This is a genomic window from Streptomyces sp. NPDC054783 (assembly GCF_053611725.1).
Map to the genome: position 1 here is coordinate 169,656 of NZ_JBSHAY010000010.1, position 56,396 is coordinate 226,051.

At 70.7% G+C, this 56,396-nt stretch carries 54 protein-coding genes, 1 tRNA gene and 1 pseudogene (1 of these 56 only partly in view); 26 read left to right on the plus strand and 30 right to left on the minus strand.

Features of this window, described 5'->3' with window-relative positions:
- Positions 1-246: 246 nt before the first annotated feature.
- On the minus strand, positions 247-1,095 hold the full coding sequence (gene rsmI, locus ACWGJ5_RS19820; protein ID WP_453310959.1) for a 16S rRNA (cytidine(1402)-2'-O)-methyltransferase: 849 nt from the start codon (positions 1,093-1,095) through the stop codon (positions 247-249).
- Positions 1,096-1,230: 135 nt separating this feature from the next.
- On the opposite strand from rsmI, the gene ACWGJ5_RS19825 reads away from it, so the two are divergent.
- The 7 genes from ACWGJ5_RS19825 to ACWGJ5_RS19855 all read left to right on the plus strand — a co-directional run bounded on the left by ACWGJ5_RS19825 (position 1,231) and on the right by ACWGJ5_RS19855 (position 9,390).
- Positions 1,231-2,979, plus strand: coding sequence for a dolichyl-phosphate-mannose--protein mannosyltransferase (locus ACWGJ5_RS19825; RefSeq protein ID WP_453310960.1), 1,749 nt, complete (start codon positions 1,231-1,233; stop codon positions 2,977-2,979).
- Between the two features lie 421 nt (positions 2,980-3,400).
- Positions 3,401-4,678: a glycoside hydrolase family 3 N-terminal domain-containing protein gene (locus ACWGJ5_RS19830; protein ID WP_453310961.1), complete on the plus strand. Its 1,278-nt coding sequence runs from the start codon at positions 3,401-3,403 to the stop codon at positions 4,676-4,678.
- A gap of 381 nt (positions 4,679-5,059) precedes the next feature.
- Positions 5,060-5,845, plus strand: a complete 786-nt coding sequence (locus tag ACWGJ5_RS19835; RefSeq protein WP_453310962.1) for a hypothetical protein — start codon at positions 5,060-5,062, stop codon at positions 5,843-5,845.
- A gap of 10 nt (positions 5,846-5,855) precedes the next feature.
- Positions 5,856-6,269, plus strand: a complete 414-nt coding sequence (locus ACWGJ5_RS19840; protein WP_453310963.1) for a hypothetical protein — start codon at positions 5,856-5,858, stop codon at positions 6,267-6,269.
- A 170-nt stretch (positions 6,270-6,439) separates the two neighbouring features.
- The gene (locus ACWGJ5_RS19845; protein ID WP_453310964.1) at positions 6,440-7,021 is read left to right on the plus strand and encodes a hypothetical protein; all 582 of its coding nucleotides are present in this window, start codon (positions 6,440-6,442) and stop codon (positions 7,019-7,021) included.
- Complete coding sequence (locus tag ACWGJ5_RS19850) at positions 6,931-7,548, plus strand: hypothetical protein (protein ID WP_453310965.1); 618 nt, start codon at positions 6,931-6,933, stop codon at positions 7,546-7,548. The genes ACWGJ5_RS19845 and ACWGJ5_RS19850 overlap by 91 nt, the downstream gene beginning before the upstream one ends.
- A gap of 171 nt (positions 7,549-7,719) precedes the next feature.
- Complete coding sequence (locus ACWGJ5_RS19855; protein WP_453310966.1) at positions 7,720-9,390, plus strand: penicillin-binding transpeptidase domain-containing protein; 1,671 nt, start codon at positions 7,720-7,722, stop codon at positions 9,388-9,390.
- On the opposite strand, the gene ACWGJ5_RS19860 is transcribed toward ACWGJ5_RS19855, so the two are convergent.
- On the minus strand, positions 9,391-9,729 hold the full coding sequence (locus ACWGJ5_RS19860; protein WP_351614321.1) for an SsgA family sporulation/cell division regulator: 339 nt from the start codon (positions 9,727-9,729) through the stop codon (positions 9,391-9,393).
- Positions 9,730-9,910: 181 nt separating this feature from the next.
- On the opposite strand from ACWGJ5_RS19860, the gene ACWGJ5_RS19865 reads away from it, so the two are divergent.
- The 3 genes from ACWGJ5_RS19865 to ACWGJ5_RS19875 all read left to right on the plus strand — a co-directional run bounded on the left by ACWGJ5_RS19865 (position 9,911) and on the right by ACWGJ5_RS19875 (position 12,168).
- Positions 9,911-10,372: a MarR family winged helix-turn-helix transcriptional regulator gene (locus ACWGJ5_RS19865; protein WP_453310967.1), complete on the plus strand. Its 462-nt coding sequence runs from the start codon at positions 9,911-9,913 to the stop codon at positions 10,370-10,372.
- Positions 10,373-10,477: 105 nt separating this feature from the next.
- Positions 10,478-10,924, plus strand: coding sequence for an organic hydroperoxide resistance protein (locus tag ACWGJ5_RS19870; RefSeq protein WP_453310968.1), 447 nt, complete (start codon positions 10,478-10,480; stop codon positions 10,922-10,924).
- Between the two features lie 83 nt (positions 10,925-11,007).
- A complete protein-coding gene (locus tag ACWGJ5_RS19875) occupies positions 11,008-12,168 on the plus strand; it encodes a serine hydrolase domain-containing protein (protein ID WP_453310969.1) in 1,161 nt (386 codons plus the stop codon).
- A 34-nt stretch (positions 12,169-12,202) separates the two neighbouring features.
- On the opposite strand, the gene ACWGJ5_RS19880 is transcribed toward ACWGJ5_RS19875, so the two are convergent.
- The 6 genes from ACWGJ5_RS19880 to ACWGJ5_RS19905 all read right to left on the minus strand — a co-directional run bounded on the left by ACWGJ5_RS19880 (position 12,203) and on the right by ACWGJ5_RS19905 (position 18,149).
- Positions 12,203-12,478, minus strand: coding sequence for a DUF1876 domain-containing protein (locus ACWGJ5_RS19880; RefSeq protein ID WP_453310970.1), 276 nt, complete (start codon positions 12,476-12,478; stop codon positions 12,203-12,205).
- Between the two features lie 55 nt (positions 12,479-12,533).
- The gene (locus ACWGJ5_RS19885) at positions 12,534-13,424 is read right to left on the minus strand and encodes an NAD(P)-dependent oxidoreductase (RefSeq protein ID WP_453310971.1); all 891 of its coding nucleotides are present in this window, start codon (positions 13,422-13,424) and stop codon (positions 12,534-12,536) included.
- Between the two features lie 278 nt (positions 13,425-13,702).
- The gene (locus tag ACWGJ5_RS19890; RefSeq protein ID WP_453310972.1) at positions 13,703-14,548 is read right to left on the minus strand and encodes an EamA family transporter; all 846 of its coding nucleotides are present in this window, start codon (positions 14,546-14,548) and stop codon (positions 13,703-13,705) included.
- Positions 14,545-15,060, minus strand: coding sequence for a YbaK/EbsC family protein (locus tag ACWGJ5_RS19895; protein ID WP_453310973.1), 516 nt, complete (start codon positions 15,058-15,060; stop codon positions 14,545-14,547). The genes ACWGJ5_RS19890 and ACWGJ5_RS19895 overlap by 4 nt, the downstream gene beginning before the upstream one ends.
- A gap of 148 nt (positions 15,061-15,208) precedes the next feature.
- Entirely contained in the window at positions 15,209-17,434 is a 2,226-nt protein-coding gene (locus tag ACWGJ5_RS19900) for an MMPL family transporter (RefSeq protein ID WP_453310974.1), read from the minus strand.
- Between the two features lie 109 nt (positions 17,435-17,543).
- Positions 17,544-18,149 carry a TetR/AcrR family transcriptional regulator gene (locus ACWGJ5_RS19905; RefSeq protein ID WP_453310975.1) on the minus strand — a complete coding sequence of 202 codons (606 nt, stop codon included), beginning with the start codon at positions 18,147-18,149 and terminating at the stop codon, positions 17,544-17,546.
- Positions 18,150-18,344: 195 nt separating this feature from the next.
- On the opposite strand from ACWGJ5_RS19905, the gene ACWGJ5_RS19910 reads away from it, so the two are divergent.
- On the plus strand, positions 18,345-21,818 hold the full coding sequence (locus tag ACWGJ5_RS19910; RefSeq protein WP_453310976.1) for a S41 family peptidase: 3,474 nt from the start codon (positions 18,345-18,347) through the stop codon (positions 21,816-21,818).
- Between the two features lie 163 nt (positions 21,819-21,981).
- On the opposite strand, the gene ACWGJ5_RS19915 is transcribed toward ACWGJ5_RS19910, so the two are convergent.
- The 4 genes from ACWGJ5_RS19915 to ACWGJ5_RS19930 form a co-directional block, all read right to left on the minus strand.
- A complete protein-coding gene (locus ACWGJ5_RS19915) occupies positions 21,982-22,227 on the minus strand; it encodes a hypothetical protein (RefSeq protein WP_453310977.1) in 246 nt (81 codons plus the stop codon).
- A gap of 94 nt (positions 22,228-22,321) precedes the next feature.
- A complete protein-coding gene (locus ACWGJ5_RS19920; protein ID WP_453310978.1) occupies positions 22,322-23,206 on the minus strand; it encodes an SDR family oxidoreductase in 885 nt (294 codons plus the stop codon).
- Positions 23,203-24,144 carry an alpha/beta fold hydrolase gene (locus tag ACWGJ5_RS19925; protein WP_453310979.1) on the minus strand — a complete coding sequence of 314 codons (942 nt, stop codon included), beginning with the start codon at positions 24,142-24,144 and terminating at the stop codon, positions 23,203-23,205. Before ACWGJ5_RS19925 ends, ACWGJ5_RS19920 begins: the two co-directional genes overlap by 4 nt.
- Positions 24,141-25,859 (minus strand): flavin-containing monooxygenase, encoded by a 1,719-nt coding sequence (locus tag ACWGJ5_RS19930; RefSeq protein WP_453310980.1) that lies wholly within the window; start codon positions 25,857-25,859, stop codon positions 24,141-24,143. The genes ACWGJ5_RS19925 and ACWGJ5_RS19930 overlap by 4 nt, the downstream gene beginning before the upstream one ends.
- A gap of 188 nt (positions 25,860-26,047) precedes the next feature.
- Here ACWGJ5_RS19930 and ACWGJ5_RS19935 point away from each other — a divergent pair, with 188 nt between their 5' ends.
- On the plus strand, positions 26,048-26,668 hold the full coding sequence (locus ACWGJ5_RS19935; RefSeq protein ID WP_453311057.1) for a MerR family transcriptional regulator: 621 nt from the start codon (positions 26,048-26,050) through the stop codon (positions 26,666-26,668).
- Here the strand turns inward: ACWGJ5_RS19935 and ACWGJ5_RS19940 are convergent.
- Positions 26,665-27,468 carry an exodeoxyribonuclease III gene (locus ACWGJ5_RS19940; protein ID WP_453310981.1) on the minus strand — a complete coding sequence of 268 codons (804 nt, stop codon included), beginning with the start codon at positions 27,466-27,468 and terminating at the stop codon, positions 26,665-26,667. The two genes, ACWGJ5_RS19935 and ACWGJ5_RS19940, sit on opposite strands and share 4 nt — an antisense overlap.
- 79 nt (positions 27,469-27,547) lie before the next feature.
- Between ACWGJ5_RS19940 and ACWGJ5_RS19945 the strand changes: the two genes are divergently transcribed.
- The 3 genes and pseudogenes from ACWGJ5_RS19945 to ACWGJ5_RS19955 all read left to right on the plus strand — a co-directional run.
- Positions 27,548-28,024 (plus strand): GNAT family N-acetyltransferase, encoded by a 477-nt coding sequence (locus ACWGJ5_RS19945; protein WP_453310982.1) that lies wholly within the window; start codon positions 27,548-27,550, stop codon positions 28,022-28,024.
- 539 nt (positions 28,025-28,563) lie between these two features.
- Positions 28,564-28,833, plus strand: a complete 270-nt coding sequence (locus ACWGJ5_RS19950) for a hypothetical protein (RefSeq protein WP_453310983.1) — start codon at positions 28,564-28,566, stop codon at positions 28,831-28,833.
- Between the two features lie 194 nt (positions 28,834-29,027).
- A pseudogene (locus ACWGJ5_RS19955) lies at positions 29,028-29,546 on the plus strand (hypothetical protein); the annotation flags it as partial.
- Between the two features lie 67 nt (positions 29,547-29,613).
- On the opposite strand, the gene ACWGJ5_RS19960 reads toward ACWGJ5_RS19955, so the two are convergent.
- The 10 genes from ACWGJ5_RS19960 to galU all read right to left on the minus strand — a co-directional run bounded on the left by ACWGJ5_RS19960 (position 29,614) and on the right by galU (position 36,812).
- The gene (locus tag ACWGJ5_RS19960; protein ID WP_453310984.1) at positions 29,614-30,459 is read right to left on the minus strand and encodes a helix-turn-helix domain-containing protein; all 846 of its coding nucleotides are present in this window, start codon (positions 30,457-30,459) and stop codon (positions 29,614-29,616) included.
- Complete coding sequence (locus tag ACWGJ5_RS19965) at positions 30,428-30,862, minus strand: helix-turn-helix domain-containing protein (RefSeq protein ID WP_453310985.1); 435 nt, start codon at positions 30,860-30,862, stop codon at positions 30,428-30,430. Before ACWGJ5_RS19965 ends, ACWGJ5_RS19960 begins: the two co-directional genes overlap by 32 nt.
- The gene (locus ACWGJ5_RS19970) at positions 30,859-31,065 is read right to left on the minus strand and encodes a putative quinol monooxygenase (protein WP_453311058.1); all 207 of its coding nucleotides are present in this window, start codon (positions 31,063-31,065) and stop codon (positions 30,859-30,861) included. Before ACWGJ5_RS19970 ends, ACWGJ5_RS19965 begins: the two co-directional genes overlap by 4 nt.
- Positions 31,066-31,314: 249 nt before the next feature.
- Positions 31,315-31,388 (minus strand) — tRNA-Ala (locus tag ACWGJ5_RS19975).
- A gap of 91 nt (positions 31,389-31,479) precedes the next feature.
- Positions 31,480-32,703, minus strand: a complete 1,224-nt coding sequence (gene sepX / locus ACWGJ5_RS19980; protein ID WP_453310986.1) for a divisome protein SepX/GlpR — start codon at positions 32,701-32,703, stop codon at positions 31,480-31,482.
- 172 nt (positions 32,704-32,875) lie between these two features.
- Complete coding sequence (locus ACWGJ5_RS19985; protein ID WP_453310987.1) at positions 32,876-33,499, minus strand: GNAT family N-acetyltransferase; 624 nt, start codon at positions 33,497-33,499, stop codon at positions 32,876-32,878.
- 20 nt (positions 33,500-33,519) lie between these two features.
- Complete coding sequence (locus tag ACWGJ5_RS19990; protein WP_453310988.1) at positions 33,520-34,020, minus strand: MogA/MoaB family molybdenum cofactor biosynthesis protein; 501 nt, start codon at positions 34,018-34,020, stop codon at positions 33,520-33,522.
- On the minus strand, positions 34,017-34,496 hold the full coding sequence (moaC, locus tag ACWGJ5_RS19995) for a cyclic pyranopterin monophosphate synthase MoaC (RefSeq protein ID WP_453310989.1): 480 nt from the start codon (positions 34,494-34,496) through the stop codon (positions 34,017-34,019). Before moaC ends, ACWGJ5_RS19990 begins: the two co-directional genes overlap by 4 nt.
- Positions 34,497-34,581: 85 nt before the next feature.
- Entirely contained in the window at positions 34,582-35,904 is a 1,323-nt protein-coding gene (glp, locus tag ACWGJ5_RS20000) for a molybdotransferase-like divisome protein Glp (RefSeq protein ID WP_453310990.1), read from the minus strand.
- Positions 35,901-36,812 (minus strand): UTP--glucose-1-phosphate uridylyltransferase GalU, encoded by a 912-nt coding sequence (gene galU, locus ACWGJ5_RS20005; protein WP_453310991.1) that lies wholly within the window; start codon positions 36,810-36,812, stop codon positions 35,901-35,903. Before galU ends, glp begins: the two co-directional genes overlap by 4 nt.
- A gap of 133 nt (positions 36,813-36,945) precedes the next feature.
- Between galU and ACWGJ5_RS20010 the strand changes: the two genes are divergently transcribed.
- Positions 36,946-37,527: a 5-formyltetrahydrofolate cyclo-ligase gene (locus tag ACWGJ5_RS20010; protein ID WP_453311059.1), complete on the plus strand. Its 582-nt coding sequence runs from the start codon at positions 36,946-36,948 to the stop codon at positions 37,525-37,527.
- A 77-nt stretch (positions 37,528-37,604) separates the two neighbouring features.
- On the opposite strand, the gene ACWGJ5_RS20015 is transcribed toward ACWGJ5_RS20010, so the two are convergent.
- Positions 37,605-40,439, minus strand: a complete 2,835-nt coding sequence (locus ACWGJ5_RS20015) for a penicillin acylase family protein (RefSeq protein WP_453310992.1) — start codon at positions 40,437-40,439, stop codon at positions 37,605-37,607.
- Between the two features lie 211 nt (positions 40,440-40,650).
- Between ACWGJ5_RS20015 and ACWGJ5_RS20020 the strand changes: the two genes are divergently transcribed.
- The 6 genes from ACWGJ5_RS20020 to mscL all read left to right on the plus strand — a co-directional run bounded on the left by ACWGJ5_RS20020 (position 40,651) and on the right by mscL (position 46,523).
- Positions 40,651-42,210, plus strand: a complete 1,560-nt coding sequence (locus ACWGJ5_RS20020; RefSeq protein WP_453311060.1) for a potassium/proton antiporter — start codon at positions 40,651-40,653, stop codon at positions 42,208-42,210.
- Positions 42,211-42,492: 282 nt separating this feature from the next.
- Positions 42,493-43,791, plus strand: a complete 1,299-nt coding sequence (locus ACWGJ5_RS20025; protein ID WP_453310993.1) for an MFS transporter — start codon at positions 42,493-42,495, stop codon at positions 43,789-43,791.
- A 67-nt stretch (positions 43,792-43,858) separates the two neighbouring features.
- The gene (locus tag ACWGJ5_RS20030; RefSeq protein WP_453310994.1) at positions 43,859-44,176 is read left to right on the plus strand and encodes an FmdB family zinc ribbon protein; all 318 of its coding nucleotides are present in this window, start codon (positions 43,859-43,861) and stop codon (positions 44,174-44,176) included.
- A gap of 100 nt (positions 44,177-44,276) precedes the next feature.
- Positions 44,277-45,110, plus strand: coding sequence for an S-methyl-5'-thioadenosine phosphorylase (locus ACWGJ5_RS20035; RefSeq protein ID WP_453310995.1), 834 nt, complete (start codon positions 44,277-44,279; stop codon positions 45,108-45,110).
- A gap of 198 nt (positions 45,111-45,308) precedes the next feature.
- A complete protein-coding gene (locus ACWGJ5_RS20040) occupies positions 45,309-45,908 on the plus strand; it encodes a hypothetical protein (protein ID WP_453311061.1) in 600 nt (199 codons plus the stop codon).
- Positions 45,909-46,046: 138 nt separating this feature from the next.
- Positions 46,047-46,523 carry a large conductance mechanosensitive channel protein MscL gene (mscL, locus tag ACWGJ5_RS20045; protein ID WP_385318488.1) on the plus strand — a complete coding sequence of 159 codons (477 nt, stop codon included), beginning with the start codon at positions 46,047-46,049 and terminating at the stop codon, positions 46,521-46,523.
- A 19-nt stretch (positions 46,524-46,542) separates the two neighbouring features.
- On the opposite strand, the gene ACWGJ5_RS20050 is transcribed toward mscL, so the two are convergent.
- Entirely contained in the window at positions 46,543-46,719 is a 177-nt protein-coding gene (locus ACWGJ5_RS20050; RefSeq protein ID WP_228623291.1) for a hypothetical protein, read from the minus strand.
- A gap of 135 nt (positions 46,720-46,854) precedes the next feature.
- On the opposite strand from ACWGJ5_RS20050, the gene ACWGJ5_RS20055 reads away from it, so the two are divergent.
- The 4 genes from ACWGJ5_RS20055 to ACWGJ5_RS20070 all read left to right on the plus strand — a co-directional run bounded on the left by ACWGJ5_RS20055 (position 46,855) and on the right by ACWGJ5_RS20070 (position 51,503).
- Positions 46,855-48,093, plus strand: coding sequence for a low temperature requirement protein A (locus ACWGJ5_RS20055; RefSeq protein ID WP_453310996.1), 1,239 nt, complete (start codon positions 46,855-46,857; stop codon positions 48,091-48,093).
- Between the two features lie 37 nt (positions 48,094-48,130).
- Positions 48,131-49,168, plus strand: a complete 1,038-nt coding sequence (locus tag ACWGJ5_RS20060) for a P1 family peptidase (RefSeq protein ID WP_453310997.1) — start codon at positions 48,131-48,133, stop codon at positions 49,166-49,168.
- Between the two features lie 213 nt (positions 49,169-49,381).
- Complete coding sequence (locus tag ACWGJ5_RS20065; RefSeq protein WP_453310998.1) at positions 49,382-50,599, plus strand: L,D-transpeptidase; 1,218 nt, start codon at positions 49,382-49,384, stop codon at positions 50,597-50,599.
- Positions 50,600-50,756: 157 nt separating this feature from the next.
- Positions 50,757-51,503, plus strand: a complete 747-nt coding sequence (locus ACWGJ5_RS20070; RefSeq protein WP_453310999.1) for a DUF6227 family protein — start codon at positions 50,757-50,759, stop codon at positions 51,501-51,503.
- A 36-nt stretch (positions 51,504-51,539) separates the two neighbouring features.
- Here ACWGJ5_RS20070 and ACWGJ5_RS20075 read toward each other — a convergent pair whose 3' ends face one another.
- The 5 genes from ACWGJ5_RS20075 to ACWGJ5_RS20095 form a co-directional block, all read right to left on the minus strand.
- Entirely contained in the window at positions 51,540-51,791 is a 252-nt protein-coding gene (locus ACWGJ5_RS20075; RefSeq protein ID WP_453311000.1) for a hypothetical protein, read from the minus strand.
- A gap of 119 nt (positions 51,792-51,910) precedes the next feature.
- Positions 51,911-54,172 carry a PTS fructose transporter subunit IIABC gene (locus ACWGJ5_RS20080; RefSeq protein ID WP_453311001.1) on the minus strand — a complete coding sequence of 754 codons (2,262 nt, stop codon included), beginning with the start codon at positions 54,170-54,172 and terminating at the stop codon, positions 51,911-51,913.
- A 283-nt stretch (positions 54,173-54,455) separates the two neighbouring features.
- On the minus strand, positions 54,456-55,403 hold the full coding sequence (gene pfkB, locus ACWGJ5_RS20085; protein WP_453311002.1) for a 1-phosphofructokinase: 948 nt from the start codon (positions 55,401-55,403) through the stop codon (positions 54,456-54,458).
- A complete protein-coding gene (locus ACWGJ5_RS20090; protein WP_453311003.1) occupies positions 55,400-56,161 on the minus strand; it encodes a DeoR/GlpR family DNA-binding transcription regulator in 762 nt (253 codons plus the stop codon). Before ACWGJ5_RS20090 ends, pfkB begins: the two co-directional genes overlap by 4 nt.
- Positions 56,162-56,355: 194 nt before the next feature.
- Positions 56,356-56,396, minus strand: partial view of an MFS transporter gene (locus ACWGJ5_RS20095; protein ID WP_453311062.1) — the final stretch only. The gene runs 1,396 nt beyond the window's last position; only the last 41 of its 1,437 coding nucleotides appear in the window; its start codon lies off the right edge, out of view; its stop codon occupies positions 56,356-56,358.

The window sequence follows — 56,396 nt, forward strand, 5'->3', positions numbered from 1 at the left end:
TGTCCGCTGGACAAACGCCCCGCAACGGGGCGTCTCTTCAACCAGTGGACGCCTTCACCAGCGCGAACGCACCAGGGCTGTCGAGTGTTGGAGGCGATTTGGGTCTTCCTTGCCGAAGAACCCCCGGTCGGCCCCGTTTCCCTTTGCCATCGGCGACAGCCTTTTGCCGTCCCATGGCTCACTCGCTCACCCGAGAACAGTCCTGCTCAGAGGGGTTGTCAGCGCAGGCCGGGGCAGCGCTCCCGGTCACTCACGGGAACGCTTCGCAGCGACAACCGCATCGAAAACGACCCGCTTCGGCACCCCCGCCTCCACGGCCACCGCCGCGATCGCCTCCTTGCGCCGCTCCCCCGCCTCCTCACGCACGCGTACGCGGCGCACGAGCTCCTCCGCGTCGAGTTCCTCCGGCCCGGCCTCCGGCGCCCCCTCGACCACCACGGTGATCTCCCCGCGGACGCCTTCCGCGGCCCACCGCGCCAGCTCGGCCAGCGGGCCGCGCCGTACCTCCTCGTACGTCTTGGTCAGCTCCCGGCACACGGCGGCCCGCCGGTCCGCGCCGAAGACCTCGGCCATGGCGGCGAGGGTGTCGTCGAGCCGGTGCGGGGCCTCGAAGTACACGAGCGTGCGCCGCTCGGCCGCGACCTCCCGCAGCCGGGACAGGCGCTCGCCGGCCTTGCGCGGCAGGAAGCCCTCGAAGCAGAACCGGTCGACGGGCAGCCCGGACAGCGCGAGCGCGGTCAGCACGGCGGACGGCCCCGGTACGGCGGTGACCCGGATGTCCTGCGCCACGGCGGCCGCGACCAGCCGGTAGCCCGGGTCGGAGACGGACGGCATCCCGGCATCGGTCACCAGCAGCACGCGCGCGCCGCCGAGCAGTTCCTCGACCAGCTCCGGCGTACGGGCGGACTCGTTGCCCTCGAAGTACGACACGACACGGCCCTTGGGCGTGACGCCGAGGGCCTGGGTGAGCCGGCGCAGCCGCCGGGTGTCCTCGGCGGCGACCACGTCGGCGCCGACGAGCTCCTCGGCCAGCCGGGGCGGCGCGTCCGCGATGTCGCCGATGGGGGTACCTGCCAGGACAAGGGTTCCAGTCACGCCCCCATCCTCCCAGCCCGCGGCCACCGCGCGGCCCGCCCCGGGCCCCCGTGGAACGACCGCAGCACGACTGGTACCCGACCGGTACCCCACATGCACGGGACTCGCACAGAACGGTTCCCTACCATGGCGCGGGTGACCAGTACCGCGTCCTCCATGGACCTCCGGCAGGGCCAGGCGCCGCACGACCAGCGGCCGTCGTGGCAGCAGCGGCTGCGCCGATTCGGGTACGTACCGGCCAAGGACGCGCCCTCGGGCGACGTACGCGACCGGCTGGTGCCCCCCTACGCCCAGCCGGGCCCCCGGCTGTGGCAGGTGCTCGGCGTGCCACCGGTCCTCGCCGAGCGGATCACCCGCTGGTCGGGCTGGGGCGGTCCGCTGCTGGTGACGCTGATGGCGGGTCTGATGCGGTTCTGGAACCTGGGCAGCCCGCGCGCGGTGATATTCGACGAGACGTACTACGCCAAGGACGCCTGGGCGCTCGTCCACCGCGGGTACGAGGTCAACTGGGACAAGAACGCCAACGACCTGGTACTGCAGACGCACGGCCATCTCGCGATCCCGACCGACGCGGCGTACGTCGTGCATCCGCCGGTCGGCAAGTACGTCATCGGGCTCGGCGAGCTGCTGTTCGGATTCGACCCGTTCGGCTGGCGGTTCATGACGGCGCTGCTCGGGACCCTCTCCGTCCTGCTGCTGTGCCGGATCGGGCGCCGCCTGTTCCGTTCGGCCTTCCTCGGCTGCCTCGCGGGCGCGCTGATGGCGGTGGACGGCCTGCACTTCGTGATGAGCCGGACCTCGCTGCTCGACGGCGTGCTGATGTTCTTCGTGGTGGCCGCGTTCGGCTGTCTGGTCCTGGACCGGGACCGGTCACGGGAGAGGCTGGCCGCGGCCCTGCCCGTGGACGCCGACGGCCGGGTCCGCCCGGACGAGCGCGTCGCCGACACGTTCCGCTTCGGCCTGCGCCCCTGGCGCTGGGCGGCCGGGCTGATGCTGGGCCTGGCCATCGGCACCAAGTGGAACGGCCTGTACATCCTGGTGGCGTTCTGTGTGATGGCGGTGCTGTGGGACGTCGGCGCCCGCAAGACCGCCGGCGCGCAGCGCCCGTACGCGGCGGCGCTGAAGTACGACACGGGCATCGCCTTCCTGGCGACGGTCCCGGTGGCGATCGCCGTCTACCTGGCCTCCTGGACCGGCTGGATCCTCTCCCCGACGGACGGCACCGGCGGCTACTTCCGCAACTGGGCGGCCACCGACGGCAAGGGCGGCAACTGGACCTTCCTGCCGGACTGGCTGCGCAGCCTGTGGCACTACGAGCACGAGGTCTACAAGTTCCACGTCGGCCTGACCTCCCCGCACACCTACCAGTCCAACCCGTGGAGCTGGATCGTGCTGGGCCGCCCGGTGTCGTACTTCTACGAGTCCCCGAACCCCGGCGCCGACGGCTGCCCGGCGAACGCGGGGGAGAAGTGCGCCCGTGAGGTGCTGGCGATCGGCACACCGCTGCTGTGGTGGGCTGCCTGCTTCGCCATCCTGTACGTGCTGTGGCGGTGGGCGTTCCGCCGCGACTGGCGCGCCGGTGCCATCGCGTGCGGGATCGCGGCGGGGTACCTGCCGTGGTTCCTGTACCAGGAGCGGACGATCTTCCTCTTCTACGCGGTCGTCTTCCTGCCGTTCCTGTGCCTGGCGGTGGCGATGCTGATCGGCGCTGTCGTCGGCCCACCGGGCTCCTCCGACACCCGCCGCGTGATCGGCGCGTCGGCGGCGGGCGTCCTGGTGCTGCTGATCGCCTGGAACTTCATCTACTTCTGGCCCCTGTACACGGGCACGGCCATCCCGATCGACTCCTGGCGGTCGCGGATGTGGCTGGACACCTGGGTCTAGCTGGACAGACGCGCCAGGACGGCCCGGCAGGACGTCGGGCCGTCCTGGTCGTTGTCGGTTGTCCGAGGCCGTCATCGGCCACCCTCGGGCGGCCCGGAGACGGCCCCACCCACCACAGCCGGCAGCTTTACGGGCCGCGCCGGGAGTCTGCTCCGACCTGCCGTTTCCCGGCCCCGCGGCGTCACCGCCCCACACTCGCCCCACCGTGACCGGCGCTGCGACCAGCGTGAAGTCTGATCGAAGTCGATTCCTGAGCGGCCCCACTCACGTCCGCTGGACTTTCGTTCGCCCCCGAGGCGCGAGATCCTGGCAGTCAGACTGTGGAGCGGCGAACAAATGCCTGCTGGTGCGCATCTCACGCGCTGTAAAGCCCACCCCGTGCTCATACGGCCCGGCCGTCAGTCCCGAAGGAGGCCGGACGATGAATCTCCCGTCGTACCGTGACCGCCGAAGAACCACAGCACCGCCGCCGCTCTCCGGCCGGGCCGGGAACGCACGAATTCTGGGCACCGCCGCCGTGGCGGCGGTGCTCCTGGCGGGCTGTGGCACGAGCAACCCCAAGGCGGCCCCGCACACCAGTAGCCCTGGCGCGTCCCACGCCCCGTCCGCCGCGCCTTCCTCGTCCCGTCCGTCCCTTTCCCCGAACCTCTCCACCGCCCCCACCGCCACCGCGTGCACCAACAGCACGAAGCTGGCCGGGTGGTCGAACCGCCGGCTGGCCATGCTGACCATCGCCGTCCCGGTGCCGGAGACCTCGGTGTCCGACGTCACCTCCGAGGTGAGCGCCGGTGCGGGCGGTGTGCTGCTGTTCGGCAGCAAGGCCCCGTCCGACCTCGGCTCCAGGTTGACCACACTGAAGACGCATGTACCGGGCCATCTGGGCCTGTTGGTCATGACCGACGAGGAGGGCGGTGGCATACAGCGCATGGCGAACCTCGTCGGTTCCCTGCCCTGGGCCGCCTACATGGGCACGCACTGGACCCCGGCGCAGATCCAGCAGAACGTCACCAAGGTCGCGACCAGGATGGCGGCCGCCCAGGTGAACATGGACCTCGCACCGGTGGTCGACGTCGACGGCAGGAACGTGGCCCCCAGCAAGACCGACCCCGACGGTTGGCGGTCCTTCAGCGGCAGCACCTCGGTGGTCTCCAAGGACGGTGTCGCGTACATGAACGGGTTGCGCGCCGGAGGCGTGATACCCGTCGTCAAGCACTTCCCGGGCCTCGGCGGCTCGAGTTACAACTCCGACTTCGGCCCCGCCCACACCCTGCCCTGGTCCACCCTCCAGAAGGCGGGCATCCCACCGTTCACAGCGGCCATCAAAGCCGGCGCCCCGGCCATCATGGTCTCCAACAACGTCGTACCGGGCCTGGGCACCAATCCGGCGAGCCTGTCCCCCACCGCCATCAGTTCCGAGCTGCGCGGCAGGCTGGGCTTCAAGGGGCTGGTGGTCACCGACTCACTCAGCGCCAAGGCGATCTCCGCAGCCGGCTTCAGCGTTTCCACCGCCGCCGTCCAGGCCCTGCGCTCCGGCGCCGACATGGTCATGTTCGACCTGGGTGGCAACGTCAGCTCCCAAACCTCCTCGATCGCCACGGCGATCACCAATGCCGTGGCCGGCGGACACCTCGCCCGCAGCCGCCTCATCGACGCGGCGGGGCACGTCCTGGCCGTCCGACACGTCAATCTCTGCTCCTGAGCACGAAGAGGCTCAGCCCCGGCCTGGACCCGGCGGAGGTGGTCCGCGCTCCCGGCCACGGCCTCGCACGGGCGGCTTCGGTGAATGCCTGTACCGCGTTCAGCAGGTTCAGATGGTGCTTGTGGCCCTCCATCGGGAGCAGGGGTGCCATCAGCATGTCGATGGGCTCAGGACCCCCACCTCAACGACGGTAGGACGCCAGGACGGCGCTGACTTGTGCCGGCGATCAGCACCGCACGTAGACCAGGAGCTGTTGCCGGACGGGCCACCTCGAGGCGGGCGGCATATAGCCTGCCACCAGTCACATGTACAGCGCGGGGAGGGCCTGACGCCGGCCTCGGGGTCAGCCTTGACCGCGAGCAGGCAGATGGGGGGAGTGTCGTGGCATTAACGGGTACGGTACTTGGATTCGCAGCCGCATTTTCTGTGCCAACCGGGTTCTCGTGGCATAAAGACCAGCCATGGTATGCAATCACATTCTCCCTGCTCTATGGAACCTTCATGGTGACACCGTCAGGTATTACCTACAAGGAGTGGATTGCGGTAGTTTGTGTTGCACTGGCCTCTGCAAGCTTTGCATTGCTGTGCAAGCCAAAATCCTGGAAGCCTCCGAACCCACGATCGAAGTGGAAGACTCTTCGATCGAAATGGTCCCAGAAGACGCAACCGAAAAGGGCCCAGTATGCCGCAGCCGCTTTAGGGGTCTTTTCGATCCTGCTCCCGATGGGCTTGGGCATTGCGTCCATCTCTCATGCGATTCGGCATGCCGTGGTTGATGACGGACGATCTAGCACCGTAATCTCAGGTCTGCTAATTGCCGTATTCGGGTGCCAGCAAATTATCGGCAGAATTGTCAGGCCATTCGTCGAGAAAATCCGGGAAAAAATTAGCGCAGAGGAATTTGAAGAGGATGTCGAGGACTTCATCAAGGTGGGTCCTCACGTCGGATGGATCGAGCGGTTCATCCTCTTTTCGTTTCTGGTATCCGGGAACCCGGCTCCTGCCGCCCTGGTGGTAACCGCCAAGTCTCTCGCCCGTTTCCCGGAACTTCAGCAGGCGGAGAAAATTGTGGGCGACTACTATCTGGTGGGCACGCTGACTAGCGTGGCCGTAGCTCTCGTTACGTCTGGCGTGACTAGGATGGCACTCGGGATGCCGCCCATATAGGAGGACCATCATGGCGCTGCGCGATCATCCCTTTTTTCGTGAACTGATCTCTCTACATCTGCCTGTAGGGGACTATGTGATCGCCGGCAGCGCCCCGATGTTGGCTCATAATATCGCCAGAGAAATCAGCGACATCGACATCGTTGCCCGCGGAGCTGCCTGGAAGACCGCTCTAGAGCTGGGACAGATGTCGGATGCACCGAAAGGCCCCGTGCGGCGCATCTTGCTTTCGGGTGGCGATATCGAAGTGCTGGACGGGTGGTTTGATTACTCGGTCGACTCGCTGATCGATGAGGCCGAGATTTATGAAGGGGTTAGAATCCTGTCGCTCGCCAGGACGCTGGATTGGAAGCGTTCGCTTGACAGGGCGGTGGACCGACGGGATGTCATGCTTATCTGCGACCGCCTTCATGGCGAGCAGTAACCCCAGGCTGAACTCGTACTCCCAGGCGAACCGGGAGGAAAGAGCCTCTTTCAGGTGACCGATCTCGTACCCGGCTTCATACAGCACGCGGTATCCGCCGCCACGGCCGGCGGGCCCGGTGTGGGGTCGACGATGCGCGCTCCCCGGCCGCCGATCTGCCGAAGGAGCACGTGCCGCGACTCTTGCCCCGCCACGCCCTGCGGGCCGGCGCCACCGCCGTCGCGGTGGGCCTGCCGGCCCTTGGCGCGCCGGCTGCAGGCCAGGCCGCCGAGGCCGGCACGTCGCTGCAGTTCACCTCCAACCTGGATGACAAGCCGCTCACCGTGCAGCCGTACGAGGACTCCGTCGGTTCCGTCTACCTGAACGCGCGCAACACCGGCTCCGAGGAGCTGGGTGACTTCACGGTGACGATCGACGCCACGGCGCTCAAGGGCCAGATGAGTCTGTCGGCGGACCAGTCCTGCGTCGAGAAGCAGCAGTTGCTCCTCGTCTGTGGCGGCAAGACCTTGAACGGGGGAGAACCGCTCGAGCCGGGCGGCATCCTGCGCCGGCCCTCCCTGCACTTCAAGACGCTGGCTGCCGCGCAGCCCGGTTTCACGGGCACGGTCCGGGTCTCCGGCGAGGCGGGCGGTGCGCCACCGTCGACGGCAAGGCCGGGCAGGTGGTGCAGGCGGAGCTGGGCGTCCGCAACAACGGGCCCGCCACCATCGCGCAATGGGGCGAGGAGCCCGGCGACGACCCCGCTTCCGTGACCACGGTGACGGTGCCGCCCGGCACCACGGCGGTGGGGGTCCCGAGCCAGTGCCGTGCCGAGGGCGACTTGCGCTCGGGCGAGCCCGGAGCCAGGCGCTACTCCTGCTTCCAGGACATCGACGACTACTACTTCGACGCGAAGCAGTTCACGCCGTTCGTCTTCGAACTGCGTATCGACAAGCCCGGTGACCTCGCCCCTGGTTCCGTCAAGGTGTCTGCGCCCGCCCACGACAGCAACGACGGGAACAACACCGCGGCGATCATGGTGACCGTCGGCGGCAAGCCGGGAGGCGGCTCCGGCGGCTCCGGCTCGTCGTCGGCCGGCACCGGGTCGACGGGCGGCTCGGGCTCCGGGGGCGGTTCGGGCTCGGCGGGCGGTTCCGGCGCCACGGCGTCGGGCGGCACCACGCGGGGCTCCTTGGCCGGCGCGGGTGCGGGCGCACTGCCCCGGTACGCGGCCGCCGCGGGAGCGGCGCTGGCCGCCGGCGCCGCCATGTTCGCCCTCGTACGGCGTCGCGTCCGCTGACACTTCGTTCACGCCCGCGTGCCGGGGTGCTCGTCCGGGCTGATTGTCGCAAGCGTGCTACGGATTCGCCTCGGGGATCACCCGCTGAGGCGGGGACCTTAAGGTGTGTGCAGTCGTTGGGGAGTGTGAGGGCTACGGGGACCCAGGGGAAGGCACGGAGGAACTGAGGCTGTGGGCAAGAGAAGGCGCGTCGCCGAGCGACGGAGGAGGACCGGGCCCGCCGTGGTCGGCGGGATGATCGCCCTGGTCGTCGGCGGCGCCGGGTTCGCCGTCTACGCGCTGACCAACGGCGGTGCCGCCGCCGACGAGCGGACGTCCGCCACGGCCGACCACAAGCACGTCAAGACCGGACCGCTCAGCGCCGCCGAGGTCCGCACGGCCTCCACCCGCTTCATCACCGCGTGGCAGCAGGGCAGGATCGCCGAGGCGGCCGCCGCCACCGACGACGCCTCCGCCGCCACCGGGCTGCTGACCGGCTTCACCAAGGACGCCCGCCTGAAGGACGTCAAGCTCACCGCCGGCACGCCGACGGGCGCCAAGGTGCCGTTCTCCGTCAAGGCGACGGTGTCGTACCAGAACCTCGGCAAGCCGCTGGCGTACGGCAGTTCGCTCACCGTGGTGCGGCGGGCGAGTGACGGCGCACCGGTGGTCGACTGGCACTCCTCGGTCGTCCACCCGGACCTGAAGGACGGCGACACGCTCGTCACCGGCGAGTCCGGCACCCCGCCGGTCAAGGCGCTGGACCGGGCCGGCGGCGAGCTGACGGCCGCCAAGTACCCGTCGCTGGGCGCGGTGTTGGACGGGCTGCGGCAGAAGTACGGCAAGACGGCGGGCGGCAAGGCCGGGATCGAGCTGCGCGTGGTGCGCGGCAAGGCCTCGCAGAAGGCCGGGCTGTCGGACAAGACGCTGGTGGAGCTGAGCAAGGGCACGCCGGGCACGGTGAAGACGACGCTGAGCCCCGCTTTCCAGGCGGCCGCCGAGCAGCAGGTGGCCAAGCAGGCGCGGGCGTCCGTGGTCGTCGTACGGCCCTCGACCGGCGAGATCCTCGCGGTCGCCAACACGGACCACGGCTTCAACGTCGGCTTCCAGGGCTCCCTCGCGCCCGGCTCCACGATGAAGATCGTGACGTCGACGATGCTGTTCGAGAAGAAGCTCATCACGCCGGACGCGTCGCACCCGTGCCCCAAGACGTACAAGCTGGCCGGCTGGACGTTCCACAACGACGGCGACTCCGAGATCAAGAAGGGCACGTTCAAGCAGAGCTTCGGAGCGTCCTGCAACAACGCCTTCATCGACTTCGCGCCGAAGCTGTCCAACAGCGACCTGACGAAGGAGGCGCAGCAGGTCTACGGCCTCTCCATGGACAACTGGGCCATCGGCGTCCCGTCCTTCGACGGGTCCGTCCCGGTGCAGAGCGGTGCGCAGATGGGCGCCTCGCTGATCGGGCAGGGCGGGGTGCGCATGAACCCGCTGAACATGGCGTCGGTGGCGGCCACGGTGGAGTCGGGCGCCTTCCACCAGCCGTACCTGGTGTCCCCCGACGTGGATCACCGCACGCTCGCGAAGGCCGAGCGCACCATGTCCGCGGCGACGCAGTCCCAGCTGAAGGATGTCATGCGGTTCACGGCGGACTACGGCACGGCGGCCAAGGCGATGGCGGGCATGAGCGGCGACTACGGCGCCAAGACGGGCTCGGCCGAGGTCGACGGGCAGAAGAAGCCGAACGGCTGGTTCACCGCCTACAAGGGCGATCTCGCCGCCGCGGGCGTGGTCCAGGCGGGCGGCCACGGCGGCGACACGGCCGGGCCGATCGTGGCGACCCTGCTGAAGATGGGCGGCTGATCAGGTCCGTACCGGCTCCGCCGTGTACGTCCGGCGCAGAAATCTCACCAGCGCCTTCGAATCGAACTGGACCACTTCGACACCGTTGTCGGAGTGGAACTCGACAACGGCCTGGACGCGCCCGCACGGCCACACCCGCACCGCGCCGCTCTCGACCGGTGCCCGCAGACCCCGTTCGAGCAGCGCGCGCGAGAACGTCCACTCGTGCGGGCCCGGCAGGCCGACCCGGACCGACCGTGGATCGGAGTCGGGGTCGTACCGCAGCACCACCGGTACGGCCCCCGGGTCCTCCTCATCCGTGACGATGTGGGCGCGTGCGTACTGCTCGACCACAGACATCGGACAGTCCCTTCACGCTGGGTGACGAACATGAAAGCCAGGCTTCCTTTTCTTCTCTAATGTCCCATATTTTCCGATTTGCGCCATGGCGAGGTGACGCGAATCGGATTGCGCCCTCCCGGCGCGTGTCGTGGGCGGCGATGCCGTTCGGCTTCGGCCCGGAGTCCGTGACAATGGGCGCGTGACGAACGAGGACCGCGCCGCCGAAGGGTCGCTGCTGCTGGACGACCAGCTGTGCTTCGCGCTGTACGCCGCGCAGCGGGCGGTGACCGCCGCATACCGTCCGCTGCTGGACGGCCTCGGGCTCACCTACCCGCAGTACCTCGTGCTCCTGGTGCTGTGGGAGCGCGGCGAGACCAGCGTGAAGGAACTGGCGCGCGCCCTGCGCCTGGACTACGGGACCGTCTCGCCGTTGCTGAAGCGGCTGGAGGGGGCGGGCCTGGTGCGCAGGGAGCGCGCGGCCGGTGACGAGCGCTCGGTGCTCGTCGCGTGCACGGGGCGTGGAGAGGAACTCAAGGAGCGCGCGGCGTGCATACCCGGCGCACTGCTCAACACGACGGGCCTCGGCGCGCAGGAGGCCGCCCGGTTGCGCGAGGCGTTGTGGAGCCTCACCGGGCGCGCCGACGCGGCGGCCGACCGCTGATCTCCGGTTACCCCCGGTTGCCACCCCCTGGCACCCACTGCTGACCTACCAGCCAGTACCTTGTGCGCGATGTACTTGTGCGTCACTTGCTCCGGGAGGCCGGCCATGACCGAGGACACCGCTGTCGACACCCGTCCGACGAAGATCATGTACGTCGCCGAGGCCACCGCCCACGGCGGCCGCGACGGCTACGTCACCAGCCAGGACGGCCAGATCGAGCTGAAGGTCGCGATGCCCCCGGAGCTGGGCGGCGACGGCAACGGCACCAACCCGGAACAGCTGTTCGCGGCCGGCTACAGCTCCTGTTTCCACAACGCGCTGATCCTCGTCGGCAACCGCGCGGGCTACGACCTGACCGGCTCCGCGGTGGCCGCCAAGGTCGGCATCGGCCCGAACAGGCACCGCGGCTACGGCCTCGCGGTCGCCCTCAGCGTCTCCCTGCCGGTGCTGGACCCGGACGTGGCGGCCCGGCTGGTGGACGCGGCGCACGAGGTCTGCCCGTACTCCAATGCCACGCGAGGCAACATCGATGTAACGATCCTGCTGGGCTGATCCCACCGAGGAATCACAGGCCCGCAGCCGGTGTTGCACGCACTGTCGCAGGCGATGGGACAGCGGTCGAAGGGACGGCGGGCGTGGACGTGAACGGCACAGTGGCCGAGGGCTTCGAGCCGGTCAGGGAGGCGTTCGCAGCGAACTTCGCGCTGCTCGGGGAGCGCGGCGCGGCCGTCGCCGTGTACCGCGACGGGCACAAGGTCGTCGACCTGTGGGCCGGCACCAGGGACGTGGACGGTACGGCGCCCTGGGAGCCCGGCACCGCGCAGATCGTGCGCTCCGCGACCAAGGGTGTCGTCGCCGCCGCTCTGCTGCTCCTGCACCAGCGCGGCGAGCTCGACCTGGACGCCCCGGTCGGCGACTACTGGCCCGGGTACAAGGCGGCCGGCAAGGAGCACACCCTCGTCCGGCACCTGCTCGCCCACCGCGCGGGCGTGCCCGTGCTTGACCGCCCGCTGACCCCCGCCGAGGCCGCCGACCCCGACCTGGGCGCCGCGGCCGTCGCCGCACAGGCGCCGGTGTGGGAGCCGGGCACGGACCACGGCTACCACGCGCAGACCTACAGCTGGCTCACCGGCGAACTCGTCCGGCGGATCACCGGCCGCCCGGTCGGCGAGTGGATCGCGGACGAGATCGCGCGCCCGGTCGGCGCGGACCTGTGGCTCGGCCTGCCGGAGTCGGAGCACGCGCGCGTGGGCCGCGTCGGCCCGGTCGAGGCACCCGAGGCCGAGAGGGGCCTGAAGACCCGCCCCAAGCGCGCGGTGGCCGAGGCCTACACCGACCCGGACTCGCTGACCCGGCGCGCGTTCGCCGCGATCACCCCGCTGCCCGACGAGAACGATCCCGCCTACCGCGCGGCCGCCCTGCCCGCTTCCAACGGCATCGCCACCGCCGACGGGCTGGCCCGCATCTACGCCTCGCTCATCGGCGAGGTGGACGGCGGGAGCCGGCTGTTCACCCCCGAGACGAGGGACCTGGCCCGCGCCGAGCAGTCCGCCGGACCGGACCGGGTCCTGGTGGTCGGCACCCGGTTCGGCCTCGGCTACATGCTGCACGGCGCGGCGTCCCCGCTGCTCTCCCCCGGTTCCTTCGGCCACCCGGGCCGGGGCGGCGCCCTCGCGTTCGCCGACCCGGAGACGGGCATCGCCTTCGGCTATGTCACGAACGGCTTCAGGAAGAGCGTGACGGCGGACCCGAGGGCGCAGGCGCTGGTACGGGCGGTGCGCACGGCGCTCGCGTAGGGCGCCGTACGCACGACGCACCGTGTAGGCGCTGTCACACGTTGATCGTGTGCGAGGTCCGTCCGGACGCCGCGTCGATCTCGTCGTGGGCCTTGGTCAGCAACTGCATGGCCAGTTCGTTGAGGGCACGTGCGCCGGCTATCTCCTCGCCGACCCTGGGCTGGTTGGCGTCGATGCGGTGCCGGGTCGCGTGGCCGTGCGCCCGAACCTCGCTTCCGTCGGGCAAGCGCACCAAGGCCGCCGCCCTCGTGTGCTGATCGTCCTCCTTGAACTCGAGCTCGATGTGCCATCCCACAGCGGTGTGCGTCATGACGATCACCTCCGAAAACCCTTGCTTCCAGGGTGCGCCCCGGCACCCCGGCCCGTCATGTCGACGCCTCGTCCTCGAAGCTGGCGAAGTACGCGGCGGCCATGTCCTCGTCCGCGTGCCCCTGGGCGGCGGCGCGGGCGAACCGTTCGGCGGCCGCGGCGGCGACGTCGAGACGTACCCCGCCCCGCTCACCCGCCCGGACGATGAGCCGGGCGTCCTTCTCCGCGGTGACCACCGCGAACGACGGCGGGGTCAGCCTGCCGTCGAGCACCAGCGCGGACTTCGCGCGCAGGTACCCCATGTCGAGCGGACCACCCTCGATGAGGTCGAAGAAACCCTGCGGATCCACGCCGAGGGCCCGGGAGAGGGCGAGGACCTCCCCGGCCGCCGCGGTGGCCGCGAGCACCCAGCTGTTGGCGACCAGCTTCAGCCGGCTGGCGCTGCCCGCGCCGCCGTCGGACCCGGTCCACACGGTCTTCGCGCCGACCGCGTCGAAGACGGGCGCGACCGTCCGCCGGCCCTCCTCCGGCCCGGCGGCCAGCACGGTCAGCTGACCGGCCTCGGCGGGCTGCTTGGTGCCGAGGACGGGTGCGTCGTAGAAGACGAGTCCGTGCTCGCCGGCGAAGGCGGCCAGGTCGGTGACCAGCTCGATCCCGGCGGTGGTGCACTGCGCCCACACCGTGCCGGGCCGCAGTGCCGGCGCGGCCTCGCGCATGACGTCCAGGACGGTGTTGCCGTCGTACAGCATCGTCACGACGACGTCCGTGCCCTCGACGGCCTCCGCGGGTGTGCCGGCGATCCGTGCGCCGTCGGCGGCGAGCGGCTCGGCCTTCTCACGGGTGCGGTTCCACACACGCACGCCCAGCCCGGCGCGGCACAGGTTCCGGGCCATCGCGGCCCCCATGATGCCGGTGCCCAGAACGCTGACGGTCGGCTTGTCGGTCATTGACGGCTCCCTGTCCACGGTCCCTGTCCCCCTCCTCCCCCGTCATGTTGGTACGGATGCCCCTTTGGACCGCTCCTTTCCGGCAGCGGTCACGGCGGTGGCGCCGCGGTCAGCTCCGTTGGAAGAACTCGGGCGCGCTGCAGCTGGACATGGAGGTGACGACCCGGGCCGCCTCGGGGGACGTGGACGCGCCGTTGGTGGAACGCCCGGCCCGAACCCGCCCGCGTCCGGCGGCTGAACGGCCACACCGTCCTCGGCCTCCCGCCGGTGGCCCGCGACTACCCCGCGTGGAGCATCAGCCCGATCCCCACGACCAGCAGACCCGCCGCCGCCAGCCGGGGCGCGCCGAACCGCTCCTTGAAGAACAGGGCGCCGATCGCCGCACCGACGATGATCGAGGACTCGCGCAGGGCGCCGATCGGGGCGAGTTCGGCACGGGTCTGCGCCCAGAGGACCAGGGCGTACGCGGTGACGGACAGGGCGGCGCCGAGCAGGCCGAGGGCGGCGTGGGGGCGGAGCAGCCGGACGGTGTCGGCACGCGCGCGTGCACACATGTACGCCGGGATGACGGCTCCTTCGATGGCCATGAGCCAGGCGATGTACCCGAGGGGTGAGTGCGCGGCCCGTACGCCCAGGCCGTCGATCACCGTGTACGCCGCGATCGTCAGCCCGGTCGCGAGGGCCGCACCGATCGCCGCCCAGTCGGGCCGCCTGCCGCGCAGCCCCCACAGGCTGACGCCGATGAGCCCCACGCAGGACACGGCGATCCCGGCCAGCGCCCAGTCGCCGGGCACCTCGTGCGCGAACGCGGCGGCCAGCACCGTGACCACGAGCGGGGCGCTGCCGCGTGCGATGGGGTATGCCTGCCCGAAGTCGCCGAGCCGGAAGGAGGTCATCAGCAGGGCGTAGTAGACGATGTGGACGACCGCCGAGACCAGCAGGTACGGCCAGGCGGCCCCCGCCGGGAAGGCCACGAAGGGCGCGATCGCCAGTCCGATCAGCACCCCGCCCCCGGAGATGAGGGTGAAGCCGACGAGTTTGTCGGTGATCCGGTGCGCGATGGCGTTCCAGCTGGCGTGGGTGATGGCGGCGAGCAGGACGGCGGCGGTGACGAGCGGCGTCACGCGGTCTGCTCGCGCACGTCCACCAGCTCGGCACCGGCGTGGGTCACGAGCGCCTTCGGCTCGATCGGGAAGACGGTGTGCGGCGTTCCGGCGGCCGCCCACACCACGTCGTGGGCGAGCAGCGAGCGGTCGGCGAGGACACGCGTGCGTGTGCGGTGCCCGAAGGGCGGCACGCCGCCGATGGCGTACCCGGTGGTCTCGCGTACGACACCGGCGTCGGCCCGGGTGACCTTGCCGGCGTCCAGTTCCTGCCGTACCCGCTCGACGTCCACGCGCGAGGCCCCGTCCATGAGGACCAGCACCGGTACCCCGTCGGCGGCGAAGACCAGGGACTTGCAGATCCGGCTGAGCTCGCACCCGATCGCGGCGGCGGCCTCGGCTGCGGTGCGGGTGGCCTCCGGGAACCGCCGGGCATGGGCGAGCAGGTCCTCGAGCCCGAGCGCGCGCAGGGCCTCCGCGAAACGGGGGTGGGCCCCGGATTCTTCGGCGTCAGTGGCGGCTGTCGTCGTCATGCCGGGCACGCTACGGCATCGCCCGTACCCTGATCACGACGTTTTCCGGGGCCGGGCGGAAAGCCGGTGAGGGTGCGGAAAGCCGGTGAGGGTGCAGCCCCGTCCCCACGGGCACCCTCACCGGCGGCTCCGACTCAGGAGCGGTACGTCAGACCCGTACCAGCTCCCTCTCCCCGTCGGGGTCGGCGTCCTTGCCGCCCGCGGAGGACTCCGTGCGCAGGCCCTCGCCCTCGACGTCCACGTTGGGCAGCGCGCGGTCGAGCCACTTCGGCAGCCACCAGGCCCGCTTGCCGAGCAGGGCGAGGACCGCCGGGACGATGGCCATGCGGACGATGAACGCGTCGAAGAAGACGGCGATCGCGAGGCCGAAGCCGATCATCTTGACCATCGCCTCGCTGGAGCCGATGAAGCCGGAGAAGACGGCGATCATGATGACGGCGGCGGCCGTGACGACCCGCGCCCCGTGCCTGAATCCGGTCACGACGGCCTGGCTGGGCTTCTCGCCGTGGACGTACGCCTCCCGCATCCGGGTGACGAGGAAGACCTCGTAGTCCATCGCCAGACCGAAGACGACACCCACCATGAAGATCGGCATCATCGACATGACCGGGCCGGTCTGCTCGACGTTCATCAGACCCGACAGCCAGCCCCACTGGAAGACCGCGACGACCGCACCGAGGGCCGCGAGCACGCTGAGCAGGAAGCCGAGGGCCGCCTTCAGCGGGACGAGGACCGAGCGGAAGACCACGATCAGAAGCAGGAAGGCCAGGCCGACCACCAGCGCCAGGTAGGGCAGCAGCGCGTCGTTCAGCTTCTGCGAGACGTCGATGTTCATCGCCGTGGAGCCGGTGACCAGCAGCCTGGAGTCGGTCTTCTCGGCGATGCCCGCGCCCTTGTCGCGGATGGCGTGCACCAGGTCCTCGGTCGTCTTCGAGGACGGCTTGGACTTGGGTACGACGGTGATCGTCGCGGTGTCGCCGGCCTTGTTGGGCACGGCCGGGGTGACCGTGACGACGTCCTTCAGGCCCTTGATCTCGTCGCCGACCTCGGTGAACGCCTTCTTGGGATGGGCGCTGTCCTTGGCGTCGACCACGACCATCAGGGGGCCGTTGAAGCCCGGACCGAAGCCCTCGGAGAGCAGGTCGTAGGCGCGGCGCTGGGTGGTGGAGGTGGGCTGGGAACCGTCGTCGGGCAGGCCCAGTTCCAGGGAGGAGGCCGGGATCGCCGCCGCGCCGAGACCGATCACGCCGAGCAGCAGGACGGCGACCGGGCGCCGTACCACGAAACTCGCCCAGCGGGTGCCCATGTTGGGGCGGCCGGGCTTCCTCGGCGTACGGCCGCCGCCCAGGAGCCTGCTCTTCTGGCCGGCCGGCTTGACCTTGCGGCCGGCGTAGCCGAGCAGCGCCGGGATCATCGTCAGCGCGATGAGGACGGCGATGGCGACGGTGCCCGCCGCAGCGATGCCCATCTTGGTCAGCATCGGGATGTTGACGACCGACAGGCCGACCAGGGCGATGACGACGGTGAGGCCGGCGAAGACCACCGCCGAGCCCGCCGTGCCGACGGCGCGTCCGGCCGCGTCCTCGCGCTCGCGGCCCTCGGCCAGCTCGGCGCGGTAGCGGGAGACGATGAAGAGGGCGTAGTCGATGCCGACGGCCAGGCCGATCATCGACGCCAGGGTGGAGGTCGTGGTGCCGAGGTCCAGGGCGCTGGCGAGCGCGGTGATGGTGGAGACGCCGATGCCGACGCCGATGATGGCGGTGAGCAGCGGGAATCCGGCCGCGAGCAGCGAGCCGAAGGTGATGACGAGGACGACGGCGGCGATCACGAGGCCGATGGCCTCGCTGGAGCCGGTCTCCGGGGTCGCGGTGAGCGCGTCACCGCCGACCTCGACGGTCAGCCCGGCGTCACGCGCGTGCTGGGCGGCCGCCTTCAGGGCGTCCTTGGAGGAGTCCTTCAGCTCCATGCCGGAGACCTTGTACTTCACCGAGGCGTAGGCGATCGTGCCGTTCCTGTTGACCGTGTGCCCGGCGTAGGGGTCGGCGACGGAGACGACCTCGGAGCCGCTCCGCAGCTCCCTGACCGTCTTCTCGACGGCCGCCTTGTTGTCGTGGTCGGTCATCTTCTCGCCGCCGGGCGCCTTGAAGACGACCCGTGCGGTCGCGCCGTCGGCGCTCATCCCGGGGAAGCGCTGTTCCAGCAGGTCGAAGGCCTTCTGGGCCTCGGTGCCGGGGATGGAGAAGGACGTGCTGCCGGCGGGCGGCGCGGAGGCGGCGCCCACCCCGGCCAGGGTGAGCAGCGCGACCCATATGAGGGCGACGAAGTGCCGTCGCCGGAAGGCGAGACGGCCGAGCTTGTACAGAAACGTGGCCACGGAGGCGTACTCCCGGTCAGGTCGTTGGGTTCATCAGGGCAGGGGTGATCAGCCCGACGACGTGAGCGGTGACGTCAGACGGTGGGCTTGCTCGGGGACCAGAGGGTGATCAGGTGGTGGTGACGCCGAGGGCGGGGAGGACCACGGCGTCGATGTACGACAGGAGGAAGGCCTGCGTGGGCGGCTGCTCGTCGATGAGCGAGCGGGCGGCGAACCCGCCGATCATCATGTGCATCACGTAGTCGATCGCGGGGTTGTCCGCACGGACCTCGCCCCGGTCGATCGCCCGCTGCAGCACGCGGCGGAACTCCGCCAGCTCCGGCTCGATGAGATGCGACTTGAACGCCTTCAGGAGGTCCGGGTTGCCGTGGACGGCCATCGCCAGACCCCGCATCAGCGCGGAGTTCTGTTCCATCTCGCAGTCGTCGGAGCGCAGGGTGAGGGCGTGCAGGTCGCCTCTGAGCGACCCGGTGTCGACCCCGTCCGCGGAGCCGCCCGGCTTGTTGTGCCGCACCGCCTTCGCCACCAGCTCGGCCTTGCCGCCCCACTGGCGGTAGAGCGTGGCCTTGCTGGACCGGGTGCGGGCGGCGACGGCGTCCATGGTGAGGGCGTCGTAGCCGACCTCCCGGAGCAGGTCGAGCACGGCCTCGTACAACTCGGCCTCGCGCTCGGGCGTGATCCGGCTGCGACGCGACGCTGCGACGGCCTCGGTCATGTCACTCGCCTTCCCACTCCGGAGCCTGTTTCTTCGTACCTCCATGAAGATACCCCGGGACGATGCGAAACGAAACCGTTTCGTACGTGTGTTGGGTCACGAACGTGAGGGGCGCATAAGTTCGCGCCGTCAGGACCGCACCGGGTGCGGCCGTGCGGGCCGCACAAGTTGCTGGGCCCCAGCTGGCGGAAAAGCATGGGGAGGGTGAGCTATCTGCGCTTTCCCCACCTCAGTGGCGACCTGGTGTGCTTCGTGGCCGAGGACGACGTCTGGCTGGCCCCGCTCGACACCCCGGGCCGCGCCTGGCGGCTCACGGCGGACCGTACGAAGGAAGGGCACCCGCGTTTCTCCCCCGACGGCCGCCTGATCGCCTTCACGAGCTGGCGCAGTCTCGTCCCCGAGATCCACCTCGTCGACGTCGGGGGCGGCCCCGCGCGGCAGCTGACGTACTGGGGCAGCACCGACACGCAGGTCTGCGGCTGGACGCCCCCGGACGAGGACGGGACGTGCGACATCCTCGCCGTCGCCTCCCACGGCGAGCCCTTCTCCCACTTCACCTGGGCCTACAAGGTGTCCACCGACGGGGACCCCGGCCGCAAACTGCCCTGGGGCCCGGTCGCCGACATCCAGGTCGCCGACGTCGAGGGCGAGCACCGGACACTGCTGCTCACCGGCACCCCGCCGCACGAACCGGCCTCCTGGAAGCGCTACCGCGGCGGCGCCATGGGCCGCCTCTGGCTGCACGGACGGCGGCTCGTGCCCGACATCGGCGGCCATCTGGCCTCCCCCATGTTCGTCGCCGGCCGGATCGCCTTCCTCTCCGACCACGAGGGCGTCGGCAACCTCTACTCCTGCGCGTACGACGGCACCGACCTGCGCCGCCACACCGACCATGACGCCTTCTACGCCCGGCACGCCGCCGGCGACGGCACACGGGTGGTCTACCAGTGCGCGGGCGACCTGTGGCTGGTGGACGACTTCTCCCCCCGGGCCGTACCGCACAAGCTGGACATCCGCCTGGGCGGGCCGGCCAACGGACGCCGCCGCCACCAGGCGCCGGCCGCGCAGAACGTCGACGGCGTCTCCGTGGACGAGACCGGCCGGGCCAGCGCCGTCGTCGTACGCGGCAGCCTGTACTGGCTCACCCACCGCGACGGCCCCGCCCGTACGATCTCCGACACGCCCGGGGTGCGGGTACGGCTGCCGGAGATGCTGGGCACGACCGGGCAGGTGGCCTATGTGACGGACGCCGAGGGCGAGGACGCCGTCGAGATCGCCCAGCTGCCCCGCGCGACCGGCGACCTCCCTCCCCGCCGGCTCGCCTCCGGCCTGATGGGCCGCGTCCTGGAGATGGTCTCCGACCCCCTGGGCGAGCGGCTGGCGGTCGCCTCGCACGACGGACGGCTGCTGCTGATCGATGTGTCGGAGGAGCCGGAGGGCACCGAGGGCCAGGTCGGCCAAGTCGGCCAGGTCACCGAAGAAACGGCGGACGCGGGGAGTGAGTCGGGTGACTTTGGTGACTCAGGTGAGCCCCGTGAGTCCGGTGAGTCCGGTGAGTCCGGTGAGTCCGGTGACGGTGGCTCGGGTGAGTCCTGTGAGTCGGGTGAGTCCGGTGACGACGGCTCAAGTGCCGCCGATGTCGGCGAGCGCGTGACCGAGCTGATCCGGTCCGTCAACGGCCCCGTGCGCGACCTCGCCTTCTCCCCGGACGGCGCCTGGCTCGCCTGGTCCCACCCGGGCATCGGCCGCTCCCTGCGCCAGATCAAGCTGGCCCGCATCAAGGACCGGCTGATCGTGGACGTGACCAACGGCCGCTTCGAGGACGAGAAACCCGTCTTCACCCGCGACGGCCGCTATCTAGCCTTCCTCTCCTGGCGCGGGTTCGACCCGGTGTACGACGTCCACACCGGCGACCTGTCCTTCCCGCTCGGCTGCCGCCCGTACCTCGTGCCGCTGAACTCGGCGACCCTCTCCCCCTTCGCCCTGAACCCCGAGGGCCGTCCGGCGGCCGGCGGGCTCGACCCGGTCGAGGAGGAGGAGCCCGGCGAGGCCGGCACGGTGACCGTGGAGGTGGAGGGCCTGGCGATGCGGGTCACACCGTTCCCGGTGATCGCCTCCAAGTACTCCGGGCTGTACCCGGTCGCCGGCGGCGGCCTGGTCTGGCTGCGCTGGCCGATCTCCGGCGCGCTCGGCGAGACCTTCGCCAACCCGGCCGACGTCAGCGGCCGCCCGACCCTTGAGTACTTCAACCTCGCCAAGGCGAAGAAGTCCGAACTGGTCGACCACCTGGACTGGTTCGCGGTCAGCGGCGACGGCACCCGGCTGGTCGTCGTGGACGAGGGCGACCTGCGCGCCGTGCCCTCCACGGAGATGGGCGACAGCGACACGACCGTCTGGATCGACCTGCGCCGCATCCTGCACGTGGTCGACCCGCCCGCCGAGTGGCGCCAGGCCTTCGACGAGGCGGGCCGCCTCATCCGCGCCTACTTCTGGGACCCGGGCATGTCCGGCATCGACTGGGACTCGGTGCTCGACCAGTACCGTCCCCTCGTCGAACGGGTCGCCTCCCCCGACGAGTTCGCCGATCTCCTGCGGGAAGTCCTCGGGGAGCTGGGCACCTCGCACGCCTACGTCACCGCCGCCCGCCGCGACGAGGGCCCGCCGCACTACCAGCGCTGGCAGGGCCTCCTCGGCGCCAACCTCGTCCGCCGCGACGGCCGCTGGAGGATCAAGCGCGTCCTGTCAGGCGACTCCTCCGACTCCAAGGCCCGCTCTCCGCTGGCCGGTACGGGCATCCGCGAGGGCGCGATCCTCACCCACGTCGACGGCCGCCCGGTCGACCCGGTGACCGGCCCCTATCCGCTGCTCGCCGGCTCCGGCGGTACGACCGTGGAGCTGACGTTCCTTCCCGCGGAAGGCGAGCCGGGCCGGGCCCGCCGGGTCGCCGTCGTCCCGCTCATCGACGAACGGCCGCTGCGCTACCAGGACTGGGTCGCCAAACGCCGCGAGGTCGTACGGGAGTTGAGCGGCGGCAAGTGCGGCTACCTGCACATCCCCGACATGGGCGGCTCCGGCTGGGCACAGTTCAACCGCGACCTGCGCATGGAGGTGTCCCGGCCCGCCCTGATCGTGGACGTGCGCGGCAACGCGGGCGGGCACATCAGCGAACTCGTCATCGAGAAGCTGACCCGCACGATCCTGGGCTGGGACCTGACGCGCGACGCGCAACCGGTGTCGTACACCTCCAACGCGCCGAGGGGCCCGGTGGTCGCGCTCGCCGACGAGGCGACGTCCTCGGACGGCGACATGATCACGGCCGCCTTCAGGTTGCTGAAACTCGGCCCGGTGGTCGGCCAGCGCACCTGGGGCGGCGTGGTCGGCATGACCGGTCGGCACCGGCTGGGCGACGGCACCGTCATCACGGTGCCGATGAACGCGGCGTGGTTCGACGCCTACGGCTGGTCCGTGGAGAACCACGGCGTCGCCCCCGACCTGGAGATCATGCGCACCCCCCTGGACTGGGCGGAAGGCCGGCATGCCCAGTTGGCCGACGCGGTCGAACTGGCCCTGGAACTACTGGAATCCAACCCGGCCGCCATCCCCCCCGACTACACCGAGGCCCCCGACCGGGCCCGCCCCGAGCTTCCGAGGAGGGACGCAGGGAGCTGATCAACAAGGGCCGCGTGTCGAGGGGGCGCGGGGAAACTGCGCGACAAGCCACAACGATCCCGCACCCGACGACGACCGGAACCGCCCCAGAGAACAAACGCAGGGCACCCTTCGAGAAGAAGGGCGCCCCACGCCGGAAACCGGCCAAAGCCGAGCGCAGCGACTACGCGTCGTAGTCCCGGTCGAAGCGGTCTTCCATCTCCGCTTCCGTGTCCTCGATGTCGCGCAGATTCTCGCGACCGCGCTGGGGCTGCTGCTGGCCGCGCTGGGGCTGCTGCTGGCCACGCTGGGGCTGCTGCTGGCCACGCTGCGGCTGCTGCTGGCCGCGCTGGCCGGCCCGCTCACGGGCCTCGCCGAGCTTCTGCTTGCCCTGTTCCTGCCACTCGTTGGCCTTGTCCTTCATACCCATGTGGGTTCACTCCCGTGGTGGGTGAGGTGGAGAATCCGGCCCCTGTGTGGGGCCTCGACCAGATTCACACGGGCGACCACGGAGCGCATGTGGATCAGTTACGGCGCGTAGCGCGCGCTGCTTCGTCAGCCTCCCCACCTGCACCGACGAGCCCGGAGCGCATCCCCTGCAGCCGGGGCGCGAACCGTTTCATCTCACGCTGCCCGACCGTCCCGATGAGCGCCGGCAGATACCCGCGCACGCCCTGCATGCCGCGCAACCACCACTGCCCGTACACATGCGCCGAGCGCCGCTCGATCCCGGCGACCAGCCGGTCCACCGCCGGCCCCAGCGGGTACGTCTTGTTGGACGGCCACGGCAGCCGCTGCCGCAACTCCCGCATGACGTCGTCCTGGTCGGCGCCGCGCACCATGTCGGTGTCGGTCCAGGACAGGTACGCGACACCGACGCGCACGCCCTGGTAGCCGACCTCGGCGCGCAGACTGTGCGCGTACGCCTCCACGCCCGACTTGGACGCGCAGTACGCCGTCATCATCGGCGCCGGAGTGATCGCGGCGAGCGAGGCGACCTGGAGCAGATAGCCCCGGCTCTCCACCAGCACCGGCAGGAACGCCCGCGCCGTCACCGCCGAACCGATCAGGTTCACCTCGATCACCCGCCGCCAGGCCTGCGGGTCGGAGTCGGCGAACGGACCGCCCGTCGCCACACCGGCGTTGGCGACCACGATGTCGACCTTCCCGAACCGCGCCTTCACCTCCTGCGCGACCCGGCTCATGGTCTCGTGGTCGGTGACGTCGGCGTACCAGTAGGCGCTGTCGCTGTGCAGGCGCGAGGAGACGTCCTTGAGCGCCTCCTCCTCCAGCCCGACCAGCGCCACCTTCGCGCCGCGCGCGGAGAGCTTGCGCGCCAGCAGCTCACCGACGCCGCGCGCCGCTCCGGTGACGACCGCGACCTGCCCTTCGAGGCTGACCCTGCTCATGCGCCCTCCTTGATCTGCACGCCTGTGGCCTTCTCGGGGATGACATAGGTGGTGACGAGTTCCCGGATCCTGCCGGTCACCAGGTCGGGGGCCTCGACGGGGGTCATGTGACCGACGCCGGTCAGCTCGGTGAGGCCGACGCAGTGCGGCAGCGCGGCGACCAGCTCGCGAGCGTGCACAGGGGGCGTGAGCCGGTCGGACGCGCCGTGCACGATCGCGGTGGGCGCGTGCAACTCCCGTACGCCGTGGTCGAGATCGAGCGCCTCGAGTGCGCGCGCCCAGGCGTGTCGCACGGCGCGCGGGCAGGCGTGCACGATCCGTGCGCACGCCTCCACCATGTGCGGGGCGGAACCGGCGCCCATGGTGGCGTACTTGAGGATGCCCTTCGCGACCGGCGTGACCGGGCCGAGCGGAGCGCGCGAGCCGAGAATGCGCCCGGTGATCCAGGTGCGCACGCGCCCGGCGCCGAGCGGCACCACGCGCGCCTCCGCCACCAGCCGCGAGCTGCCGGTGCTGCACAGCAGGACGGCGGCGGCGTGGGCACGGAAGCGGGGGCGCGCGGCCGCGGCCATGACGGTCATCCCGCCCATGGAATGCCCGACGATCAGCGCCTTCTCCCCGGGCGCGAGTGTCTGCGCGAGGACCGCTTCGAGGTCGTCCGCCAGCGCGTGGGTGGTGCACGCGGAGCTTACGGGACTGCGCCCGTGCCCCCTCTGGTCGTACGCGATCACGCGGTGGTCCGTCGCCAGGTCCCGTATCTGCGCCGCCCAGAAGGCGGTCGAGCAGGTCCAGCCGTGGGAAAGGACGACGGGGGGCGCGTTCTCGGGGCCGTGCACCTCGACGTGCAGCCGCGCGCCGTCGGCGGAGATGACGGTGAGTTCACGGGAGGGGGTGGGCGGGGCGTACGGCCCGGAGGTCACGGAGGCGGTCCTGCTCATGCGGCACCCTCGCTCTGCCGGGCGGCTGCCACCGTCTTCTGCACGACGACCTCCGTCTTCTGCGCGACGGCCTCCGTCTTCTGCACGACGGCCTCCCTCTTCTGCACGACGGCCTCCGTCTTCTGCACGACGGCCTCCATCTTCTGCGCGACGGCCTCCGTCGTCTGCACGGCCGTAGCGGCCTTCGGCGCGGCCGTACCGGCCGGCTTGCCGTCGGTCTTCCGGATGACCTCGTACTCCGCCAGGTCCACCCGCCGGGTCGCGCGCCGGAACTCGGACGTCGTACCGGGCCAGATGGTGGTGTTGCGGCCACTCGCGTCCAGGTACCAGCTGGTGCAGCCGCCGGTGTTCCACACGGTGCGCTTCATGCGCTCCTGGACCGTGCGGTTCCAGTCCTCGACGGCCGCGGGCCGGGCGTCGAGGGCCGTACGGCCTCCCCCAGTGCCCCGAGGGCCTGGGGGGACCCCCAGGACGTCCAGTTGCCGCAGATAGTCGGCCATGTAGTTCAGCTGGGACTCGATCATGAGGATCATGGAGGAGTTCCCGAGGCCGGTGTTCGGCCCGATGATCGTCATCCAGTTCGGGAACCCGGCGGCCGCGGCGCCACGCAGCGCCTGCATGCCGTTCTTCCAGGACTCGGCGAGGGTGACGCCCTCCGCCCCGACCACCCGCTCGGCGATCGGCATGTCCGTGACGTGGAAGCCCGTACCGAAGATGATCGCGTCGACCTCGGCCTCCGTACCGTCCGCTGCGACGACGGTCGACCCGCGGATCTCGCTGAGCCCGCTGGCGACGACGTCCACATTCGGCCTGGCCAGCGCCGGGTAGTACGCGCTGGACAGCAGGATCCGCTTGCAGCCGATGCGGTAGCCGGGGGTGAGCTTGGCGCGCAGGGCCGGGTCCTTGACGGCACGGGCCATGTTGCGCTTGGCGAGCTGCTCCACCAGGCCGAGTTCGTCGGGATGCTTGGTGAACGCCTGGACCTGCAGCTCCCGGATGCCCCACAGCAGGCCGCGCCTCAGCCGGGTGGTGAAGGGCACGGACCGGTGCAGCAGCCGCTCGGCGCCGCTGATGGCACGGTCGACGCGCGGCATCACCCACGGCGGGGTGCGCTGGAAGAGGGTGAGCCGGCCGACCCGCGGCTGGATCGCGGGCACGATCTGGATGGCGGAGGCGCCGGTGCCGACCATGGCGACGCGCTTGCCGCGCAGGTCGTAGTCGTGGTCCCAGCGGGCGGAGTGGAACACCTTGCCCGGGAAGGACGCGAGGCCCGGGATCTCGGGGACCTTCGGGTCGGACAGCGGCCCGGTGGCGGAGACGACCACGTCGGCGGTGAGCGTGCCGCGCGCGGTCTCGATCTCCCACCGCAGGTTCTCGGCGTCCCAGGTCATCAGCTCGACCTCGGAGTCGAAGCGGATGTGGGGGCGCAGTCGGAAGAGGTCGGTGACGTGCTCGAGGTAGGCGCGGATGTGCTGCTGACCGGAGAAGGTGCGCGGCCAGTCGGGGTTGGGCGCGAAGGAGAAGGAGTAGAGGTGGGAGGGCACGTCACAGGCGCACCCGGGGTAACTGTTGTCCCGCCAGGTGCCGCCGACGCTGTCCGCCCGCTCCAGGACGACGAAGTCGGTGATCCCTTCGCGGCGCAGCCGCACGGCGGCCCCCAGCCCGCCGAACCCGGACCCGATCACCGCCACCCGTACATGCTCGTGCTCGGCCATCCCGAAGCCTCCACGCATCGCCTTGGACTCTGCCAGTGAACACTGGCGCAATGGGACTGTAGAGCAGCTCCGTACCGAGCGGTAGGGGGCGGGGGAAGGAAGTTACCGGCGGTACACCATAGGCTTCGGGCGTGGCAGAGGACGCAGAACACTCGGAGGCCCATCCGCAGGCACGGCGCGAGTACCGCATGGAGGAGCTGGCGCGACTGGCCGGCATCACCGTGCGCACGCTGCGCTTCTACCGCGAGCGCAAGCTGATCCCGCCGCCCCGCCGCGAGGGCCGTATCGCCTGGTACGACGACCACCACCTGGCCCGTCTGCGCACCATCGCCGCCCTGCTGGAGCGCGGCCACACACTCAACGGCATCGCGGAACTCGCAGAAGCCCTCGACCAGGGCCGCGACGTCGCCGACCTGCTCGGCGTCGGCACCCCCACCGAGGAGGAACCGGTCCGCCTCACCCCGGAGGAGCTCGCCGCCCGCTTCGAGGGCGAGGTCACCCCCGAGAACCTCGCCGCCGCGATGGAACTCGGCTACCTCGGCACCGACGGCGACGAGATCGTCCACATCAGCCGCCGCCTGCTGGACGTCTCCTCCGCCATGGTCCGCGAGGGCATCCCGCTCGCCGAGGTCCTCACGGCCGCCGCCCGCGTCCGCGAACACGCAGACGCCCTGGCCGAACTCTTCACCGACCTGATCCTGCGCCACGCCCCCGAGGAGGACCTCCACCGTCTGCGCCCGCTGGCCCGCAGCGTGGTCGAGGCGGAACTGTCGCTGGCGCTGGACCGGCGGATCAGCAAGCGGGACTAGAGGTCGTAGACGACGGTCACCGGCGCGTGGTCGGACCAGCGCTCGGCGTGCGTGGCCGCGCGCTCGACGGCGCCCTTGACCGCCTTGCCGGCGAGACCGGACGTGGCGAGCTGGTAGTCGATGCGCCATCCGGAGTCGTTGTCGAAGGCCCGCCCCCGGTACGACCACCAGGTGTACGGACCCTCGACGTCCGGGTGCAGGGCCCGTACGACGTCGACGTAGCCGCCGTCCTCCGCCGCGAGGACCCGGCCGAGCCACTCCCGTTCCTCGGGCAGGAAGCCGGAGTTCTTGGTGTTGCCGCGCCAGTTCTTGAGGTCGGCCTGCCGGTGGGCGATGTTCCAGTCGCCGCAGACGAGGACCTCGCGGCCGTCGGCGGCGGCCCGCTCGCGCAGCGCCCTGAGGTGGGCGAGGAACTCGCCCATGAAGCGGACCTTCTCGTCCTGCCGCTCGGTGCCGACCTCGCCGGAGGGCAGATAGAGGGAGGCGACGGTGACGCCGGGCAGGTCGGCCTCGACATAGCGGCCGCTGTCGTCGAACTCGGGCGAGCCGAAGCCGACCCGGACGCGGTCGGGCTCGCGCCGGGTGTACAGGGAGACGCCCGCACGGCCCTTGGCGGCGGCCGGGGCGTGCACGACGTGCCAGCCGTCGGGCTGACGCACCTCCTCGGGCAGCTGGTGCGGCTCGGCGCGCACCTCCTGCAGGCAGACGACGTCCGCTTCCGTCTGCGCGAGCCACTCCACGAAGCCCTTCTTGGCGGCGGCTCGCAGTCCGTTCACGTTCACCGAGGTCACAGTCAGCACCCCGGCACGATACCGGCACACTGGTCGGAGTCCTCAAAGCCCGAGGCCACACCGTCTGCATAGAAGTACGATACCCAGCATGATTATACGCCGTGTTCGCTTCGATCACCCCGACGCCGTGAAGCTCAACGACGAGGTCCAGGCCGAGTACGCCGAGCGCTACGGCGACGACGGCGACGCCACCGTCCTCGACACGCTCGACTTCGACCCGCCCCGCGGGGTCTACCTGATCGCGTACGACGAGTTCGACCGCCCCGTGGCCACCGGCGGCTGGCGCAGCCAGGATCGCAACGAGGAGGGCAACGAGGACGGCGACGCCGAACTGAAGCGCATGTTCGTCATAGCGGAGATGCGCGGCCGCGGCCTGGCCCGCCGGATCCTCACGGCCCTGGAGGAGGACGCCCGCGCGGCCGGCCGCATCCGCATGGTCCTGGAGACCGGGACCAGGCAGCCGGAGGCCATCGCCCTGTACACCGCCGGCGGCTACGAGCCGTGCACCAAGTTCGGCTACTACCGCCACCACGAGGAGAGCCGCTGCTTCGCGAAGCGGCTGTGAAGACCATGAAGCCCCAGTCGGCCTTCGCCGACTGGGGCTTCATGCTGCGTGGACCTGAGGGGATTTGAACCCCTGGCCCCCTCGATGCGAACTATGGGCGGCTAGGCCGCTGAGGTCTCCTGAGCTGGTCACGGGGTTTAACAGCCGAGGGCGATCACCTGAGGTCTCCACAGTTGCTGTACTTCTGTGCTGTACCGCAAGCGGTCCATCTCGGTGGTTCCTCAACTCCGCTTCACTGATCGGCACCTGCACCGGTATCCGAAGCCCCGTCTCTGAGTGGGGGGGGAGGTCGGCAACTGTCGTCGTCGGCCGCCCTCGGACGGCCCACAGACGGCCCCAGGGATAACCCCGGGCTTGAGCCGTCACGCCAGGCGCGACGGGCAATGAGGCCTCTTGCCTGCTCAGTTCGTTCTGCAGCTCCGTGATTTGTACGGCTGTAGGAGTGATCAAAGGATGAATGGCGTTACGCTCTGATCCGTTTTGCGCATTGTTCTCTACTGTGTCTGCCCGATCTGGGGCAGAGCAGCGGAGGAGAACACATGAGGACCGTCCAGAAGATTGCAGCGGTGGCCGCGGCCACCTGCGGAATCCTCTTCGCCAGCATCGGGGTGGCCAGCGCTGACCCCCAGGACAACGGCGGGGGGGACAACATCCCCGTGCTCAGCAACATCAACACGCTGAACTGGGACGACTCGCCCTTCTGCGGAGTTCAGGTCAAGACCAACGACACCGAGCAGCAGACGTCCTGTCCGGTGGTGCATAACGAGGGCAGCACTAACAGCCCGGTGTACATCATCACCTTCTCTTGATCTCTCATAGCGGTCCGGCGGTCCGGCGGTCCGGCGGTCCGGCGGTTCGGGGCCGTCGGACCGTTTTGGCTTGTCGGGGCGTTGGCAGGCAGGCTGGCCCGGTTGCCGTGTCGGGTGGGCGCCCAGGGCTTCGGCATGGTCCGGCCTCCCCCCTTTTGATCACGTCAGGTCGAGGAGGGCCCGGGGTCGGATTTGATCCAGCCAGGTTGAGTCGAACCGTTGAGGGTCCCTCGCTGCAGTTCATCATGCGGCGGTCAGTGAGGCACGCGGTCGGCTACGTCGGCCTGGGCGGCGACAAGGTCCTGATCGGCTGGCCGTTCGCCGGACAGCGGGTCACCCTCCGGCTCGACGGCAAAGTCCTCCAGGTCCTGGACGAGCAACGTGTCCTGCAAGCCACCCTGCCCAGCCCCCTGCCGCCCTCAGCCTGCGGACGCCTGCAAGGTGGCCGTCCGGCCGGTCCACCACTGCTGCTGCCCCCGCCCGCCGAGCAGATCGCCGAGCGGACGGTCAGCAGCGTCGGCGGCTTCATGGTCGCCGGACAGCGCATCCAGCTCGGCCGCGGCTATGCCCACCAGGTCGTCACCGCCCACCTGGACGAGGAAACGATCCGGGTCTTCCACGGCCAGGAGCCGATCACTACCGTCCCGCGTGTCACCAGGAAGGAGGTGGTGGTCCGCAAGTCCGGCGAACACAACCGCCGGAAGATCGTCTAGGGCAGACGTCAAGCATCACCCGACGCCAACCCGTCAACCATCAACTGAGACTCGACAGCTCGGGCGCCTAGAGGACAGCACTCCGCTCGGCCAGGTTGCGCAGCGACTCGGGGATGCGCGGGTCCGAGAGTTGGATCAAATCGCGGATGACCTCGCGAGCCAAGTGGTGGTCGTGGATCTGCTCGGGGGCCAGGACCTCGGCTTCCAGGAGTGCGGCCGTGGCCTCTCCGACGTGTCGCCGCTGCGCGTGTGCTCGCGCCACGTCAAGCAGGAAACGGGACTGACGCTCGGGCGAGAGACCGGATGCGTCAACCCGCTGGGCCACTTCTAGGGCAAGCCCCGCGTCTCCCAACTCCACCGCGGTACTCACGGCGTGGATCTCGACGTTCGCCGGTCCGAACTGCGTGTCGAAGTCGTTGCGATCCGCACCCAACCGCGCTGCGATTGCTCGCGCTCGATCGATGTGGTCATGAGTCCGCCCTCGGTTGCCCTCCCTCGCGTTGATCACTGCGAGTACGAGGTTCATGGCACCGAAGAGCGACAGCTCTTCCGGTGGGCACGCCGGGGCCTCTGTCCTTGGACCCATGACGGCTACAGCGGATTGCGCTGCCTGCTCGGCCTGGTCCATGTGCTGCTGCCGCATGAAGGCGTGCGCCATTCGGAACAGACTCGCGACGACTTCCAACGGCTGCCCTGCAAGTTCGGCGGCCTGTAGCGCTCGGTCGGCTGCGATCCACGCCGCATCTGCCTGATCTTGCCGAGTGAAGCTGGCTGCGGCCACCTGGTAGGCCTTGGCGCGTAGGGCGTGGAGTTCTACACGTTCGGCTGCCGGCGCATGGCGAACAGCGGCTTCGATGCTCGGGAGAAGCTTGGCGAGATGATCACTCAGTGCTGTGTAGCTCGATGCGTGCACGAGAGTCCACGAGAGTCCACGCCTCTTCTACTCTCTGACGGAAGTCGGCGAGCGAAGGAGTCGGTTCGGCCGGCGGCTGCTGGAAGAGACTGCCCAACGCGGGATGACCGGTAAGGGCTACCCGCAGCCCGTCGAGGTCGTTGCTCTTCGTCTGCTCCTCTGGCTCAGCTTCCTCCACCGGAGCGGCGGCATCCGGCCGTAGATCGCGGACGGGCACGTTGAGCGCATCGGCGAGAGCTTGAAGGACCGACAGTCGTTCGACGGGTTGTACGCCTCTTTCGACCTGCGACACCCAGCTCTCGGATCGCCCCATCGCGGCGGCAAGGTCACTCTGTGACATGCCTTCGGCGCGGCGCAGCTCCTTGACCCTCTGTCCGACGGTCTTGCTGTCGGAAGTGGTCACTTCTCGGCTCCGTCGGGGTACTTGCCGGCGTACGGCTGGAGGCGGTCAACCTCAGTCTTCTCGACGTACTTGGAGCGCTCGGCCAGGAAGTGGCGCGTGTGAGGCTGACGCTCGTGCTCCTCGAAGGCAGCACGATCGGCGTACAGCTCGAAGAAGACCCGCTCATCGGGTGCGCCCTCGACCTCATGGCACGCATAGACCAGCGTGCCAGGTTCGTGCCACCGACACCGACACCGGTCACACGCTCGTGACTGTGGACGTGCTGTTCGTGATGAACGGCAGTGCGGAGGTCATCACGGTGACCGTGGCGGAGCCGGACATCGGTCGGGCGGGCGCTGCGCAAGCTGGGCGAGCACCTTGGGAAGCAAGATCCGAAGTAGTTGCTGTACATCGCTGCTGTACGACACGTCAAAGCCCCGGTCGGGAGATCCCTACCGGGGCTTTGAGCTGCGTGGACCTGAGGGGATTTGAACCCCTGGCCCCCTCGATGCGAACGAGGTGCGCTACCGGACTGCGCCACAGGCCCTTGCAACGAGTGAAACTTTAGCATCCCGATCGGGGTGCTTGGAAATCCGTTCCCTGACTGGTCAGCGCGCCTTCCTGGAGTGTGGCGGGCGTCACTCGTTGGCCGCGCGCGGGCGGTCGCCGTCCTCGTACTGATCGAAGAGGGGCGTGCGTCCGCGCTCGCGCGCCCGGCGTGCGGAGGCCGCGCCGGGGTTCCCGCCGCGGGTGCGCGTCCGGGCGTGGGGCGTCGAGTCGTTGCGGCTGTCCGCCGGCTTGCCCTCGGGCTCGCTCGTCCGCTCGTCCGCGTCGGCCCGCGGCGCGGGGCTCGCCTCGTGCTCCGGCGCGACCGAGCTGGAACGCGCCGAACTCCAGGTGTCGGGCGCCCCCAGATCCACGTCGGAGGTGGCACGCGGCGCGACCGGCGCGGTCACGTAGGTCGGCAGGGGCACCGGCACGGGGTCCCAGCTGTCCCCGCCGGGCCGCCGCTGCCGTTCGCGCTGCTGGTCGACCCACTCGGCATGGTCCGTCTGCTCGACCAGGGCGCGCCGGTCCGCGGCGAGTGCGGCGAGCCCGGTGTCCGTCTGGGCCTGAGGGGCTTCCTCCGTTTCGTCCGCGCCGGGTCCCGCGTCGAGGGGCGCACGGCGGCGCGGCTGGCGCTCCCGCTCCCGCAGCCGCTGGGCGGCCACCTCGGCGCGCCGGCGGTCCATCTGGTACGCGAAGCGGCGGCGCTCCTGGGAGCGCAGGTAGGCGATGTACGCGCTGAGCAGCACGGCCGGTGCGGCGGGCGCCCACAGGAAGGCGAGCCCGCCGACGGCGGCGACGATCGCACCCAGCGTGAAGGCGAGGAAGAGGACCACGGTGGTGCGCCTGCGGCGCGCAAGGACCTTCGTGCGCCGAGCGCGCGCTGCGGCCGCCTGCGCCGAGGACGCACGCCGATCGGACGGCACTGGCTTCTGCGCCGGTGCGGAGCCGGACTTGGGCGCCGGTGCGGCGTCCTTTTCGCGTGCCGGTTCCGCCCTCCCGGACGCCTCGGGTTCGGCGTCGGCGTGCACCTGACGGCGGGTCGGAGGCATGGCGAAGGCCCGGACGTCCACCGAGTCGGTGACGGCGTCCGGATCACCGGCGTCCTGCTCCCCCTCCTGGTCGGAGCGCGCCCGCAGGTCCTTGGCGTACCGGCGCTCCATTCCCGCCCGTCCGGACAGCAGCCGGATGGCGGTGCTGAAGCGTTCCGTCGGACGGGCCTCGTTCAGCTCGTCCTGCCTACGGAGCCACATTGGCACCAAGTAGGCGGCCCAGGCCCCGACAATGACTGCGTAGATGAGGCCGCTGCTGCTCACGTCTCACACCGTAGAGGGGTTTGCGTGAGGCCATCCGCCAATTGGGCCGGTGTGTCGCACGATCTGGCTGATATTTCCAGCTTTTTTTGCGACCGATGCGATCAACGACAGCCTCGGGCGCGAATTCATTACCCCTGAGACGGTCAACAACCGATCAATTTCGAACACATATTCAATTTCCCGTGTTCTGGGGTTTCTGCCGCACCTGCTGGGAGCGTGCCCGCTGCCACCGTGCGAGCAAACCGTCGGGCACCTCTTCCGCGGTGAGCGCGAACACCAGATGGTCGCGCCAGGCCCCGTCGATGTGCAGATAGCGCGGCCGGAGCCCCTCCTCGCGGAATCCGAGTTTCTCCACGACCCGGCGGCTGGGCCGGTTCTCAGGGCGAATGCAGACCTCGATGCGGTGCAGTCCGACGGCGCGGAAACAGTGGTCCACCACGAGCGCGACGGCCGTCGGCATCACCCCGTGCCCGGCCACCGCTTCGTCCACCCAGTAACCGACGTGCCCCGAGCACATCGATCCCCAGGTGATCCCGGCGACCGTCAGCTGCCCGACGAGCCGCCCCTGGTACTCGATGACGAACGGCAGCATCCGGCCCGCGTTGGCCTCGGAACGCAGGTGCCGGACCATCTGGCGGTAGGTCGGCCGGTGCGCTATCGGCCCGCTCGGCGTGGGCGGCGGAATGGTCGCCTCCCAGGGGCGCAGCCAGTCCCGGTTGCGCCGGTTCACCTCGCGCCAGGCCCGCTGGTCGCGCAGCCTTATCGGCCGGAGGACGACATCGCCGTCCGCCAGCACGACGGGCCAGGAAAGGCTGTTCAGCTCGCACCCCCGATGCTGGGTCTGGGGTGGTCGCCGCCGCGGATCTGGTCGACGGCGTGGACCATCAGGGGCTCCAGCACGGCGAGGCCGTCCCGCACCCCGCCCGTGGAACCCGGCAGGTTGACGATCAGGGTCCGCCCCGCCACCCCGGCCAGGCCCCGGGAGAGCGCGGCGGCCGGAACCTTCTCCCGCCCGTGGGCCCGGATGGCCTCCGCGATGCCGGGCACCTCGCGGTCGATCACCGCGCGGGTCGCCTCGGGCGTGCGGTCGGTGGGCGAGATCCCGGTGCCGCCGGTGGTGACGATGGCGTCGTAGCCGGCGTCGACGCCCGCGCGCAGGGCCGCCTCGACGGGGTCCCCGTCCGGGACGACCCGGGGGCCGTCGACGTCGAACCCGAGGCTCTTCAGGCCGTCGGCGACCAAGGGGCCGCCCTTGTCCTCGTAGACGCCCGCGGCAGCCCTGTTGGAGGCGGTGACCACCAGAGCGCGGTAGGTCATGCCCTGCTCCAGTCGCCCGACTTGCCGCCCGTCTTCTCCTCCACCCGCACGTCCGTGATGACCGCTCCCTTGTCGACCGCCTTGACCATGTCGATCACGGTGAGCGCGGCGACCGTCACGGCGGTGAGGGCCTCCATCTCGACGCCCGTACGATCCGTCGTCTTCACGGTGGCCCGGATCTCCACGGCGTCGTCCGCGACCGACAGATCCAGTTTCACACCCGACACCGACAACGGGTGACACAGCGGGATGAGATCCGGCGTGCGCTTGGCGCCCATGATCCCGGCGATCCGCGCGGTGGCGAGGGCGTCGCCCTTGGGCACCCCCTCGCCGCGCAGCAGCTCGACCACGCGGGGCGAGACGAGGACGCGGCCGCTGGCGCGGGCGGTGCGCGCGGTCACGTCCTTCCCCGATACGTCGACCATGCGGGCCGCGCCCGACTCGTCGATGTGCGTCAGTCCGTCCTGCGTACTCATGGTGTGTGCCGCTCCCGGTCCGGGCCCGTCACAGTGCGGTGCGCGGGCCTGTTGTGCGCGACACGGTACCCCCAACCAGCAGGGCTCAGCCGAGCAGGACCACCTCGACCTCGGCCCCGGGCTCGACGGAGTCCACGTCCTCGGGGACGACGATCAGCGCGTCGGCGTGCGCGAGCGCCGCGATCAGGTGCGAGCCGGCGCCGCCCACGGGGGTCACCTCGCCGCCGCCGTACGCACCGCGCAGGAACTGCCGGCGCCCCTTGGGCGAGCGCAGCGCCTCGTCGGTCTTCAGGGTGGCCCGGGCACGGGGCCGGTGCACGTCCGTCAGACCCATCAGGGCGCGGATGGCCGGACGGACGAACAGCTCGAAGGAGACGTACGACGAAACCGGGTTGCCCGGCAGGGCCAGCAGCGGGGTGTGGTCGGGACCGATGGAGCCGAAGCCCTGGGGCTTGCCGGGCTGCATGGCGAGCTTGCGGAACTCCACGCCGCTGCCCGCCTCGTCCTCGTCGCCGACGTACGACAGCGCCTCCTTGACGACGTCGTACGCCCCGACGCTGACCCCGCCCGTGGTCACCATCAGGTCGGCGCGGACGAGCTGGTCCTCGATGGTGGAGCGCAGGGTCTCGGCGTCGTCGGCGACGGCACCCACCCGGTAGGCGATGGCGCCGGCGTCCCGTGCGGCGGCGGTGAGCGCGAAGCTGTTGGAGTCGTAGATCTGGCCGCCGGCCAGTTCCTCGCCGGGCTGGACGAGTTCGCTGCCGGTGGACAGGACGACCACGCGCGGGCGCGGGCGCACGCGTACCGTGCCGCGGCCGATCGCGGCCAGCAGCGCGATCTGCGGCGGGCCGAGGATCGTCCCGGCCTCCAGGGCGCGGTCGCCGGCCTTCACATCGCTGCCCTTGGCGCGCACGTGCGCGCGTGCCTCGGCGGGCCGGTGCACGCGCACCTGCCCCTCGGCGCCCTCGGGGGCCAGGCTGCGCGCCCGCATCCCGCTCACCGGGCCTTCCCCGAGCCCTCCGTCGGTCCACTCCACCGGGACGACGGCCTCGGCACCGGGCGGCAGCGGGGCGCCGGTCATGATGCGGGCGGCCTGGCCGGGGCCGACCCGGAGCGGGTCGGCGGCGCCCGCCGCGACGTCGCCCACGACCTCCAGGACGGCCGGGAAGTCCTCACTGGCACCCGCCACGTCGGCGACCCGCACCGCGTACCCGTCCATGGAGCTGTTGTCGAACGGCGGCAGGGACACCGGCACCGTCACGTCGTCGACCAGGACGCAGCCCTGGGCGTCGAGCAGCTGCAGCTCGATGGGTTCGAGGGGGCGGACGGTCGAGAGGATGTCCTCCAGGTGCTCGTCCACCGACCACAGGTCGTCCGGGCCGGCGGGGCGGGTCGCGGCGCTGCTCAAGATTGCTGCATCTCCTCGGCTACGTAACTGCGAAGCCAGGTCCGGAAGTCCGGGCCCAGGTCCTCACGTTCGCACGCCAGTCTGACAATGGCACGCAGATAGTCGCCACGGTCGCCGGTGTCATAGCGGCGGCCCTTGAAGACGACACCGTGCACCGGCCCGCCGACCTTCTCGTCCGCCGCGAGCTGCTGCAGGGCGTCGGTGAGCTGGATCTCGCCGCCGCGGCCCGGCTCGGTCTTGCGGAGTATGTCGAAGATGTGCGGATCGAGGACGTAACGGCCGATGATCGCGTAGTTCGACGGGGCGTCCGCCGGGTCCGGCTTCTCCACCAGCCCGCTCACCCTGACGACGTCGCCGTCGGCGGTCGGCTCCACGGCCGCGCAGCCGTAGAGGTGGATCTGCTCGGGCCTGACCTCCATGAGGGCGATCACGCTGCCGCCGTGCTGCTCCTGCACCTCGATCATGCGCTGCAGGAGCGGGTCGCGCGGGTCGATCAGGTCGTCGCCCAGGAGCACCGCGAAGGGCTCGTGGCCGACGTGCGGGGCGGCGCACAGCACGGCGTGGCCCAGACCCCTGGGGTCGCCCTGGCGCACGTAGTGCATGGTCGCCAGGTCGCTGGACTCCTGCACCTTCGCGAGCCGTGCGGCGTCACCCTTCTTCCCCAGCGCCGACTCCAGCTCGTAGTTGCGGTCGAAGTGGTCCTCGAGCGGACGCTTGTTGCGCCCGGTGACCATCAGGACGTCGTCGAGCCCCGCCGAAACGGCCTCCTCGACCACGTACTGGATCGCGGGCTTGTCGACGACCGGCAGCATCTCCTTGGGAGTGGCCTTGGTCGCCGGCAGGAACCGGGTACCGAGGCCCGCCGCGGGAATGACAGCCTTGCTGATCCTGGGGTGCGACTGAGTCATGCCCGCAACCTTATCCGGTGCCTTTGTGCGGAAACTGTGGCTCCGGCTGGTTGACCCTTTATGACAGCATTCAAGAAGGGTGCGAGAACGACCCGTGGAACACGACGGACGCACGAGCGAGCCTGACAAGCGAATGTTGCGGCGGGAGTTCCTCTCGGTGAGGAACAGGTTGACGGACGCTGACGTCGACGAGACGGGCCGCGCGTTGGCGGAGCGCGCCCTGGAGCTGCCGGAGCTGGCTCATGCGCGCACGGTGGCGGCGTACGTCTCCGTGGGGAGCGAGCCCGGCACATGGGCGCTGCTGGACGCGCTGCGCGCGCGGGGCGTGCGGGTGCTGCTCCCTGCGCTCCTGCCCGACAACGACCTCGACTGGGGGGAATACGCCGGCCCGGGCTCCCTCGCGCGGGTCCAACACGGCGGGAAAATGGCACTTTTCGAACCCTCCGGCGCACGTCTCGGACCGGACGCCGTGACGGCCTCGGACGTCGTTCTGCTGCCCGGCCTCGCGGTCGACGCGCGCGGGATGCGTCTGGGGCGCGGCGGAGGGTCGTACGACCGCGTCCTGGCCCGTCTGGAGCGCGCGGGCGCACGCCCCCGGCTCGTGGTGCTGCTGTACGACACGGAGGTCGTCGCGCACGTCCCGGCGGAGGCGCACGACAAGCCCGTACACGGCGTGGTGACGCCCTCGGGCGTGCGCCGCTTCCCGGGCGCCTGACCCGGCGCCCCGCCGCCCGTACGACGAAACGGCCCTCCACGCGCGCGTGGAGGGCCGTTTTCCGTGTCGTCAGCCGGTCAGGGCTTGAGGACGAGCGTGTCGCTCGTGCTCGCGTCGACCGCCTTGCCCGAGTACGACCAGGGCAGCAGCTCGCCCTTGGCCCACAGGCTCGTCTGGTCCGTGTAGTGCGCGCTGAAGGCGTGCCCGGAGGCGCCGCTCAGGTTGATCCACCGGGACTTGTCGAAGTCGGCGAGGTTGACGACCATCCGCATGGACGGCACCCAGACGACGTTGTAGCCGCCGGCGGCGTTCCAGCCGGTCGCGTTCACCGTGGCCTCGCCGCCGCTGAGCCTCCAGGGGCCGCGGTTGAGGATGTACTGCAGCACCTTGGGGCCGTCGGTACCGAGGGTCTGGTTCTTCAGGAACAGGCGGTGCAGCCGGCCCCAGCTCCAGGTGTCGATGTCCTTGCCGAGCTTGGCGGTCAGCTCCCAGCGGGCGTCGATCATGGCACGCGCGAAGAGCTGGTCCACGTTGTTCGCCGCGGGGCGGGTGCCCGACCTGGGGGTCTTCCACCAGTCGCTGTCCGGCTTGTTCATCAGGGTGCGCACGACCTCGAACCAGCGGTCGCCGCCGTCCGGCTGCGCCTGGTCGGCGTCGCGCTCACCGCACTCGCGCACCTTGGCGTCGTCGTCGACCGGGCCGGTGCTGTCGATCTTGTCGACCCACAGGCACTGTCCCTGGACGCGCACCTCCTTGGGCAGCTTGTTCCCGAAGGCGAGCTTGAGGACGTTGCGCCAGACCGCGTTGAAGTAGGCGGCCGCCGCGGAGTCCGACTCCTGGGTGTAGTCCCAGCCCTCCAGCAGCTTCTGCGCGTCGCGCACGTTCTTGTCGGCGAGGTTGATCTTCAGCAGCTTCGGCACCAGGAGCTTGGCGATCTCGCTGCTGTTGTCCAGCTGCATCTGCCGCATGTCGTCGGTGGAGATCTTGCCGCCGTCCTTGATCTTGGACTCGATCAGGTCGGTGATGCGCTGGCTGCGGGCGCCGTATCCCCAGTCGGTGGTGAGGGTGTACGGGTACTTGTCCTTGTCGACCACGGCCTGGTTGGCGGTGACGATGTAGCCGCGCTTGGGGTTGTACTCGTAGGGCAGCTCGTCCTGCTTGACGAAGCCGGTCCAGCGGTACTTCGAGTTCCAGCCGGGCGCCGGGATCGAGCCGTCGTCCAGGGAGGAGCGCGTGGGGATCCTGCCGGGCAGCGTGTAGCCGATGTGGCCGTCGGTGTCGGCGTAGACCAGGTTCTGCGAGGGCACGTCGAACAGGGCGGCGGCCTGCCGGAAGTCGCTCCAGTCGGCGGCCCTGTCGATGGCGAAGACGGCGTCCATGGAGGTGCCCGGGTCCAGCGCGGTCCACCTCAGGGCGATGCCGTAGCCGTCGCCTCGGTCGGGCGCTGCGGTGTTGACCGTGGCCCGCTTGCCGACCTGGACGAGTTCGTCGTCACGGTCGGACAGCAGGGGCATCCCGTCCTGGGTCTGGCGCACGACGATCGTCTTGGACGAGCCGCCGGCGACCTTGATGGTCTCCTCGCGGGTCGTGAAGGGCCGGACCTTGCCGTCGTACAGGTAGCCGTTCGCGCTCACCTTCTCCAGGTAGAGGTCGGTGACGTCGACCCCGGAGTTGGTCATGCCCCAGGCGATGTCCGCGTTGTGGCCGATGATCACACCGGGCATGCCGGCAAAGGTGTAGCCGGTCACGTCGTACTGGCACTTGCTGGAGAGGGTGCGGCAGTGCAGGCCCATCTGGTACCAGACCGACGGCAGCGACGCCGACAGGTGCGGGTCGTTGGCGAGCAGCGGCTTGCCGGTGATGGTGTACTTCCCGGACACCACCCACGAGTTGGAGCCGATGCCCTGGCCGTTCACTCCGACGGCGGTCGGAACGTCGTCCAGGACGTTGTAGAGGCCCGCCAGCTGGCTTGTGAGCGACGACCCGGACGCGGCCGAGGTGGAGGAGCCGGTCGTGCCCGTCGAGCCCGCAGAGCCGCCTGTGGCGCCGCCGGTGGTGCCGGGCGTGCCCGCCGTACCGGTGCCCTGCGAGGTTCCGGTGCCGCCGCTCTGCCGGAAGGACCTGCTCAGCGCGTTGTACTGGCCTTCCTGCACGATCGGCTTGTTACGGCTGTACGGGTACTCCGGGTACAGGTCCTGGATCTGCTGCGGGCCGAGCCGGCTGGTCATCAGGGCGCGGTCGATCTCGTCCTGCATGTTGCCGCGCAGGTCCCAGGCCATCGCCTTCAGCCAGGAGACGGAGTCGACCGGGGTCCACTTCTGCGGCTTGTAGTCGTTGGTGAAGCTCAGGGCGGCGTACTCCAGGGAGATGTCCTTGCCGTCCTTGCCCTGGAGGTAGGCGTTGACGCCCGCGGCGTACGCCTGGAGGTACTTCTTCGTGGCGGCCGACAGCTTGGTGTCGTACTCCTGCTTGGCGATCCGGTCCCAGCCGAGGGTGCGCAGGAACTCGTCGTTCTTGACCTGGCCCTTGCCGAACATCTCGGACAGGCGCCCGGAGGTCATGTGCCGGCGCACGTCCATCTCCCAGAACCGGTCCTGCGCCTGGACGTAGCCCTGCGCCATGAACAGGTCCTCGTCGGAGGAGGCGTAGATCTGCGGGATGCCGTTGCCGTCCCGCTTGACGTCGACCGGCCCCGACAGGCCCTGGAGCGTGATCGTGCCCTTGGTCTGCGGGAAGGAGGCGCGGACGGTACTGATCGACCAGTACGCCCCGTAGGCGATGCCGCCGATGATGGCCAGGACCAGCACCATCACGATCAGTCGGGCTCTGCGCCCCTTCTTCCTGCCGGACTTGGCGGGCGCGGCACCGGTGGTGGCGGTGTCACCCGTTGTGGCGGTGGTGTTGGGGGGCATCGCTGTCCTTGCTGTCCTAACGCGAGCGGCAGGTCGGGCTGTGACTTTGAATGAGCGCTGGAGCAACCATAGGCGCAGGGCCCTGTCCCGCTTGACGCGGAGTCGGGAACCAGCGCGTACGAGCGTTCGATCTTGCCTCGCCGAGCGTCAAGAAAGCGTCAAGAGTTAGGTAAGGTAACGAAGTACTTGGGTGCGGTGCGCCGCAGCCTTGATCTTGTGTACGCGAGCTCGCCCCCGGCGCGCGAGCCAAGGAAGGGATCCGCCGCTGACTGTTCACCACCTCAACCAGCTCCTGCTCGTCTGCTCCCTGGTCCTGCTCGTCGCCGTCGCGGCCGTCCGGATCTCCTCCCGCAGCGGGCTCCCCAGCCTGCTCGTCTACCTGGGGATCGGCGTCCTCATGGGCCAGGACGGCATCGGCGAGATCCACTTCAACAGCGCCGCGGTGACCCAGGTCATGGGGTACGCCGCCCTGGTCGTGATCCTCGCCGAAGGCGGCCTCGGCACGAAGTGGAAGGAGATCAGGCCGGTCCTGTCGTCCGCCTCCGTCCTGGCGACCTTCGGCGTCGCCGTCAGCGTGGGCGTCACCGCGGCGGGCGCGCACTATCTGGTCGGGCTGGAGTGGCGGCAGGCGCTCATCATCGGCGCGGTGGTGTCCTCGACGGACGCGGCGGCGGTCTTCTCGGTGCTGCGTAGAGTTCCCCTCCCCGCGCGCGTGACGGGCACGCTGGAGGCGGAGTCCGGCTTCAACGACGCCCCGGTGGTCATCCTGGTCGTCGCCTTCTCCACGGCCGGCCCGGTCGAGCACTGGTGGATCCTGCTGGGCGAGATAGCCCTTGAGCTGGCCATCGGTGCGGCCATAGGGTTTGCGGTGGGCTGGTTCGGCTCCTGGGGGCTCAAGCACGTGGCCCTGCCGGCCTCCGGCCTCTACCCGATCGCGGTCATGGCGATCGCCGTGACGGCGTACGCCGCCGGCGCCCTGGCGCACGGCAGCGGCTTCCTGGCCGTCTACCTGGCCGCGATGATGCTCGGCAACGCCAAGCTCCCGCACTGGCCGGCCACGCGCGGCTTCGCCGAGGGGCTCGGCTGGATCGCCCAGATCGGCATGTTCGTCGTCCTCGGCCTGCTGGTCAGCCCGCACGAGTTGGGCGACGACGTCGTACCGGCTCTGCTCATCGGGCTGATGCTCACCATGGTGGCCCGCCCGCTGAGCGTGGTGCTCAGCCTGGCGCCGTTCCGTGTGCCGTGGCAGGAGCAGACGCTGCTGTCGTGGGCGGGACTGCGCGGCGCCGTGCCCATCATCCTGGCGACCATCCCCATGGTGAACGGCGTCACCGGCAGCCGCCGCATCTTCAACATCGTCTTCGTGCTGGTCGTGGTCTATACCCTCGTCCAGGGGCCGACGCTGCCCTGGCTGGCGCGCACGCTGCGGCTGGGCGAGCAGGGCGAAGCCTCCGACCTCGGCATCGAGTCGGCGCCTCTGGAGCGGCTGCGCGGACACCTGCTGTCCGTCTCGATCCCCGAGGGCTCCCGGATGCACGGCGTGGAGGTCAGCGAGCTGCGTCTGCCTCCAGGAGCCGCCGTCACCCTCGTCGTCCGCGAAGAAAAATCGTTCGTTCCGCTGCCCTCGACGGTATTGCGCCGGGGCGACGAGCTGCTCGTCGTCGCCACCGACCCGGTCCGCGACGCGGCGGAGCGGCGTCTGCGCGCCGTCGCCCACGGCGGCAAGCTGGCGGGCTGGCTCGGCATGAACGGGGCGAGCAGCTCGCGTTGAGGGCGCGTTCCGTGCCGTTCACGCCCCCTTTCCGTGAAATCCCAGGTGCCCGAGTCCGTGGTGCTCGTTTTCACAGCTGCGGGAGCCGGTGGTCCTTGTAGCATGAGGGCGCACCCTGATCGAACCAACTCTGCCTGACGCAGAGCTGGCGCGACCGTATGGCGGCCGTCGCCACCCACCCGTAGTGGGCGCCGGTATCTACCGCAGTCCGCGCAAGAGGACAGCTCTCGGCGCCCGGGCCCCACCAGGCCCGCGCTACCAGGCGGCAGAAAGGCACGGGCCGTGGGATCCACGGTCACCACCACCGAACCGGAGAAGACCTCGCCGGCCTCTTCCCACCCGGGATACGGACAGTTGCTGCGCACCCGCGGCGCCTGGACCTTCCTGCTCCCCGGTTTCGCGGCGCGCCAGCCGTTCGCGATGCTCACCCTCTCCATCGTGCTGCTCGTGCAGCACACCACCGGCTCGTACGGCGCCGCGGGCGCCGCCGCGGCCGCCACCGGTGTCTCCATGGCCCTGTTCGCGCCGTACAGCGGGCGCCTCGCCGACCGCTACGGCCAGCGCGCCGTGCTGATCCCCGGCGTTGTGGTGCACACGCTGTCCGGCCTGTCGCTGACGGCGCTCGCCCTGGCGCACGCGCCCCTGTGGGCGCTGTTCCTGGCGGCCGTCCCCACCGGCGCCTCGGTGCCGCAGGTCGGTCCGATGGTGCGTGCGCGCTGGGGCGTGAAGCTGCAGGGTTCGCCCCTGATGGCCACCGCGGCGGCGTTCGAGTCGGTCACGGACGAGCTGACGTTCGTCTTCGGCCCGCTGCTGGCGACCGCGCTGTGCACCGCGGTGACACCGGCGGCCGGCCTGGTCACGGAGGGCGCGCTGACCCTCGTCGGCGGTCTGCTGTTCGCCGCGCAGAAGGGCACGCAGCCGCCGGTGACCGGCGAGAGCGGGCACGCGCGCGTGAAGCACGCCTCCGCGCTGCGCGTGCCGGGCGTGCGCGTGCTGGTCGTGACCTTCCTGGGCATCGGGTCCGTCTTCGGCGGCATGCAGGTGGGGCTCGCGGCGTTCACCGAGTCGATCGGCGAGCCCGGCCTGAACGGTGTCCTGTACGGCGTCTTCGCCGCCGGCAACATGCTGTCCGGCGTCGTCTGCGGCGCCATCGCCTGGAAGACCGCTCCCCAGCACCGCCTGGTCGTCGGCTACACGGCGCTCGCGATCGTGGCGTCCGCCCTGTGGACGGCGCACTCGGTGCTGCTGCTCGCCGGACTCGGCCTGCTGGTGGGCGTGTGCATCGCGCCGGCGCTGATCACCGGGTACACGCTGGTCGAGGGCCTGGTCCCGGCCGGCGCGCGCACGGAGGCCTTCACCTGGCTGACCGGCGCGGTCGCGCTCGGACAGGCGGCCGCCGTCACGGTCGCCGGACAGCTGGAGGACCGGCTGTGGGGCGGTGCGGGATTCCTGGTGCCGATGGCCGGCACCGTGCTCGCGCTGGCGACCCTGCTGGCGCTGCGGTCACGGCTGGTCGCGCGGCCGCAGAACCGTACCGTCGCACGTGGCGTCGGTCACCGCGTGCCGGTGACGGTGGACTGATCCCACGGAATACGTCACTATGGACCGTCGTTAGCACTCATTGAGTGAGAGTGCCAGGAGGAAGACAGTGCCGACCTACCAGTACCAGTGCACCGAGTGCGGCGAGGGCCTCGAGGCGGTGCAGAAGTTCACCGACGACGCCCTGACCGAGTGCCCCAACTGCGGTGGCCGCCTGAAGAAGGTGTTCTCCGCGGTCGGCATCGTCTTCAAGGGCTCCGGCTTCTACCGCAACGACTCCCGTGGCTCCACGTCGAGCAGCAGCCCGGCGTCGAAGTCGTCGGGCACGTCGTCGTCCGGCACGTCGTCGTCCGGCACGGCCTCGTCCGAGTCGAAGCCGTCCTCGTCCCCGTCCTCGTCGAGCTCCACCAACAGCTCCGCGGCCTGACCCGCTTCTTCCCCGGACCCTGCCGTCGTACGACGGCAGGGTCTTCGGCGCCTCCTGGGGCCGCTCCCCCACGGCTTCACCGCCCGCTAGTGTGCTGGTCATGGCGAACGCAGAGATCGGCGTAATCGGCGGCTCGGGCTTCTACTCGTTCCTCGACGACGTGACCGAGGTCCAGGTGGACACCCCCTACGGGCCGCCCAGTGACTCCCTGTTCCTCGGCGAGATCGCCGGCCGGCGGGTCGCCTTCCTGCCCCGGCACGGCCGCGGCCACCACCTGCCGCCGCATCGCATCAACTACCGCGCCAACCTGTGGGCGCTGCGCTCGGTCGGCGTCCGGCAGGTGCTCGGCCCCTGCGCGGTGGGCGGGCTGCAGCCCGAGTACGGCCCCGGCACCCTGCTCGTGCCGGACCAGTTCGTGGACCGTACGAAGTCCCGGATGCAGTCGTACTTCGACGGGTTGCCGCTGCCCGACGGCACCGTGCCGAACGTCGTGCACGTCTCCATGGCCGACCCCTACTGCCCCACCGGGCGCGCTGCCGCCCTCAAGGCCGCCCGGGGTCAGGACTGGGAGCCGGTGGACGGCGGAACGCTGGTCGTGGTCGAGGGGCCGCGCTTCTCGACGCGTGCCGAATCGTTGTGGCACCGGGCGCAGGGCTGGTCGGTCGTGGGCATGACCGGTCACCCCGAGGCCGCGCTCGCCCGGGAACTGGAGCTGTGCTACGCGTCGCTGACCCTGGTCACCGACCTCGACGCCGGCGCCGAGACCGGTGAGGGCGTCTCGCACGAGGAGGTGCTGCGGGTGTTCGCGGCCAATGTGGACCGGCTGCGGGGCGTGCTGTTCGACGCGGTGGCGGCACTGCCGGAGACCGGGGCGCGGGACTGTCTGTGCGGGAGCGCGCTCGGCGGAATGGATCCGGGTTTCCCACTGCCGTAGGGCGTTCGGCTTTCGCGAGAAGATCCGGAATTCCCCGTTCGGGTGGGCGGGTTGTCCACAATCCGCCCGTGATCCACCGGCTCCGGCGGGATTCGGCGCGAGGCCTCATCGTGGCATCGCAAACCGAATTCCTCGTCGCAGGCGGTGATTTCCGTGCCTCGGTCCTCGTCCTCGAATCCGTCTCCCATTCCGTCCCCACTGCCCCCTCCGTCCCCTTCATCCCCACCCTCCCCGCTCACTCCGCTTTATCCGCTTTCTCCGCCTCCGCTCCGGCTTCCGCGCCCGCTCGGCACGGACGCCCCGGCGACCTGCGAGGTCCCGCAGTTCCCGCCGGTGCGGGTGCGCGGCGGACGGTATCAACTGCAGCGGCTCGTACGGCAGCGCAGGCGGGCCATCGCGGCCGGCCTCGCGGTGACCGCGGCCGCGCTGGTCGCCGCGGGGCCGCGCACGGAGGCCGACCCACATCACTCGGCAAAGGCCCGGGGCCGCCCGGTCACGGTGCCCGTACGCCGGCAGGCGGCCGTGGACGTGGTGACGGCGCCCGTGCGGATCGCCGACGCGGCCACCGTCCGGCTCCTGCGGCCCGGCGACCGCGTCGACGTCATCGCCGCCGGAGACCCGACCGCCGGGGGTGCCGCACGGGTGCTCGCGCGCGGCGTGCGGGTGACCAAGGTGCCCGAGCCCCTGGAGGACGGGGCCGAGAGCGGGGCGCTGGTCGTGCTGTCGGTGCCGCGCGGCACGGCGGCGCGGCTCGTCGGCGCCGGCGCCACGGCGCGCCTGGCGGTGACGCTGTGCTGAACCGCCTGGAACGCCTTCTCTGCGGATTGCTGTCAGGTCGCACGATCGAACGGCGGGACTGGACACCAGGGCCGCACCGTGCCGTAGGTTGCGGAGCGTTTCGTTCCACACCCTGCGCAGGCAAGGAGAGTCCCCGAGGTGAGCGAGAAGAAGGAACCGAGCGTCTGGCACGGCTTCAAGGCCTTCCTGATGCGCGGCAACGTCGTCGATCTGGCAGTCGCGGTGGTCATCGGCGCGGCCTTCACGAACATCGTGAACTCGGTGGTCAAGGGGGTGATCAACCCGCTGGTGGGCGCGATCGGCACGCAGAACCTGGATCACTACAGTTTCTGCCTGAAGGACCCGTGTGTGGTGAGCGCGGACGGCTCGGTCAAGAGCGGTGTACCGATCCTGTGGGGCTCCGTCCTCGGCGCCACGCTGACCTTCGTGATCACGGCAGCGGTCGTGTACTTCCTGATGATCCTGCCGATGTCGAAGTACCTGGCGCGGCAGGCGGCCCGCAAGGCGGCGAGGGAGGGCACCAGGGAGGTCATCGAGGTGACCGAGCTGGAGGTGCTCAAGGAGATCCGCGACGCGCTGGTCGCGCAGCGTGGATCGGGACACGACGAGCGCTAGCGGCGCCGACGCGGACGGTTCAGAGGTGGTGGGGCGGCTTCTCGTCGAGGAAGCGCTTCAGGTCGGCGGCGCTGCCGTTGTCCGAGCGCTCGCCCCACCCGCGGTCGGTGTCGTCCGAGGACTGCTGGTCCAGGGGGTCGTCGAACACCAGTGCGGGCTTCGGGTCGCGGGGCTCGGATGCGGGGGTGGTGCTCATGCCACAAGGGTACGGCCCCGGTCCACACGCCCACGCTCGTCCGGCGCCCCCGGCGGGAGCCGCTAGCGGACGCGTTCATTGTCTGCTGATGCCGTCACAAGGCCTTCTGGACGCTTTTCTGGTGTGCTGAGAGGCATGACGTCGAGTTCCGCTCCGGCACCCGCCTCCTCGGGCGCACCCCAGTCCTCCGGACCGCTGCGACGGCTCGTCGCGCGCGAACGCGACGAGGCGCACCGGGTCTCCTCGCCGCTGGAGCTCTTCTTCGACCTGTGCTTCGTCGTGGCGATCGCGCAGGCCGGCATGCAACTGGTGCACGCCGTCACCCAGGGCCACGCGGGCGACGGAATCCTCGATTACGCCATGCAGTTCTTCGCCATCTGGTGGGCCTGGATGAACTTCACCTGGTTCGCCTCGGCGTACGACAACGACGACGCGCTCTACCGGGTCGTCACCCTGGTGCAGATCGCCGGCGTCCTGGTGCTGGCCGCAGGCATCTCCCGGGCCTTCCAGCATCACGACTACCTGGGGGTCTGGCTCGGCTACGTGATCATGCGGCTGGCGATGGCCGCGCAGTGGCTGAGGGCCGCGAGATCGGCCGAGGGCGCCGAGAGAACCGTGGCGCTGCGGTACGCGTGCGGCGTGCTCCTGTGCCAGGTCGGCTGGCTCGGGCTGTTGCTGCTGCCCGAGCCCGCGCGGCCCTGGGTGTTCCTGGTGATGGCGATCGCGGAGATGTGCGTGCCGCTGTTCGCCGAGAAGGAGCGCGAGACCTCCTGGCATCCGCACCACATCGCCGAGCGGTACGGCCTGTTCACCATCATCGTGCTCGGCGAGACGGTCGCCGCGGCGACCGGCGCCGTCAAGGGGGCCTTCGACGAGCACAACGCACTGGGCGAGCTGCTGCCGATCGCGGCGGGCGGGCTCCTGATCGTCTTCTCCGCGTGGTGGATCTACTTCGTGGTGCCCATCCACGGCCGCCTCCGCGCCAACGGCCAGGCGTTCCTGTGGGGTTACGGCCACTACCTGATCTTCTCCTCGGCCGCGGCGATCGGTGCGGGCCTGGAGGTGGCCGTGGAACACACGGTTGGCAAGACCCACATCTCCACGCTGTCCGCGGCGGCGGCCGTGACCCTGCCCACGGCGCTGTACCTGCTCGCCGTCTGGGCACTGCACTCGCGGCACTTCAAGGTCGGCATCGCCCAGCAACTGGTGCTGCCGGCCGCGGCGCTGCTGGTGATCTGCTGCACCTTCCTGGGCGACTGGGCCGCGTTCGCGGCGGGGCTGGTGTGCTCGGCCGCGGTCGCGACCGGAGTGACGCTGACGGCGCGCATGGTGAGCCGGGAGCGCACGGTGAGCGCGACCGCTCCCGCCGGCTGACTCCTCGCGGGCGCCTCGGCGGGCGAGACTGGCCTCCATGACAGTTGACGCAATCACGGACGTCGCCGGGGTGCGGGTGGGGCACGCCACCCGCAGCGGGGACGGCTGGCTCACCGGCACCACGGTCGTGCTCGCTCCGGAGGGCGGCGCGGTCGTCGCCGTGGACGTGCGCGGCGGCGGCCCAGGCACCAAGGAGACCGACGCGCTCGACCCGCGCAACGTGGTCCAGCGGGTCGACGCGGTCGTGCTGACCGGTGGCAGCGCCTACGGGCTCGACGCGGCGTCCGGCGTGATGGCCTGGCTGGAGGAGCAGCGGCGCGGAGTGCGGGTGGGGCCGGACCCCGCGCACGTCGTGCCGGTCGTGCCCGCCGCGTGCGTCTTCGACCTGGGGCGCGGAGGGCACTTCGGCGCGCGCCCGGACGCGGCGACGGGGCGTCGGGCGGTGGAAGCCGCGGCGGCGAGTACGCCGGGCGCCCCGGTGGTGCAGGGGTGCGTCGGGGCAGGGACGGGCGCCGTGGCGGGGCGCGTCAAGGGCGGCGTGGGCACCGCCAGCACGGTACTCGACTCGGGGATCACCGTGGCCGCGCTGGTGGTGGTGAACGCCGCGGGGTCGGTGATCGAGCCCGGGACGGGGGCGCTGTACGGGGAGTTGTGCCAGGGGCGGGTGGAGTATCCCGAGGAGCGCGTGCACGAAGCCGCGCGCCGGCGGCTCGACGAAAGCGCCGCCAAGAACGCGCCGCCTCCGCTCAACACGACGTTGGCGGTGGTCGCGACCGACGCGAGCCTCTCCAAGGCGCAGGCGCAGAAGCTGGCGGGCACCGCCCACGACGGGATCGCGCGCGCCGTACGACCGGTGCACCTCATGAACGACGGCGACACGGTGTTCGCGCTGGCGACCGGGGCGCACCCGCTCTCCGAGCACCCGCTGGAGCTCAACGGCATCCTCGCTGCCGGTGCGGATGCGGTGACGCGCGCGATCGTGCGGGGCGTACGCGCCGCCGAGTCGGTCGACGGACCCGGCGGAGTGTGGCCGTCGTACGGGGAGTTGTACGGGGCGAGGTACGGGGCGAGGTAGGGGGCCGGGGGCAAGGCAGGGGGTGCGGGCCGGGCGAGTGCGGCGGACCGGAGTCGGGGCGGAGCGACCGTCGCGCTCCCGGGCTTGAATTGTCGCGGTTCTGTCACGTGATGGCGTTCATGCGGATCTGGAGGGAACCTTCCCCGGCGCCGGTGCCCTCCTTCTTCACGCATGGGAACGGATCACGCACATCACACGAACCTGGAGCAGCCTGTGACAACGCCGGACATCGCAGCGCGGCGCGTACTGGGGGCCTGTGCCGCCCTGGTGGTCGGCAGCCTCACCCTGACCGCCTGCGGTGGCAGCGCCAACGCCACCGGCGACGGCAAGGACGGCAAGAACTCTCCCAAGACGTCCACGGCGAAGATCGCGATCTCGGCCAAGGACGGTTCGACCGACGCGTCCATCAACGCGACCGGCGTGAAGGTCAGTGACGGCAAGCTGACCGACGTGAAGATGACCGTGTCGGGGACGGGGCAGACCGTGTCCGGGGCGATATCGGCGGACGGCGGCAGCTGGAAGCCGAAGCAGCAGCTGGAGCGCGGGACGAAGTACGAGATCGACGCGACCGCGAAGGACGCCGACGGGCGCACCGCGGCGGCCAACTCCATCTTCACCACCGTGACGACGGCGAACAGCTTCATCGGCACCTACACGCCGGACAACGGCAGCACGGTCGGGGTCGGCATGCCGGTGTCGTTCACGTTCGACAAGTCGATCACCGACAAGAAGGCCGTGCAGTCGCACATCACGGTCAACTCCAGCAGCGGCCAGCAGGTGGTCGGCCACTGGTTCGGGGACCGGCGGCTGGACTTCCGGCCGCAGGACTACTGGAAGGCCGGCTCCAGGGTCACGATGCAGATCGCCCTGGACGGCGTCCAGGGCGCGAAGGGCGTCTACGGGGTACAGAAGAAGACCGTCTCCTTCACCATCGGGCGGTCACAGGTCTCCACGGTCGACGCCAACACCCAGACCATGACCGTCGTACGGGACGGCAAGACCGTCAAGACGATTCCGATCTCCACCGGCAGCCCGCAGCACACCACCTACAACGGGCAGATGGTGATCTCCGAGAAGTTCACACAGACCCGCATGGACAGCCGGACGGTCGGCCTCGGCGGCGAGTACAACATCCCGGACGTACCGCACGCGATGCGCCTGACGGACTCCGGCACCTTCATCCACGGCAACTACTGGTACAACCAGGGCAACCCGCCCTTCGGCCGCGAGGGCACCAGCCACGGCTGCGTCGGCATGGCCGACGTACAGGGCGCGCAGGGTGCCACACCCGCCAAGTGGTTCTACGACAACACGCTCGTCGGGGACGTCGTCATCGTGAAGAACTCCCCGGACACGACGGTGGCCCCGGACAACGGGCTCAACGGCTGGAACATGTCGTGGAGCGCCTGGACTGCCGGAAGTGCCGCCTGAGCGGCGGTTTTTGACACCACGTGGGGCCGTGCGGGAACTCTTCGCACGGCCCGCACGTTTTCCCGGCGTACGTTTTCTCGGTTCCCGGACATGATGTCCGACCGAGGGGCTACGGTATGCACCCACAAGGTGACATGCAGCAACGCCGGGAGATACCTTGAGCGTTCCGTACGAGACGGCAGCGTACGAACCAGCCGAGTCGCCCGAGTCTCCCGAGGAGCATCTCGAGCGACTCCTCGGCCGTGCCCTGAACTCCTTCGAGCTGCCCGACGAGGTCGTACGGCAGCTCGACTGCTCGCTGGCGCACGACAGTTCGCTGCACTCCGCGTATCACAGCGCGGGGCGGCACCGGGAGACGTACCGGCACACCTGGTTGCTCGCCGACGGCTCCGCGGTCACGCTGTGGGAGCTCGTGCACAACCCCACGCCGGGCGGCGCCCCGGAGAGCGAGGTGTACGCCGACGAGGAGGAGCTGGAGACGGCCACGGCACGGCTCGGGATGCCGCCGGAGACCCCGGAGTTCGAGCTGCCCGCACTGAGTCGGCTGTGGGCGATCCCGGAGCCCCGGCACATATTCGCCTCCGACGGTTCGGCGGACCACGCGCGCCGGCTTCTGCGCCGCGCGGAGAATCCGGACCGGCCCGGTGCAAAGACGGCGGCGCTGCTGGCGACGGCGACGGCGCACGAGATCACGCAGGCGTTCGGCCGCCCGGGGCGCGCCGGGCGCGCGGGACTGAGCTACGCGCTGTACGAGCACGCGTTCCTGCTGCCGGACGGCAGCGAGGTCTCCCTGTGGGAGGTCGAGCACACGGCGACGCCGGACGGGCGGCACATGTGCGAGGTGTACATGTCGGAGGACGCGGCCCGGGACGCCATGGAGCGGCGCGCGGCGCGCCAGGCATAGCGCGCGGCGAGCGGGCGGGTGCCGGCGCTTGTCCGGTCAGTGATCGCCGAGTCGCCGTATCAGCCCGGCGAAGGCGTCCTGTTCCGCGGGGGTCAGTTCCACCTTCTCCAGCGCGGGGCCGGCCTGCGGCTGGGACGGGAGGAAGGGCAGGTGAGCAGCCCGAAGCTCTCGCAGGGCCTCCGCACGGAAGCGGCGCAGCAGGCGTATGACGCCGATCGCCCACGCCACGCCGGCCAGGGCGAGGACGGCCGCGCCGGCCAACTGGAGAGTCGAGACATGCTCTGGCATACGCCCCAGTACACACCACAGTCCGGGACTTTGGTCCCGGACCGTGACGTATCTCGCAGGTGCCGTGAACAACTCACAGCGCGCCAAAGGGACAAGGCGTGGCGAAGGTGGTGCGGTGCTCAGGCCGCCACGGGCTGCTTGGTGTCCTTGGTCGTGGTGGTCTCGTTCCTGGCGGGGTCGGCGGCCGTGCTCTCCGGGGTCTGCTTGCGCATGCCCTTGAGGAGGACGACCAGGGCCGTGGTGGCGCAGACGCCGGCCGCGATGGCGATGAGGTAGAGGAACGGGTTGCCGATCAGCGGGATCACGAAGATGCCGCCGTGCGGAGCGCGCAGGGTGGCGCCGAAGGCCATCGACAGGGCGCCGGTGAGTGCGCCGCCGACCATCGCCGAGGGGATCACGCGCAGCGGGTCGGCCGCCGCGAACGGGATGGCGCCCTCGGAGATGAAGGAGGCGCCCAGGACCCAGGCGGCCTTGCCGTTCTCGCGCTCGGTCTGCGTGAACAGCCTGCCGCGCACGGTGGTGGCGAGGGCCATCGCCAGCGGCGGGACCATGCCGGCCGCCATCACCGCGGCCATGATCTTCATCGCGGAGTCGCTGGGGTTGGAGACCGCGATGCCGGCAGTGGCGAAGGTGTAGGCGACCTTGTTGACCGGGCCGCCGAGGTCGAAGCACATCATCAGGCCGAGCAGGGCGCCGAGCAGGATCGCGTTGGTGCCGGTGAGGCCGTTCAGCCAGTCGGTGAGACCCCTCTGCGCGCTGGCGATGGGCTTGCCGATGACGACGAACATCAGGAATCCGACGATCGCCGAGGAGATCAGCGGGATCACCACCACCGGCATGATGCCGCGCAACGCAGGGGGGATCCGCACCTTCTGGATGGCCATCACCACGCCACCGGCGATCAGACCGGCCGCGAGGCCGCCGAGGAAGCCCGCGTTGATGGTCAGTGAGATCGCGCCGCCGACGAAGCCGGGGACCAGGCCGGGCCGGTCGGCCATGCCGTAGGCGATGTAGCCGGCCAGGACCGGGACCAGGAAGCCGAAGGCCACGGCGCCGATCTGGAACAGCAGGGCGCCCCAGCTGTCGGCCTGGGTCCACACGAAGTGGTCCATCACCGACGGCGCCTTGTTGATCTTGTAGCCGCCGATCGCGAAGCCCAGGGCGATGAGGAGGCCGCCCGCGGCGACGAACGGAACCATGTAGCTCACGCCGCTCATCAACCACTTGCGGAGCCTGGTGCCGTAGCCCTCGGTGGAGTCGCCCGCGCGCTCGACCGGCGTACCGCCCGACGCGGGCGACGGTGCGCTCCTCTCGCCGCGCGCCGCCTTCGCGCGCACCTCCGTGATGAGTTCCGCGGGGCGGTTGATGCCCGCCTTCACTCCGACGTCGAGGGTCGGCTTGCCGGCGAAGCGGTCCTTGTCGCGTACGGGGACGTCGTGCGCGAAGATCACGGCGTCCGCCGCCGCGATCACCGCCGGGTCCAGCCGGGTGAAGCCGGCCGAGCCCTGTGTCTCGACGACGAGTTCGACGCCCGCCTCGCGTCCCGCGTTCTCCAGGGACTCGGCCGCCATGTAGGTGTGCGCGATGCCGGTCGGGCAGGAGGTGACGGCGACGATACGGAAGGGGCGTCCGCCGGAGTCCGCAGCGGAGCCGGCGCCCGCGGGGGTCGTCTGCGCCGGGGCGGATGCGCCCGGCGCCTGCGCCGTGGTGCCCGCCGCGGCGTCGGCGGAGGCCGCCACCGACGCCGCAGCGGAGTCTTCGGATGCGCCCGCGACGCTCGCAGCGCCCACGGCGCCCTGCGGGGCGCCCTGAGCAACGCCCGCCGCAGTGTTCGCGCCCGCGCTCACCTCCACGCCCTCGGCGCTCGCCGCGCGGCCCGCGCCCTCGCTCACGCCAGTGCTCTCCTCGGAAGACGTCGGCGCCTGCGCCGTACTCGGCGTCTCGTCCCCGCGGATCAGCGCCGCCGCCGTCTCCGCGTCGGCCACCGCGCGCAGCGCCGAGGTGAAGTCGGAGTTCATCAGCTGGCGGGCCAGTGAGGAGAGGATCGTGAGGTGGGCGTCGTCGGCACCGGCCGGAGCCGCGATCAGGAAGATCAGGTCGGCCGGGCCGTCCGCGGCGCCGAAGTCGATGCCCGCGGCGCTGCGGCCGAAGGCGAGGCTCGGCTCGGTGACATGGGCGCTGCGGCAGTGCGGTATGCCGATGCCGCCGTCGAGGCCGGTCGGCATCTGCGCCTCACGGGCGGCCACGTCGGCGAGGAAGCCCCCCAGGTCGGTCACCCGGCCCTGGGCAACCATGCGCTCGGCGAGGGCGCGCGCCGCCGCTTCCTTGCTGTCGGCGGACAGGTCGAGATCGACCAGGTCCGCGGTGATCATGTCGCTCATCGCGGGCTCCTATGCACGCGTATCGCCCGGGGAGAGGGGTGGGCGAAAAGGGGGACGGGGGTGCGGTGGGGGGATGAGGTGGTGCGGGAGGCGAGGCCGGGGAAACCCTGCCTCCCCGGGGCGGTACGGCGGCTGTGCCGGCCGCGCCACCCGGGGGCAGCGGCCAGTAACGGGGAGCCTCGCCGCTTCGAGGCAGGCCGGGTGGACGCGTCCTGGGCTGCGGACGCGGTGCAAGCGCCCTGCCGCCGGGTGCCGGGGCGGGGGCCGCGGAGCGCGAAGGCGTTCATGACGCCGGCTCCGTCAGTTCGCGGTCGAGCGGGATCTCGGCCGTGACGGTCACCGCCGACGGATCCAGGTCGGCGGGGGTCGGCATGACGCTGCCGGGGAGCTGGACGGCGGCGGCTCCGTGGGCGACGGCGGACGCGAGGGCCTCGGGGCCGGTGCCGCCGGCGGTCAGGAAACCGGCGAGGGAGGAGTCGCCGGCGCCGACGTTGCTGCGGACGGCGTCCACCCGCGCGGTGGCGAACCATGCGCCCGCGTCCTCCACGAGGAGCTGCCCGTCGGCGCCGAGGCTCGCGAGCACGGCGCGCGCGCCCATGCCGCGCACCTCCTCGGCCGCCTTCAGCGCGTCGCCCACGGTCGCCAGGGGGCGCCCGACGGCTTCCGCGAGTTCCTCGGCGTTCGGCTTCACCACGTCGGGCCGCGCGCGCAGCGCCTCCAGCAGCGCACGCCCCGAGGTGTCCAGCGCGATACGCGCGCCCCCAGCGTGCGCCCGCGTGACGACGTCGGCGTACCACGAGGGCGCGAGCCCCCGGGGCAGGCTGCCGCAGCACGCGATCCAGTCGGCGTCGCGGGACTGCTCGCGCACGGTGTCCAGGAGGAGCTCCTGCTCGGACTCCGAGAGCTCGGGCCCCGGCGCGTTGATCTTCGTGAGTACCCCGTCCGACTCCGCGAGCGCGATGTTCGAGCGGGTGGCTCCGGCGATCGGGACCGGCGCGACCTCGATGCCCTGCGCGTCGAGCAGGTCGGCGATGAGCGCCCCCGGCGCACCACCCAGAGGCAGAACGGCGACCGTGCGCCGGCCGCCGGCCGCGACGGCGCGCGAGACGTTCACACCCTTGCCGCCGGGGTCCATGCGCTCGGTCTCGGCACGGATGACCTCGCCGCGCTTCAGGGCCTGGACCTCGTAGGTGCGGTCGAGGGAGGGGTTGGGGGTGACGGTGAGGATCATGCGCGCACTACTTCCGTGCCGCCGCGCTCGATCGCGGCGGCGGCTTCCGGGCTCAGCCCGTTGTCGGTGATCAACAGGTCCACGTCGCTCAGGTCACCGAAGCGGGCGAAGTGCTCCTGGCCGTGCTTGGCGGAGTCGGCCAGCAGCACCACGCGCCGGGCGGCGGCGACCGCGGCCCGCTTGACCGCGGCCTCGGCGAGGTCCGGGGTGGTCAGGCCGTGCTCGGCGGAGAAGCCGTTCGCCGCCACGAACAGCACGTCGGCGCGGATCTCGCCGTACGCGCGGAGCGCCCAGGCGTCCACGGCGGCGCGCGTACGGTGCCGTACGCGCCCCCCGACCAGGTGGAGCTGGATGCCCGGATGGTCGGCGAGGCGGGCGGCGATGGGCAGGCTGTGCGTGACGACGGTCAGGGTGGCCTCGAGCGGGATCGCGGCGGCGACCCGGGCGACCGTGGTGCCGGCGTCGAGGATCATCGTGCCCTCGGTCGGCAGTTCGCCGAGGGCCGCCTTGGCGATGCGGTCCTTCTCGTCGGCTGCGGTGGACTCGCGCTCGGTGAGGTCCGGTTCGAAGTCGAGGCGGCCGACCGGGATGGCACCGCCGTGCACCCGGCGGACGAGGCCGGCGCGGTCGAGGGCCTTCAGATCGCGGCGGATCGTTTCCGCCGTGACCTGGAACTCCTCGGCGAGCGACAGCACGTCCACCCGGCCGCCGTCACGTGCGAGCCGGAGGATCTCCTGCTGCCGTTCCGGTGCGTACATCTCGTTGGCCTCCGCCTGGCTGTCCGTTCACTTCTGAGTGATGCCCGAACGTGTGGTTTCGGTCTGAGGCTACGCCCGGATTTCCGGAAAGTAAACAGGTTCGGACTTCAACCGGGCGTGATCGGACTTCCGGGAGTGTCCGGAACAGCAGAGGGGCCCGGCACCATGTCGTGCCGGGCCCCTGTCGTGCCCGGTCAGGGCACCAGTTCCGGTTCCCGCCCCAGTGCGGGCAGCT

Coding starts and splice junctions, on each gene's coding strand:
- ACWGJ5_RS20015 (WP_453310992.1), bottom strand. CDS start 40,439: ATGCCCCCCAACACCACCGCCACAACGGGTGACACCGCCACCACCGGT.
- ACWGJ5_RS19925 (WP_453310979.1), bottom strand. CDS start 24,144: ATGAGCAGGACCGCCTCCGTGACCTCCGGGCCGTACGCCCCGCCCACC.
- ACWGJ5_RS19860 (WP_351614321.1), bottom strand. CDS start 9,729: ATGTCTGTGGTCGAGCAGTACGCACGCGCCCACATCGTCACGGATGAG.
- ACWGJ5_RS19830 (WP_453310961.1), top strand. CDS start 3,401: ATGAATCTCCCGTCGTACCGTGACCGCCGAAGAACCACAGCACCGCCG.
- ACWGJ5_RS19905 (WP_453310975.1), bottom strand. CDS start 18,149: ATGACCGAGGCCGTCGCAGCGTCGCGTCGCAGCCGGATCACGCCCGAG.
- ACWGJ5_RS19885 (WP_453310971.1), bottom strand. CDS start 13,424: ATGACCGACAAGCCGACCGTCAGCGTTCTGGGCACCGGCATCATGGGG.
- ACWGJ5_RS19880 (WP_453310970.1), bottom strand. CDS start 12,478: ATGACGCACACCGCTGTGGGATGGCACATCGAGCTCGAGTTCAAGGAG.
- ACWGJ5_RS19930 (WP_453310980.1), bottom strand. CDS start 25,859: ATGGCCGAGCACGAGCATGTACGGGTGGCGGTGATCGGGTCCGGGTTC.
- ACWGJ5_RS19935 (WP_453311057.1), top strand. CDS start 26,048: ATGGAGGAGCTGGCGCGACTGGCCGGCATCACCGTGCGCACGCTGCGC.
- galU (WP_453310991.1), bottom strand. CDS start 36,812: ATGACTCAGTCGCACCCCAGGATCAGCAAGGCTGTCATTCCCGCGGCG.
- ACWGJ5_RS20010 (WP_453311059.1), top strand. CDS start 36,946: ATGTTGCGGCGGGAGTTCCTCTCGGTGAGGAACAGGTTGACGGACGCT.
- ACWGJ5_RS20080 (WP_453311001.1), bottom strand. CDS start 54,172: ATGAGCGACATGATCACCGCGGACCTGGTCGATCTCGACCTGTCCGCC.
- moaC (WP_453310989.1), bottom strand. CDS start 34,496: ATGAGTACGCAGGACGGACTGACGCACATCGACGAGTCGGGCGCGGCC.
- ACWGJ5_RS20090 (WP_453311003.1), bottom strand. CDS start 56,161: ATGTACGCACCGGAACGGCAGCAGGAGATCCTCCGGCTCGCACGTGAC.
- ACWGJ5_RS20075 (WP_453311000.1), bottom strand. CDS start 51,791: ATGCCAGAGCATGTCTCGACTCTCCAGTTGGCCGGCGCGGCCGTCCTC.
- ACWGJ5_RS19910 (WP_453310976.1), top strand. CDS start 18,345: ATGGGGAGGGTGAGCTATCTGCGCTTTCCCCACCTCAGTGGCGACCTG.
- pfkB (WP_453311002.1), bottom strand. CDS start 55,403: ATGATCCTCACCGTCACCCCCAACCCCTCCCTCGACCGCACCTACGAG.
- ACWGJ5_RS19870 (WP_453310968.1), top strand. CDS start 10,478: ATGACCGAGGACACCGCTGTCGACACCCGTCCGACGAAGATCATGTAC.
- ACWGJ5_RS19945 (WP_453310982.1), top strand. CDS start 27,548: ATGATTATACGCCGTGTTCGCTTCGATCACCCCGACGCCGTGAAGCTC.
- ACWGJ5_RS19915 (WP_453310977.1), bottom strand. CDS start 22,227: ATGGGTATGAAGGACAAGGCCAACGAGTGGCAGGAACAGGGCAAGCAG.
- ACWGJ5_RS19920 (WP_453310978.1), bottom strand. CDS start 23,206: ATGAGCAGGGTCAGCCTCGAAGGGCAGGTCGCGGTCGTCACCGGAGCG.
- ACWGJ5_RS20060 (WP_453310997.1), top strand. CDS start 48,131: ATGACAGTTGACGCAATCACGGACGTCGCCGGGGTGCGGGTGGGGCAC.
- ACWGJ5_RS20050 (WP_228623291.1), bottom strand. CDS start 46,719: ATGAGCACCACCCCCGCATCCGAGCCCCGCGACCCGAAGCCCGCACTG.
- ACWGJ5_RS19895 (WP_453310973.1), bottom strand. CDS start 15,060: ATGACGACGACAGCCGCCACTGACGCCGAAGAATCCGGGGCCCACCCC.
- ACWGJ5_RS20055 (WP_453310996.1), top strand. CDS start 46,855: ATGACGTCGAGTTCCGCTCCGGCACCCGCCTCCTCGGGCGCACCCCAG.
- ACWGJ5_RS19840 (WP_453310963.1), top strand. CDS start 5,856: ATGGCGCTGCGCGATCATCCCTTTTTTCGTGAACTGATCTCTCTACAT.
- ACWGJ5_RS19950 (WP_453310983.1), top strand. CDS start 28,564: ATGAGGACCGTCCAGAAGATTGCAGCGGTGGCCGCGGCCACCTGCGGA.
- ACWGJ5_RS20035 (WP_453310995.1), top strand. CDS start 44,277: ATGGCGAACGCAGAGATCGGCGTAATCGGCGGCTCGGGCTTCTACTCG.
- ACWGJ5_RS19990 (WP_453310988.1), bottom strand. CDS start 34,020: ATGACCTACCGCGCTCTGGTGGTCACCGCCTCCAACAGGGCTGCCGCG.